This is a genomic window from Amycolatopsis sp. NPDC049253 (genome assembly GCF_040678995.1).
Classification (GTDB): Bacteria; Actinomycetota; Actinomycetes; order Mycobacteriales; family Pseudonocardiaceae; genus Amycolatopsis.
The window spans coordinates 558,732-615,866 of record NZ_JBFAQX010000003.1 but is presented as its reverse complement, the minus strand read 5'-3'; the positions used below and the strand labels follow the sequence as shown (position 1 = coordinate 615,866).

The 57,135-nt window shown below is 71.2% G+C and carries 52 protein-coding genes (1 of these 52 cut by a window edge); 23 read left to right on the top strand and 29 right to left on the bottom strand.

The window, feature by feature from the left end:
* The 3 genes in view from AB0K15_RS10430 to AB0K15_RS10420 are tightly spaced (at most 38 nt apart) and all read right to left on the bottom strand, a layout consistent with a single transcriptional unit that may run on beyond the window.
* Positions 1-261, bottom strand: partial view of an ABC transporter permease gene (locus AB0K15_RS10430; RefSeq protein ID WP_364047915.1) — the 5' end (the start) only. Its footprint begins 585 nt before the window's first position; 261 of the gene's 846 nt are visible here — the first part of the coding sequence; its start codon is at positions 259-261; the stop codon falls past the left edge of the window.
* Positions 258-1,244 (bottom strand): ATP-binding cassette domain-containing protein, encoded by a 987-nt coding sequence (locus AB0K15_RS10425; RefSeq protein WP_364047913.1) that lies wholly within the window; start codon positions 1,242-1,244, stop codon positions 258-260. Before AB0K15_RS10425 ends, AB0K15_RS10430 begins: the two co-directional genes overlap by 4 nt.
* 38 nt (positions 1,245-1,282) lie before the next feature.
* Entirely contained in the window at positions 1,283-1,852 is a 570-nt protein-coding gene (locus tag AB0K15_RS10420) for an NAD(P)H-dependent oxidoreductase (protein ID WP_364047911.1), read from the bottom strand.
* Positions 1,853-1,996: 144 nt separating this feature from the next.
* Between AB0K15_RS10420 and AB0K15_RS10415 the strand changes: the two genes are divergently transcribed.
* The 3 genes from AB0K15_RS10415 to AB0K15_RS10405 are packed head-to-tail and all read left to right on the top strand — an operon-like array spanning position 1,997 to position 4,203.
* Complete coding sequence (locus tag AB0K15_RS10415; RefSeq protein WP_364047909.1) at positions 1,997-2,992, top strand: LacI family DNA-binding transcriptional regulator; 996 nt, start codon at positions 1,997-1,999, stop codon at positions 2,990-2,992.
* Positions 2,993-3,031: 39 nt separating this feature from the next.
* Positions 3,032-3,592: a helix-turn-helix domain-containing protein gene (locus tag AB0K15_RS10410; protein ID WP_364047907.1), complete on the top strand. Its 561-nt coding sequence runs from the start codon at positions 3,032-3,034 to the stop codon at positions 3,590-3,592.
* Complete coding sequence (locus AB0K15_RS10405) at positions 3,589-4,203, top strand: class I SAM-dependent methyltransferase (RefSeq protein WP_364047905.1); 615 nt, start codon at positions 3,589-3,591, stop codon at positions 4,201-4,203. The genes AB0K15_RS10410 and AB0K15_RS10405 overlap by 4 nt, the downstream gene beginning before the upstream one ends.
* An 85-nt stretch (positions 4,204-4,288) precedes the next feature.
* Here the strand turns inward: AB0K15_RS10405 and AB0K15_RS10400 are convergent, their stop codons facing one another.
* From AB0K15_RS10400 to AB0K15_RS10390, 3 genes are read right to left on the bottom strand one after another with little or no spacing between them, the layout of a single operon-like run.
* Positions 4,289-5,179, bottom strand: coding sequence for an ROK family protein (locus tag AB0K15_RS10400; protein ID WP_364047903.1), 891 nt, complete (start codon positions 5,177-5,179; stop codon positions 4,289-4,291).
* Positions 5,176-8,091 carry a glycoside hydrolase family 2 TIM barrel-domain containing protein gene (locus AB0K15_RS10395; RefSeq protein ID WP_364047901.1) on the bottom strand — a complete coding sequence of 972 codons (2,916 nt, stop codon included), beginning with the start codon at positions 8,089-8,091 and terminating at the stop codon, positions 5,176-5,178. The genes AB0K15_RS10400 and AB0K15_RS10395 overlap by 4 nt, the downstream gene beginning before the upstream one ends.
* Positions 8,088-9,542 carry an APC family permease gene (locus AB0K15_RS10390; RefSeq protein WP_364047899.1) on the bottom strand — a complete coding sequence of 485 codons (1,455 nt, stop codon included), beginning with the start codon at positions 9,540-9,542 and terminating at the stop codon, positions 8,088-8,090. Before AB0K15_RS10390 ends, AB0K15_RS10395 begins: the two co-directional genes overlap by 4 nt.
* A 105-nt stretch (positions 9,543-9,647) precedes the next feature.
* Between AB0K15_RS10390 and AB0K15_RS10385 the strand changes: the two genes are divergently transcribed.
* Positions 9,648-10,850: an ROK family protein gene (locus AB0K15_RS10385; RefSeq protein ID WP_364047897.1), complete on the top strand. Its 1,203-nt coding sequence runs from the start codon at positions 9,648-9,650 to the stop codon at positions 10,848-10,850.
* 3 nt (positions 10,851-10,853) lie between these two features.
* Here AB0K15_RS10385 and AB0K15_RS10380 read toward each other — a convergent pair whose 3' ends face one another.
* The gene (locus tag AB0K15_RS10380) at positions 10,854-11,480 is read right to left on the bottom strand and encodes a TetR/AcrR family transcriptional regulator (RefSeq protein WP_364047895.1); all 627 of its coding nucleotides are present in this window, start codon (positions 11,478-11,480) and stop codon (positions 10,854-10,856) included.
* 201 nt (positions 11,481-11,681) lie between these two features.
* Here AB0K15_RS10380 and AB0K15_RS10375 point away from each other — a divergent pair, with 201 nt between their 5' ends.
* Positions 11,682-12,770: a DnaJ domain-containing protein gene (locus AB0K15_RS10375; RefSeq protein ID WP_364047893.1), complete on the top strand. Its 1,089-nt coding sequence runs from the start codon at positions 11,682-11,684 to the stop codon at positions 12,768-12,770.
* 210 nt (positions 12,771-12,980) lie between these two features.
* Positions 12,981-13,586: a LysE family transporter gene (locus tag AB0K15_RS10370; protein WP_364047891.1), complete on the top strand. Its 606-nt coding sequence runs from the start codon at positions 12,981-12,983 to the stop codon at positions 13,584-13,586.
* Positions 13,587-13,632: 46 nt separating this feature from the next.
* Here the strand turns inward: AB0K15_RS10370 and AB0K15_RS10365 are convergent, their stop codons facing one another.
* Positions 13,633-16,089, bottom strand: coding sequence for a M14 family zinc carboxypeptidase (locus tag AB0K15_RS10365; RefSeq protein ID WP_364048012.1), 2,457 nt, complete (start codon positions 16,087-16,089; stop codon positions 13,633-13,635).
* Positions 16,090-16,293: 204 nt separating this feature from the next.
* Between AB0K15_RS10365 and AB0K15_RS10360 the strand changes: the two genes are divergently transcribed.
* Complete coding sequence (locus AB0K15_RS10360) at positions 16,294-16,959, top strand: DUF998 domain-containing protein (RefSeq protein WP_364047889.1); 666 nt, start codon at positions 16,294-16,296, stop codon at positions 16,957-16,959.
* Between the two features lie 15 nt (positions 16,960-16,974).
* Here AB0K15_RS10360 and AB0K15_RS10355 read toward each other — a convergent pair whose 3' ends face one another.
* From AB0K15_RS10355 to AB0K15_RS10335, 5 genes are all read right to left on the bottom strand, one after another.
* Positions 16,975-17,367: a hypothetical protein gene (locus AB0K15_RS10355; protein ID WP_364048010.1), complete on the bottom strand. Its 393-nt coding sequence runs from the start codon at positions 17,365-17,367 to the stop codon at positions 16,975-16,977.
* 129 nt (positions 17,368-17,496) lie between these two features.
* A complete protein-coding gene (locus AB0K15_RS10350; RefSeq protein ID WP_364047887.1) occupies positions 17,497-19,428 on the bottom strand; it encodes an AMP-binding protein in 1,932 nt (643 codons plus the stop codon).
* A gap of 38 nt (positions 19,429-19,466) precedes the next feature.
* A complete protein-coding gene (locus AB0K15_RS10345) occupies positions 19,467-20,684 on the bottom strand; it encodes an acyl-CoA dehydrogenase family protein (RefSeq protein WP_364047885.1) in 1,218 nt (405 codons plus the stop codon).
* A 136-nt stretch (positions 20,685-20,820) separates the two neighbouring features.
* Positions 20,821-21,459, bottom strand: coding sequence for a TetR/AcrR family transcriptional regulator (locus AB0K15_RS10340; protein WP_364047883.1), 639 nt, complete (start codon positions 21,457-21,459; stop codon positions 20,821-20,823).
* A 5-nt stretch (positions 21,460-21,464) separates the two neighbouring features.
* The gene (locus AB0K15_RS10335) at positions 21,465-22,238 is read right to left on the bottom strand and encodes a LuxR C-terminal-related transcriptional regulator (RefSeq protein WP_364047881.1); all 774 of its coding nucleotides are present in this window, start codon (positions 22,236-22,238) and stop codon (positions 21,465-21,467) included.
* A 242-nt stretch (positions 22,239-22,480) separates the two neighbouring features.
* Between AB0K15_RS10335 and fabG the strand changes: the two genes are divergently transcribed.
* The 10 genes from fabG to AB0K15_RS10285 all read left to right on the top strand — a co-directional run bounded on the left by fabG (position 22,481) and on the right by AB0K15_RS10285 (position 32,401).
* Complete coding sequence (fabG, locus tag AB0K15_RS10330) at positions 22,481-23,242, top strand: 3-oxoacyl-ACP reductase FabG (RefSeq protein ID WP_364047879.1); 762 nt, start codon at positions 22,481-22,483, stop codon at positions 23,240-23,242.
* A gap of 5 nt (positions 23,243-23,247) precedes the next feature.
* The gene (locus tag AB0K15_RS10325; RefSeq protein WP_364047877.1) at positions 23,248-23,700 is read left to right on the top strand and encodes a MaoC family dehydratase; all 453 of its coding nucleotides are present in this window, start codon (positions 23,248-23,250) and stop codon (positions 23,698-23,700) included.
* A gap of 128 nt (positions 23,701-23,828) precedes the next feature.
* The gene (locus AB0K15_RS10320) at positions 23,829-24,854 is read left to right on the top strand and encodes a phosphotransferase family protein (RefSeq protein WP_364047875.1); all 1,026 of its coding nucleotides are present in this window, start codon (positions 23,829-23,831) and stop codon (positions 24,852-24,854) included.
* A gap of 2 nt (positions 24,855-24,856) precedes the next feature.
* Entirely contained in the window at positions 24,857-26,080 is a 1,224-nt protein-coding gene (locus tag AB0K15_RS10315; protein WP_364047873.1) for an acyl-CoA dehydrogenase family protein, read from the top strand.
* Positions 26,077-27,255, top strand: coding sequence for an acyl-CoA dehydrogenase family protein (locus AB0K15_RS10310; protein ID WP_364047871.1), 1,179 nt, complete (start codon positions 26,077-26,079; stop codon positions 27,253-27,255). The genes AB0K15_RS10315 and AB0K15_RS10310 overlap by 4 nt, the downstream gene beginning before the upstream one ends.
* Positions 27,252-28,370: an acyl-CoA dehydrogenase family protein gene (locus AB0K15_RS10305; RefSeq protein ID WP_364047869.1), complete on the top strand. Its 1,119-nt coding sequence runs from the start codon at positions 27,252-27,254 to the stop codon at positions 28,368-28,370. Before AB0K15_RS10310 ends, AB0K15_RS10305 begins: the two co-directional genes overlap by 4 nt.
* A gap of 154 nt (positions 28,371-28,524) precedes the next feature.
* A complete protein-coding gene (locus AB0K15_RS10300; protein ID WP_364047867.1) occupies positions 28,525-29,379 on the top strand; it encodes an alpha/beta hydrolase in 855 nt (284 codons plus the stop codon).
* A gap of 341 nt (positions 29,380-29,720) precedes the next feature.
* A complete protein-coding gene (locus AB0K15_RS10295) occupies positions 29,721-31,586 on the top strand; it encodes an amidase (RefSeq protein WP_364047865.1) in 1,866 nt (621 codons plus the stop codon).
* The gene (locus AB0K15_RS10290) at positions 31,583-31,783 is read left to right on the top strand and encodes a hypothetical protein (RefSeq protein WP_364047863.1); all 201 of its coding nucleotides are present in this window, start codon (positions 31,583-31,585) and stop codon (positions 31,781-31,783) included. Before AB0K15_RS10295 ends, AB0K15_RS10290 begins: the two co-directional genes overlap by 4 nt.
* Before the next feature lie 54 nt (positions 31,784-31,837).
* The gene (locus AB0K15_RS10285; protein ID WP_364047861.1) at positions 31,838-32,401 is read left to right on the top strand and encodes a GrpB family protein; all 564 of its coding nucleotides are present in this window, start codon (positions 31,838-31,840) and stop codon (positions 32,399-32,401) included.
* A gap of 74 nt (positions 32,402-32,475) precedes the next feature.
* On the opposite strand, the gene AB0K15_RS10280 is transcribed toward AB0K15_RS10285, so the two are convergent.
* The 13 genes from AB0K15_RS10280 to AB0K15_RS10220 form a co-directional block, all read right to left on the bottom strand.
* Positions 32,476-33,087, bottom strand: coding sequence for a TetR/AcrR family transcriptional regulator (locus AB0K15_RS10280; protein ID WP_364047859.1), 612 nt, complete (start codon positions 33,085-33,087; stop codon positions 32,476-32,478).
* Positions 33,088-33,141: 54 nt separating this feature from the next.
* The gene (locus AB0K15_RS10275) at positions 33,142-34,116 is read right to left on the bottom strand and encodes a phosphotriesterase-related protein (protein WP_364047857.1); all 975 of its coding nucleotides are present in this window, start codon (positions 34,114-34,116) and stop codon (positions 33,142-33,144) included.
* A gap of 12 nt (positions 34,117-34,128) precedes the next feature.
* Complete coding sequence (locus AB0K15_RS10270) at positions 34,129-35,784, bottom strand: AMP-binding protein (protein WP_364047855.1); 1,656 nt, start codon at positions 35,782-35,784, stop codon at positions 34,129-34,131.
* A gap of 172 nt (positions 35,785-35,956) precedes the next feature.
* Positions 35,957-36,727 carry an SDR family oxidoreductase gene (locus AB0K15_RS10265; RefSeq protein ID WP_364047853.1) on the bottom strand — a complete coding sequence of 257 codons (771 nt, stop codon included), beginning with the start codon at positions 36,725-36,727 and terminating at the stop codon, positions 35,957-35,959.
* Complete coding sequence (locus AB0K15_RS10260) at positions 36,724-37,476, bottom strand: SDR family oxidoreductase (RefSeq protein ID WP_364047851.1); 753 nt, start codon at positions 37,474-37,476, stop codon at positions 36,724-36,726. Before AB0K15_RS10260 ends, AB0K15_RS10265 begins: the two co-directional genes overlap by 4 nt.
* Positions 37,477-37,633: 157 nt before the next feature.
* Complete coding sequence (locus tag AB0K15_RS10255) at positions 37,634-38,050, bottom strand: DUF126 domain-containing protein (protein WP_364047849.1); 417 nt, start codon at positions 38,048-38,050, stop codon at positions 37,634-37,636.
* Positions 38,047-39,348, bottom strand: a complete 1,302-nt coding sequence (locus AB0K15_RS10250) for an aconitase X catalytic domain-containing protein (RefSeq protein WP_364047847.1) — start codon at positions 39,346-39,348, stop codon at positions 38,047-38,049. The genes AB0K15_RS10255 and AB0K15_RS10250 overlap by 4 nt, the downstream gene beginning before the upstream one ends.
* Before the next feature lie 3 nt (positions 39,349-39,351).
* Entirely contained in the window at positions 39,352-40,641 is a 1,290-nt protein-coding gene (locus tag AB0K15_RS10245; RefSeq protein ID WP_364047845.1) for an FAD-dependent oxidoreductase, read from the bottom strand.
* A gap of 9 nt (positions 40,642-40,650) precedes the next feature.
* Entirely contained in the window at positions 40,651-42,270 is a 1,620-nt protein-coding gene (locus tag AB0K15_RS10240; RefSeq protein WP_364047843.1) for a dihydroxy-acid dehydratase, read from the bottom strand.
* 104 nt (positions 42,271-42,374) lie between these two features.
* The gene (locus AB0K15_RS10235) at positions 42,375-43,736 is read right to left on the bottom strand and encodes an MFS transporter (protein WP_364047841.1); all 1,362 of its coding nucleotides are present in this window, start codon (positions 43,734-43,736) and stop codon (positions 42,375-42,377) included.
* A 112-nt stretch (positions 43,737-43,848) separates the two neighbouring features.
* Positions 43,849-44,802 (bottom strand): LysR family transcriptional regulator, encoded by a 954-nt coding sequence (locus tag AB0K15_RS10230; RefSeq protein ID WP_364047839.1) that lies wholly within the window; start codon positions 44,800-44,802, stop codon positions 43,849-43,851.
* 91 nt (positions 44,803-44,893) lie between these two features.
* Positions 44,894-45,232, bottom strand: a complete 339-nt coding sequence (locus AB0K15_RS10225) for a P-II family nitrogen regulator (RefSeq protein ID WP_364047837.1) — start codon at positions 45,230-45,232, stop codon at positions 44,894-44,896.
* A complete protein-coding gene (locus AB0K15_RS10220) occupies positions 45,229-46,539 on the bottom strand; it encodes an ammonium transporter (protein ID WP_364047835.1) in 1,311 nt (436 codons plus the stop codon). The genes AB0K15_RS10225 and AB0K15_RS10220 overlap by 4 nt, the downstream gene beginning before the upstream one ends.
* A gap of 818 nt (positions 46,540-47,357) precedes the next feature.
* Between AB0K15_RS10220 and AB0K15_RS10215 the strand changes: the two genes are divergently transcribed.
* Positions 47,358-48,161: an SDR family oxidoreductase gene (locus AB0K15_RS10215; RefSeq protein WP_364047833.1), complete on the top strand. Its 804-nt coding sequence runs from the start codon at positions 47,358-47,360 to the stop codon at positions 48,159-48,161.
* Between the two features lie 379 nt (positions 48,162-48,540).
* Here AB0K15_RS10215 and AB0K15_RS10210 read toward each other — a convergent pair whose 3' ends face one another.
* Positions 48,541-49,431, bottom strand: a complete 891-nt coding sequence (locus AB0K15_RS10210) for a helix-turn-helix transcriptional regulator (protein ID WP_364047831.1) — start codon at positions 49,429-49,431, stop codon at positions 48,541-48,543.
* Positions 49,432-49,677: 246 nt separating this feature from the next.
* Between AB0K15_RS10210 and AB0K15_RS10205 the strand changes: the two genes are divergently transcribed.
* Positions 49,678-50,292 (top strand): TetR/AcrR family transcriptional regulator, encoded by a 615-nt coding sequence (locus AB0K15_RS10205; protein ID WP_364047829.1) that lies wholly within the window; start codon positions 49,678-49,680, stop codon positions 50,290-50,292.
* A 13-nt stretch (positions 50,293-50,305) separates the two neighbouring features.
* Here AB0K15_RS10205 and AB0K15_RS10200 read toward each other — a convergent pair whose 3' ends face one another.
* The gene (locus AB0K15_RS10200; protein WP_364047827.1) at positions 50,306-51,268 is read right to left on the bottom strand and encodes a YafY family protein; all 963 of its coding nucleotides are present in this window, start codon (positions 51,266-51,268) and stop codon (positions 50,306-50,308) included.
* 90 nt (positions 51,269-51,358) lie between these two features.
* Between AB0K15_RS10200 and AB0K15_RS10195 the strand changes: the two genes are divergently transcribed.
* Positions 51,359-51,820: a nucleoside deaminase gene (locus AB0K15_RS10195; RefSeq protein ID WP_364047825.1), complete on the top strand. Its 462-nt coding sequence runs from the start codon at positions 51,359-51,361 to the stop codon at positions 51,818-51,820.
* On the opposite strand, the gene AB0K15_RS10190 is transcribed toward AB0K15_RS10195, so the two are convergent.
* Positions 51,821-53,050 carry a GGDEF domain-containing protein gene (locus AB0K15_RS10190; protein WP_364047823.1) on the bottom strand — a complete coding sequence of 410 codons (1,230 nt, stop codon included), beginning with the start codon at positions 53,048-53,050 and terminating at the stop codon, positions 51,821-51,823. It abuts the gene before it with no gap.
* Between the two features lie 205 nt (positions 53,051-53,255).
* On the opposite strand from AB0K15_RS10190, the gene AB0K15_RS10185 reads away from it, so the two are divergent.
* The 3 genes from AB0K15_RS10185 to AB0K15_RS10175 all read left to right on the top strand — a co-directional run bounded on the left by AB0K15_RS10185 (position 53,256) and on the right by AB0K15_RS10175 (position 56,826).
* The gene (locus AB0K15_RS10185; protein ID WP_364047821.1) at positions 53,256-54,593 is read left to right on the top strand and encodes a histidine-type phosphatase; all 1,338 of its coding nucleotides are present in this window, start codon (positions 53,256-53,258) and stop codon (positions 54,591-54,593) included.
* 299 nt (positions 54,594-54,892) lie between these two features.
* Positions 54,893-55,852, top strand: coding sequence for a chitinase (locus AB0K15_RS10180; RefSeq protein ID WP_364047819.1), 960 nt, complete (start codon positions 54,893-54,895; stop codon positions 55,850-55,852).
* 89 nt (positions 55,853-55,941) lie between these two features.
* Positions 55,942-56,826 (top strand): MarR family transcriptional regulator, encoded by an 885-nt coding sequence (locus AB0K15_RS10175; RefSeq protein WP_364047817.1) that lies wholly within the window; start codon positions 55,942-55,944, stop codon positions 56,824-56,826.
* Positions 56,827-57,135: the final 309 nt, after the last annotated feature.

The window sequence follows — 57,135 nt, the reverse complement described above, 5'->3', positions numbered from 1 at the left end:
CTGCAAATACTGCGAAGGCGACCCGGCCAGCGCCCCACCGAACAAATACGTGAACATCAACGTCATCATGATCGGAAACGCCGTGACGTCGAACAACTGCTCCGGCACGTGCTTGATCTTCAGCACGGCCCGCCGCCCGAACGTGATCGACGTGGACAACGCACTGGGCCGCGGCGGCCGTTGCACAGCCACCAACAGCGCGGCCAGATCCTCGACCTTCGGCGCCGCCAATTCGACGTCAGCCTCGCGTACGGTCGTCACACCGCCACCTCCTGGTTTGCCGGACGATCGGTCAGAGCCAGGAACACCTCGTCGAGGCTCGGCTGGCCCAGGGAAAACGTGTCGACGGTGATCCCGGCCCGCGCCAGCTCCGCCAACGCCTGCGACGCGCGGTCCGCCGCGCCGAGATGCGCATCGGCCGACAGCCGCGCGGTCAGCGCCACCGGATCCGGCTCCAGCTGCACCGCCGCATCGAGCGTGCGCCCCAGCACCTCGGCCGCGGCCTCGCGCTGATCGGAATCCCGCAACCTCAGATGCACCGCGCCGACCCCGACGGAAGCCTTCAGCTCCCCCTTGGTCCCCTCCGCGATCACCTTTCCGTGGTCGATCACGGCGATCCGCGACGCCAGCTGGTCGGCCTCGTCGAGGTACTGCGTGGTCAGCAGCACGGTGGTCCCCTGCGCGACGATCGCCCGCACGATGTCCCACACCTGGTTGCGGCTGCGAGGATCCAGCCCCGTCGTCGGCTCGTCGAGGAACAACAGGTCCGGCGTGTTGAGGATGCTGGCCGCGATGTCCAACCGCCGCCGCATCCCGCCGGAGTAATTCTTCACCTGCCGCGCGGCCGCGTCGGTCAACCCGAACGCCTCCAGCAGCTGCGCCGCGCGCGACCGGGCCGCGGGTTTGCGGTGCCCGAGCAGCCGGGCCAGCATCACGAGGTTCTCGGTGCCGGTGAGGTCCTCGTCGACCGACGCGTACTGCCCGGTGAGGCTCACGCGGCTGCGCACGGCGTCGGCTTCGCGCACCACGTCCTTGCCGAACACGCGCGCCTCACCGCCGTCGGGCCTGGTCAGCGTCGCCAGCATCCGCACGGCGGTGGTCTTGCCCGCGCCGTTGGGGCCGAGGACGCCGTAGACGGTGCCCGCGGGCACCACGAGATCGATGCCGTCGACCGCCCGGGTCTCCCCGAACACCTTCACGAGTCCGGCGGTCTCGATCGCCGGCTCGGCGGTGGCACTGCTCATGTCTGTCCCTTCCCCATTGTCGTTCAGCCACAGTCGGTTCACGCGCAGTAGGGCCGCGCACGCCGCCCGTCGCGCAGGGCGAGCCCCCACCAGACGAGCTCGTCGAGCAACGTCGTCACGGCGTGCGCGTAGCACTCCGGATCGGGGCGGAACCCGCCGTCGGCGACGCGACCCTCGAGCAGGTCGAGGCACACCGCGTCGCGCAAGGTCGCCGTGTGCAGCTCGGTGAACACCCCACGGAGCTGCTCCACCGCGTACCGGCCGCCGGCGCGGTAGCCGTAGGAGACGAACCCGACCGGTTTCGCCCGCCACTCGTCGTACGCGCAGTCGATGGCCTGCTTGAGCGACGCGGGGAAGCTGCGGTTGTACTCCGGTGTGACGACCACGTACGCCTCCGCCGCCTCGATCCGCCGCGCGAACCCGGCCATCGCCGGGGTCGGCCGCGCCGGGTAGCACGCCGGGATCGCGAAGTCGGCGAGGTCGACCACGTCGAGGTCCAGCCCGGTGCGCGCACCGGCCCGCTCGACGAACCACCGGCCGACGCCGCCGCCCACCCGGCCCTCCCGGGTGCTGGCGACGACCACGGCCACCCGCAGCTTCTCCTGCACACCCTGAGGGCGCCAGATCCTCGCGAGCCCCCGCCAGATCGGATCTGGCAGGCTTGCCCGTCAGCACGCTCGCGGCCCGCGACGGCCTCCTTGAAACGTTTCACCACCGTGTTAGGCTGGCCGTCCCAAGGCAAGGGGAGGGCCGTGGTCGGCATCAAGGACGTCGCGAAGCGCGCGGGCGTTTCGATCGGCACAGTGTCCAATGTGGTCAATCGGCCGCACGTCGTCGCAACGGCCACGCGCAACCGGGTGCTGTCGGTCATCCAGGAGCTGGGATACGTGCGTGACGAGTCCGCGCGCCAGCTGCGCGCGGGGCGTTCGCGGATCATGGCGCTGCTCGTGCTCGACCTCGGGAACCCGTTTTTCGTCGACGTCGCGCGCGGAGCCGAAGAAGCCGCGCACGCGCAGGGGATCAACATCATCACGTGCAACAGCGGGCAGCGGGTGGAGACCGAGGCGTCGTACCTCGCGATGCTCGCCGAGCAGCGCGTGCGCGGCGTGCTGCTCAGCCCGGTCGACACCGGCGGCGACGCGATGCAGGCCTTCCGGCGCAGCGGGATCCCCTACGTGTTCGTGGACCGCAAGGTGCCCGCGGACGAGGCGAGCTCCGTGTCGGTCGACGACGTCGCGGGCGGCGCGCTGGCCGCGCGGCACCTGCTGGAGACCGGGCACCACCACATCGGGTTCGTGAACGGCCCCACCATCCTCACGCAGTGCCGCGACCGCGACGCCGGCGTGCGTTCCGTGCTCACCGGCTCGGGCGCGCGACTGTCGGGCGTGGAGGCGGTCGGCCTCGACGTCGCTTCGGGCCGCGACGCGGGCGCGCGCCTGCTCGGCATGAGCCCCCGGCCGACGGCCGTGTTCTGCGCCAACGACCTGCTCGCGCTCGGCGTGCTGCAGGCGATGGTCGGCGCCGGCGTGCGCGTGCCGGACGAGATGGCCATCGTCGGCTACGACGACATCGAGTTCGCGGGCGCGGCGGCCGTCCCGCTCACGTCCGTGCGCCAGCCCGCGTTCCGGCTCGGGCGCACGGCCGCCGAGCAGCTGCTCGCGGAGACGGAGGAGAACCCGCCGCCGCACCGGCAGGAGGTCTTCACACCGGAGCTGGTGGTGCGGGAGTCGACGCGCGTTCGCCGGTAACTGTTTACACCAGGATGTACAGAGGGCTATAAACACTTCGTGGACACCGGCCGCAAGCTCCTGCCCCGCGCCGAACGCCGCGCGCAGATCCTCGCCGCGGCGCGGACGGCGTTCGCCCGCGACGGCTACGCGGCCACCACGATCGAGCTGGTCGCCCGCGAGTCCGGCGTGACGGCGACGATCATCTACCGCCACTTCGCCGGCAAGCCCGACCTGTACCGCGCCGTCCTCGACGACGTCCGCGACCGCCTGCGAGCGGCCACGTCGGGCGGCACCGACCTGGTGCGCGCGGCGGTCGCCGCCGCGGCCGCCGATCCGGACGGCTTCCGGCTGCTGTTCCGCCACGTCGCGCGTGAGCCGGAGTTCGCATCGTGGGCGGCCGACTTCCGCTCGCGCAGCTCCCTGGTGGCCGAATCGGCGCTGCCGGGGGAGATCCCCGATCCCGCACGCCGCGCTTGGGCCGCGACCCTGCTGACCACCCTCTCGGTGGAAACGATCCTCACCTGGCTCGACGCGGACCGCCCTGCCTCCGAGGAAACGGTCGCCACCGCCATCGACGCCGCCTCCGCCGCCCTCATCACCGCGATCGGCGCGCCATGACCTACCACGACGTCGGCCGCTTCGACGCCCGCGCCGACACCTACGACAACCCGGCCCTGCAAGGCTTCTTCGGCGCCGTGCACCGCGCCACGCTGGAGTTCGCCACCGCCGGCGCGCCCCCGCGCACGATCCTCGACGTGGGCGCCGGCACCGGCGAACTGCTCGCCCTGGTCCACGCCCGCTTTCCGGCCGCGGTGCTGTCCGGTGTGGACCCCGCGGCCCGCATGCTCGCGCGGGCGCGCGAAAAGCCTTTCCCGGCAACGCTTTCCGTCGGCTCCGTGGAATCCCTCCCCTGCCCTTCGGGGACCTTCGACCTGGTCCTGTCCACGATGTCGTTCCACCACTGGGCCGACCCCGCCCGAGGCCTCGCGGAAATCCACCGTGTCCTCACGCCCGGCGGCACCGCGGTCGTGGCCGAGCACTTCACCCGCGGCTGGCTCCGCGTTGCCTCTCGCCTCCTGCCGCGCCGCAACCGCACGGAACACATCGCGGAAGTCATCGCACTGGCCCACGACGCCGGTCTCGACTTCACCGCCCAAGCCACGGTGTTCCGCCTGGCCGGGCTGCCTTTTGTCACCGCCCTGCGCCTGCGCAAACCCGGAAACGCCTGAGGGGCGGCACCGAAACGGCACCGCCCCTCAGCACGTGGGTGCCCGAAGCTGTGCCGAGTCGGGGCACCGGCACACCTTCGGGCGGCTATCCCCCGGTACCCAGCCGCATGGCCAGTGCCACCGCACCGAGCAACGACGCGTCCTGGTCGAACCGCGCCGCCACCAGTTCCGGCGGGAACGGCACCGCCCCCGCCAGCCGGTCGCGCAACGCCGGCAGCAGCACATCGGCCGACCGCACCAGCCCACCACCCACGGCGATCCGGGCGGGATCGAACGCGATGGCCAGATTGGCGACGTGCATGGACAACTCGTCCAGCGCCGACGTGACCAGTTCCTTCGCCTGCGTGTTCTCCCGAGCCAGCGCGAACAACTCGGCCGCCGTCACCGGGCGGCCCAGCAGCTCCGCGGCCCGGCGGCCCAGCCCGCGTCCGCCGACGGCTTCCTCCAGCGGCGCCGAGCCGCTGGCGAAGCCGTCGGTGTCCTGGGGCGCGAGCAGGTTGTAGCCGATCTCGCCCGCGGCCCCGTTGGCGCCGGTGAGCAGTTTGCCGCCGACGAGGACCGCGGCGGCGATGCCGGTGCCGAGGGACAGGAAGACCGCCGGGTCGGCGCCCGCGAGGGTGCCGAACTCCCACTCCGCCAGGGCGGCCGCCTTGGCGTCCGTGCCGGTGGCGATCGGCACGCCACCGAACTCGGCCGCCACGAGCGAGCGCAGGTGCAGCTGTTCCCACCCGGGCACGTTGGGCGCGAGCAGGATCCGGTCCTCCAGGACGATCCCGGGGCTGACGACACCGACCGAGTCGACGCGCGCGCCCTCGTCCGCCGCCAGGGCCTTGGCCCCGGCGAGCGCGCGCGTCACCACCTGCTCGGCCCCCGCCTCGGCGTCGGTGTCCAGCCGGCGCGTGGCCAGCAGGGTTCCGGCGTCGTCGGCGAGCCCCAGCGCCACTTTCGTGCCGCCGAAGTCGATACCCAGGATCACTCGCGAGTCCCCTCGATCGCCGGCGGGCGGACGGCCTGGCCACCGTGGTGGCCGTTGCCGCGGGCGGCGGGCACGACCACGTTGCCGGTGTTGAACCCCTCGACGCTGATCACAGCCGGAGCACCGTGCAGGTCGGCGGCCTTGTAGGTCACCGTCAGCGTCTGCGACTCGCCGGGCCACAGCGTGATGTCGTTGTCGTTCCACGTCGCCGCGGCGAGCTGGTTGTCGCTGGACGCCACGCCACCGGAAGCGGTGCCCCGGCGGACGTCGGCGCGCAGGAAGAACCCGACGGACGGCGTCTTCGACGTGTTGGTCACCGTCACCGTCGTCGCCGTGTCGGCCCCGTCCGGACCCGCCACGTGCTTCGTCGAGCTCTCGACGCCGATCTGCGCCTTCGGCAGGTCGCGCAGCGCGGACATGTCGCTGTACTGGCTGAGCGTGGCCTGCGGCTCGCCCAGGGTCTTGTTCCAGTCGACGACGTCCTTCTGCGTGGAGAGCCAGTAGACGTTGCGGTCCACGACCTTCCCGCCCTGGGTCACCTGCAGCTCCACGAAGTACACCTGCGCCTTGGCCGGCGGCTTCGTCTCGGCCGGCACCTTCGGCTTGAGCAGACCGGTGACGACGCCCTGCGAGTTCAGCGACACGTTCTTCGCCGTCTGGTCGTCGAGCACCTTGCCCGCGGTGTCGTAGACCTTGGCCCGCACCGAAACGCCGGCCTGCGTGCTGCCGCCGAGGTTGGCCACGGTCACGGAGCCATTGTCGTAGCCGTAGATCGCGTGCAGCGGCTCGTTGGCCTTCTTGGCGCCGAAGAACGCGCCCGGCTGGTCACCGTCGTCGTTGTAGAGCGACCACAGCAGCGTCGGCCAGCCCTTGTTCAGCTGCCAGTACACGACACCGGTCGACGGGTTGTCCTTGTCCGTCGAGTGCGCGATGAAGGACTCGAACTGCGAACGGGTGTTCTCGTAGTTCGCGACCTGCGCCGACTCCACATAGGACTCCAGCGAGTCCCACTTGCCGTAGCGCTGGGTGATGGAGTTGTCCAATGTGTACAGCGTGCCGAAGGCGTAACCGCCGTGGTCGGGCTCGAAGTTGGCGTGGTACTGGTTGTACGCCGGGTCCTGCCACAGCTTCGCCTGCTCCTCGGGCGACAGGAACCGCTTGATCGAGTCCAACGTGGGCACGGTGTGCCCCGCGCTCTGCTCGCTCGCGAAGCCCCACGAGCCACCGGCGTTGGTGCGGCTGGAGTCACCAGAGTCGAAGTGCGACGTGTCGTACCAGTAGGCCGGCGGGACCCAGTCGTACGGGCCCTCCTTCTCACCGGACACGCCGAGTGTCGGGGTGCTCTTGTACTCCGCCGAAGCGATCACCGGCACCTGGAAATCGGCTTCCTTGAACGCGTTCAGCGTCTCGGACTCCTGCCGCGCGACGGGTTCGTTGTCGCTCCAGCCGTAGTTGAACACGCTGGGGTGGTTGCGCTCGCGCTGCGCGATCGAGTACGCGGAGTCGTGCATGATCCGGTAGTCGCGGTCGGTGAGTTTCGAGGCGTCCTCGGGCTGCCAGGCGTCGCAGCACAGGAAGCCGCCGATCACCAGCAGGCCCGCGCGGTCGGCCTGGTCGTAGAAGTCCTGCGGCATGTCGTGGCCCTCGAGCCGCACGCCGGACAGGCCCATGTTCTTGATGAGCGCGATCTGGTGCGCGGTGTCGGCCTTGTCGTAACGCAGGAACAGGTCCGGCGCGAACCCGCCGCCGCGGAACACGAAGTCCTTGCCGTTCACGGCGAACAGCCGCGAGCCCTGCGGCAGCGGCGCCGACTTGCCGACGAGCTTCGAGGTCACCGTACGGATGCCGAAGGTGTCCGAAGACGACGTCGACACGACGCCGCCCTGCGCCACCGAGGTGTCCAAGGTGTACAGCGGCTGCGCACCCATCGAGTACGGCCACCACACCTGCGGCTTGCGGATCTTCAGCGCCGCGAACTTCGCCGGCGTGAACGTCACCGTCTGCTTGGCGTGCGCCGGTACCGTCACGCTCTGCTTGACCACGATCGGCGCGCCCGAGGGCGGGTTCACCGTGGCCGTGACGTCACCGGTCTGCGCCGAGTCGGCGTTGTTGGTGACGTCGACCTTCACCGTCAGCGAGGAGGTGGACAGGTCGGCGGCGTTGTCCTGCACCACGTGGGCGTTGTCGCCGGTGAGCGCGTCGGACAGCTGCAGCGTGGGCGGGTACTGGATGCCGGTGTTGTTGTCCGGCGGGATCTGGCCCCAGTCGACCTGGTCGAGCGTGTACATCGTGAGCGGGTTGTTCGGGTAGACCTTGATCGCCAGGGTGTTCTTGCCCGGCTTCAGCAGCTTGGTCACGTCGAAGGTGTGGCCGGCGAACGCGCCGCTCACCACGTCCTTGCCCGCCACCAGCGTGCCGTTGACCCACACGTCGCCCTCGCCGACGATGCCGGGGATGGTGAGCTTGCCGTTCTTGCCCTTGGCGAAGCCGGGGTCGAAGTCCGTGCGGTACCACCACGGGTCGGAGAACGGCTTCGTGGTCACGGGGCCGAGCTTGTCGACGTACCCGAAGCACTTGCGCATGTTGTCGGAGTAGAAGACGTCGGGGCACTTGCCGTTCTGCACCAACGCGTTGATCTCGGTGCCCGGCGCGCCCGCGTCGTCGGCCTTGACCGGCAGCCAGCCCTTCGTGGAGTACCCGGGCTGCGAGACGCGGTCACCGCCGTCCTTCACGCTCGCGGTGGTGAGCACCTGCCAGCCCGAGGTGCCGATCGTGGACAGCCCCTGCTCGTGCGGAGCGTGGTGCTGGGGCGACGCGGCGGGCGCCTGGGCCGACGCCGTCGCGCTCACCACCCCGGGGACCAGGATCAGCGCGGCGGCCGCCGCGATCCCGGCGACGAGCGGTTTCCTCATGCCTCAAGCCCCTCTTCGGTCGGCTGCTGCTGCGCGAGGACGAACTCCTCGCGGATCTCCTTCGGCCCGAACGGCCACGTCTTCTCCGCCGCCGCGTAGATTCCGAACGCGATGACGCCGAGCACGATCCACGCCACGGAAAGGATGATCGAGAGCGTCGTGGCGGAGATGTAGATGTACACCCAGCCGGCGAGCGCGATGATCGTCGGGATCGGGTAGAGGAACTGGCGGTACGGCCGCTTCAGCGTGGGCTGGCGGCGGCGCAGCACCCAGATCGCGGCGACCTGCGCGAGCGACTGGATGATCACGAGCACCGTCACGGCCGCGTTGATCACGTCGGTCAGCGTGAACAGCGAGCCGATCGCGGTGATCACGCCCATCGTCAGCACGCCGGCGGTGGGCAGGTTCAGCTTCGGGTGCAGCTTGCCGAACACCGGCAGGAACACCTTGTCGCGCGCGGCTTCGAACGGCACGCGCGAGCCGCCGAGCAGGCCGGCGAACACCGAGCCGATGGCCGCGATGACGATGAAGACGGTGATCACCTTCGCGGTGACCGTGCCCCACGCCTGCTCCAGCACGGTGGAGGCGACCGACGTCGCGTTCTTGAGCTCGTCGAGCGGGATCGAGCCGAGCACGCCGACCTGCAGCAGGAAGTAAAGCCCCATGATGCCGAGGATCGAGAAGATGATCGACCGCGGGATCGTGCGGCCCGGGTTGCGGACCTCACCGCCGAGGTAGGCGCTGGTGTTGTAGCCGAGGTAGTCGTAGATCGCGATCACGAGGCCGGCGCCGAGGCCGCCCCAGAACGCGCCGCCCGAGCCGAACGCGCCGGGCGTGAAGGCGAACGCCTGGCCGCCGCTGAAGTGCGAGAAGGCCGCGACGATCACGGTCAGCACGGCGAACAGCATGATCACGAACAGCGCGGTGGTGAGCTTGCTGATCTGGCCGATGCGCCGGAACAGCGCCAGCACGATCACGGCGATGATGACAATGCCGATGATCTTGCCGAGCGGCGTCACGCCGCCGTCGCCGACCACGCCTGGGACGAGGTACCCGAGGTACTGGACGAGGCCGATGATGCCCGTGGACATGATCAGCGGGATGAACAGCACGGCGCTCCAGGCGAACAGGAACGGCATCAGCCGCCCGGTGCGGTACTGGAAGGCTTCGCGGAGGTAGATGTAGGTGCCGCCGGCGCCGGGCAGCGCCGCGCCGAGCTCGGCCCAGACGAGGCCGTCGGCCAGCGCGATGATGGCGCCGACGATCCAGCCGAACATCGCCTGCGGGCCGCCCATCGTGGCGACCATCGCCGGGATGGTCACGAACGGGCCGATCCCGCACATCTGCGTCATGTTGATCGCGGTCGCCTGCAGCGGCCCGATCTTGCGTTCGAGACCGGTCCGTGGAAGATCCGCCGTCCCGGAACCCCCCGAACGGGTGGGTGAGCTCACGTCGTGCCTCCATCCAATAGTTAGTAAAGCTTCTTAACATAAGATTTGCGGGGTCGGAAGGGCCGCGTTCGTAAAGTTGTGGAAACGGCGAGGGGTGGCGGGAGCATGGCAGGGCCGCAGGTGGGCACACCGGCGAACATGCGCGAGCTGAACCAGCGGCTGGTGCTGGACCGGTTGCGCACGGGCGGTGCGGCCACGCGGCCCGGGATCGCCGCGGACACGGGGCTTTCCAAGCCGACGGTGGGCCAGGCGCTGCTCGATCTGGAGCAGTGCGGATTGGTCCGGGCCACCGGTCACAGCCCGTCGGGGCCGGGGCGCGCCGCCGTCGTCTACCGCGTGGCGCCCGAGGCCGGGCACGTGGTGGGCGTGGACATCGGCCGGCGTTCGATCCGCATAGGCGTCGCCAATCTGGACGGGAGCATCGTGGCGCGGCTCGACGAGCCGAACCGCTGCCGTTCGGGCAGCGCGCTCGTCCGGACGGTCGGCGACGCGGTGGGCAGCGCGGTCGCGTCGGCCGGGCTGGAGCCGGCCGACGTGGTGGCCACGGTGGTCGGCACGCCGGGCATTCCGGACGCGCGCACCGGAACCGTGCACCGGGCGCCGAACCTGCCGGGCTGGGAGCGCAAGGGGCTGCTCCACTCGCTGACCGAACGCCTGTGCGCGCACGGTTCGGACCTCGAGGTGGAGAACGACGCGAACCTGTGCGCGGTCGGCGAGCACGCGCTGGGGGCGGCGCTGGGCATGGACGTGCTGGTGTGCCTCACGGTGGGCACCGGCATCGGGATGGGTGTGCTGGTCGGCGGGAAGCTGTTCCGGGGCGCGCACGGCGCGGCGGGCGAGATCGCGGACCTGCCCGCGGGCGCCCGTCCAGCCGGAGCGCGCGCTCATCGGCCCGGGCCGATGGAGGACGTCGCCTCGGCGCACGCGATCGTCACGCGGGCCCGGGCGCTGGGCTCGACCGCTCGAAGCGCCCGGGAGGTCTTCGTGTCGGCCGCGGACGGGGATCCGGTGGCGCTGCGCGTGGTCGAGGAGGAGGCCGCGCACCTGGCGCACGTGGTCGCCGCGGTGACGGCCGTGCTCGACCCCGGGCTCATCGTGCTGGGCGGTGGCATCGGGAGCAACGCGGCGCTGCTCGCCGGGCCGATGCGTCGCGCGCTGACCGCGACGACGCCGTTCGCCCCGGAGATCGTCGCCGGGCAGCTGGGGTCGGAGGCCGTGCTGGCGGGCGCGGTGACGACGGCGCTGGGCACGGCGCGGGAACTGGTGTTCGAACGCCGCGAGCCACGGCGGACGGCCGCGCAAGCCTGAGCGTCACTTCGCGGCGGCTTCGACGATCGTCAGCAGGTCTTCGAGGTCTTCGGCGAACTCGGCGTCGCAGTCGACGTGGTGCGGCAGCGGGCCGAGCCGGTGGTGGGCGGGCAGGTCGGCGGGGCCGAGCTCGACGCGGCGCGAGCGGGCGAGGCGGGTGCTCGCGGCGAAGCGGCCTTCGACCTCCGAGAGGACGTAGCCGAGGACGAACGTGGACAGCAGGCGTTCCAGGCGCGGGACCTCGGCTTCGGGCACGCCCGCGTCCAGCAGGGCTCGGTACACGCGTTCGGCCGGGAGGAGGGACCGCTCGCTGGCCACCGGACGGGTGAACAGGAGGCCGGCCACAGCGGGGTGCTCGCGCGCGACCGCCCGCGCTCCCCCGGCCAGTTCACGCAATCGGGTGAAGGGGTCGAGGTCTGACGCGGGCGCCGGAAGCAAGGTGAGCAGGTGTGCGGCGATGCCGTCGAGGAGGTCGTCCTTGCTCCGGAAGTAGCCGTACAGCGCCATGGGCGTGAGGCCGAGCCGGGCGGCGACGCAGCGCATCGACAGCGCGGGCAGGCCGCGTTCGGCCGCCAGCTCCAGTGCCGCGCCCACGATCTCGGACCGTCGGGCGGTCTTGAGTCTGCGCACCCCGCGGAGTCTGCACCGTAGACCCGCCGGAACCCGATCGGGCGACAGTGCGCAGCCAGCACGTGGTCCGCACTGTCCACTGTGGTCACTGCGGCCGGACGATGAACGGGGTTCACCCCGGCGTGCCGCGGAGGCGGTTGGCGATCGCGATCACCGACCCCATATCGTTGCGCGGCAGCCATTCGGAGGTGGAACGCGAACGTGCCCGAAGTCGACTACTACGCGGTGCTCGGCGTGGGGAAGACGGCGTCGCCCACGGAGGTCAAGGCTGCCTACCGCAGGCTGGCGAAGACGCTGCACCCCGACGCGGGCGGCACCGTCGGCACGTTCCAGCTGCTGCGCGAGGCCTATGACACGCTGAGTGAACCCCGCGCTCGCGCTGCGTACGACGCCGGCATCCCGACCGTGCACGCGCGCCCGCCGGCGAAGCCGAAACGCAGGCGGTTCAGCGAGGAACCCGGGTTCGTGCCCGAGCCGCTGGACCTGGAGCCGGACGAGCTCGAGTGGTGGGAGTTCGCGGCGCAGGACCCGCGCGTACGCCACGGACGGCGTCGCGGACCCGGGCACACGCCGGTGGTCACCGCCGTCGCCGGGATGGTGCTGGTGCTGGCGCCGCTGGTCCTGGGCGTGGACTTCACGCCGCCGGTGCTCATCGTGTGGCTGGTGCTCACGGCCGGCACGGCACTGCTGGTGCAGCGCCTGGCCCGCGGCTACCTCGCCGCGCGGCGCGCCCGCAGCGAGTTCGCCGCGGAGTTCGGGGGCGGCTCGGTGTTCGGCAGCCCCGGCGTGGAAGCCGACGAGCTCGCCGAACGCCTCACGGCCGACCTCCTCGAGCGCTACCTGACGAGGCTGCCCGCCGCCCGCATCTTCCACGGCCTCGCCTGGCCGGGCTCCGTCTTCGCCGACGTCGACCACGCCGTGCTGTGCGGCAAACGCCTCGTGCTCATCGAGTCGAAGCAATGGCTCCCCGGCCACTACGAAACCGACGACGAAGGCCGCCTGCTGCGCAACGGCCGTCCCTTCCGCGGCGGCGGCTCCCGCCTCGCCGAAAGCCTCGACTCCTACCGCGACCTGCTCCCCGGCATCGCCCTGCGCGGCGCCATGATCGTCTACCCGAGCCGCGCGGGCGCCATCACCACCGCCGACTACGCCGAGGGCACCCCACCCATGACGCCGGAACAGTTCCTGCACGAAATCGGCGGCTGGCTGTCGGCGGAACCGTCTACTGTGGACCACAACGCGCTGCGGACGGTGCGGGGGCAGGTTGTCGGGAGCGGTCGGGCCGCCTGACGGCGGCGCCGATTGTGAGCACCGATCGTCGGTGACGCGCCCGGCGCGGATTCCCAGCGCTGCACAGCGGAGTTCTCGCGGACCGCGCCCCTCAACTCGTCACCGCGAGGCCGCTCCGCGCTCGCCCTCGGGTGGGGGCGGCAGCCGGACTCGGCACGGGCCCTCCCCGGCCCCGAAACACCACTGTCCGGCACCGGGGAGGATGGCCAGGTGAACACCGCGGCCACCCTCGGCACCGTCCTGCTCGTCTACGCGCCCGCGGCGGTGACGCCGGGGCCGAACTTCGTGCTCATCGCGCACACCGCGGCGGCCGGGTCGCGCAGGGCCGCGGTGGCCGTGGCGGCCGGGGTGGTGGCAGCGGGCGGGCTGCTGGCGACGGTCGCCGTGTTCGGGCTGGGCGCACTGCTGGCGGCGACGCCGTGGTTGGCGACCGCGTTGCGGATCGCCTGCGGGCTGTACCTGGCGTGGCTGGGGATCAGGCTGTGGTGGAAAGCGCGGGCGCCCGACCGAGAACCGCTGCCGGAGCGCAAAAACGCGTTCGGGCAGGGGATGCTGAGCAACGTCACCAACCCCAAGGCCGCCGTGTTCTTCGGGAGCGTGCTGACGGCCACGCTGCCGCCGACGGAGCCCACGGCGACGAAGGTGGCGGCGATCGGGCTCATCGTCCTGGCGTCGGCGACCTGGCACCTGTCCGTGGCGCTGCTGTTCTCCTCCCCCGCCACGCAGCGGTGGTACGACCGGGCGCGGCCGGTGCTGAACCGGGTCGTCGGGGCGGTGCTCGTCGTACTGGGGATCGCGTTGGCGGTCACGGGGTGAAGGCCCGTGGAGGGCCCCGAAACGGAGCCCCCCACGGACCGGGACCTCAGCCGTGCGAGCGGTTCTTCGCCGCGCGCGCCGAGTTGGTGCAGATCTCGCCGACGTCGACGGTCTGGCCGCGGTCGAGGTACACGTCCGCGATGCCCGCCAGCTTGCCCTTCGCGTTGGTGCAGGTCAGCTGGTAGGCCTCCTTCGGTCCGTACGTCGGCGGCACCGGCGACGCGAACGACACGTCACCGGTCCAGTCGTCCACCTGCGCCGGGTCGGCCTGCGCGTAGTTCACCAGCACCGCGCGGTAGTCACCGGCGGGCGGGTCGAACAGCACGGCGTGCTCCGAGGTGGTGCCGCCGTTGGCGGACGACGTCACGGCGTTGCCCGCGGCGTCGTACACGTACAGGTCCCAGTCGGTGTCCGGGTTCGCCCAGTTGACGTCCACGCTGAACTTCCCGTTGTCCACCTTCGGCAACCCGTCGACGTGGAACGTGAAGCTCTCCGACGCCGGGTTGTCCGGGTACGACTCGTTGATCGGCGGCACGCCCGCCGGGTTCGTCACGGCGTACCCGGCCTGCGCCGGCCCCTGCGGGTCACGCCCGTAGCGGCCCGCGACGTACGGCCGCGTCGACGGGTTCACCGACCACGCGAAGCGGCCACCGGTCGAGGTGTAGGTGGAGTTGAGGTCGTCGGTCACGTACACGGGCGGCTTGGTGGAGCCGTCCGGCTGCAGCACGGGGGACGTCGGGGTCTGGAACGTCTTGTGCAGCTTGAGCTGGTAGCCCTTCGGCGCGGTGCCGATGAGCGTCGAGTGCGCGGCCGGGTCGGCGGTGTTGCGCAGCATCTCCAGCAGCGCACCGCTGTTGCCGCCCTTGCCGGCGCCGGTCGAGGGGGCCAGGCCCGCGTACTCGGCGACCACACCGACCTCGTACGGGGTGTGGAAGCCGGTGCCGCCGATCTCGATCGTGAAGCCCCAGCCGCCGGTGGCCCAGTACGACCAGTCCTCGGTGGTGCCGGTGGTGTCGTACAGCGCCCAGCTCGGTTCGCTCGTGTAGCCGTTGTGGGAGGCCAGCTTGTCGCCGAGCGCCCGGTACACGGGGTCCTCGAGCGGCGGCCGGACGTCGGCGACGCCCGGTGGGCGAAGCACGAGCGCCGCGTTGGTGTGGAAGGTGATCAGGTTCGTCACCTGACGCGACGACACGACCGAACGGATGTTGCGCGACTCCGGCTCGCTGAACGGCGCCGAACCGCGGAACGTCTCGCTGCTCCACGACAGGCCCGCTCCCCCGCCGCCCCAGAAGCCGGCGTAGTTGCGGTTCGGGTCGGTGCCGCGCTGCGCGCCGCCCGGGTTCGCCTTGCAGACGCCGGTGGCGAACTGCGGCGGGGAATCGGCGGCGTTGCAGTTCTTTCGTTTCATCTCATAGTCGAACCTCGTGAAATCCCCACGGGGTTCGGCTTCGCGGGAGATCGAGAACCCGTCGGGGTTCACGATCGGCACGATGATGTTGCGCGTCTTGCCGACGAGCCCGCGGATCGTCGTGTCATCGGCGTAGCCGTTGATCAGCTGGTACGCCCACTCCATCGTGGTCTCACCGGCCGGCCATTCGCGCGCGTGGTGCACACCCATGGTGAAGTCGACGGGCTTGCCGTCGGCGGTGTTCGCGACGTCCGTGGCGATCTCGAGCCCGACGACGTCACGGCCCTCCCACGTCGGTTCCGGCAGCGTGAACGCCTTGACCAGCTTGGGGTTCTTGCGCGCGAGCTCCTTCATCTCGTACTCGTAGTCGTACAGGTGGCGGTAGCTCGTACGCCCGGACGGCAGCACCGAGGAGGCCGTCTTCGCGGCGTACTCGCGGTCGGTCTTCGCGTCGCGGATCGACTTCGCCGACAGGTCCGGCTCGACGACGGTCGACTTCAGCCCGCTCGCCGCCAGCGTGCGGCGGTCGGCGTCGCCGGCGAGCACGACCTCGACACCGGTCGCGTCACCCTTTTCGGTGACATCGAGGCCGAGTCCGAGGAGCTTGTTCTTGTCGGCGCGCGAAGGCGTGTGCACGCGGACGAGTTCGGCGCGCTGGGCCGGCGCGGCGGATCCGGTCGGGGTGCCCTGCGGAGTCAGTGCGAGGAAGTCGACGCCGAGCTTCGCCTCCTTCGCGTTGCCCGCGTACCGGCAGCTCTGGATCACGAGCTGCTGGCCTTTCTTCACGAAGCTCTCGGCGAGCTCGTGGCTGCGCAAAGCCGCCGAGGCCGCGACGAGCGCCCCGGTGGCCTTGTCGAACACGGCGAGGTCCCAGTCGCCTTCGGCGCCGGCACCCGGCGTCAGGCGGGCCTGGACCAGGCCGTCGACCGTCGAGGCGACCTCGCGGCGGTCGGTGCCGGGCGCGCCGGCCGGCTGGAGCGCGGCGAAACACGACCGCACCACGGCGCGGTCGGCGTGCACCACGTTCTGCGCGGCCGTGGCCGACGTCGGCAGGGCGACGAACGTCCCCGCCAGGACGCCGGCCGTGGCCAGCAGAACCCATGGTCTGGATCTTCCGAGTGAGAGTCTGGATGAAAGAGGTGAATTCCCCACGTTCGCGGACCTCCCAGGGCCGAGCCGGGAGCAGGGACGCTCCGGCAGCGAACGACCATATCGACGCAAAACGCCCGGGGTAACCTTCGGAAGTACGGGATCATCCGCTCACAGCGGGCACATACCCGTCCTGGCTAATCTCGAAGGATGACCGCCCTCGCCGAGGACCGCCGCCCCGCTCTGCTGTCGATCGCCGGCATCGCCGCGTTCGCGATCGGCGCCGCGCTGGTCCTGCTCCTGCAGCTGGTACCGCCCACCGACGAGATCAGCGTGACCAGCCGCACCATCAGCGAGTACGGCCTGTCGGACAACAAGTGGGTGTTCGACCTCGCGGTGGTCCTGGTGGCCGTGGGCTCCGCCGTGACGCTCGCCGTGCTGCGGCTGCAACGGCGGCTGCCTGTCGTTTCGGCTGTGTTCGGTGCACTGTGGACGATCGGCTTGCTCGTGATCGTGGCGTTCCCGAAGACCAACTGGGCCACCGCCACCGGCGGCGCCGCGGGCGGCACGCTGCACCGGGTGGCGAGCGTGGTCGCGTTCGTCTGCCTGCCGCTGGCCATCCTGGTGGCCGCGCGCACGACGTTCCCCCATTCGCCGCGCCGCCGGTTCGCCGCGCGGCTGCTGGCCGTGCTGTCGCTGGGCTGGCTGGCGATCATCGTCGGCGCCGTGGCGGTCGCCGCGGTCAACGACGAACGCTGGTGGCTGCTCATCCCGCTCGGCCTGGTCGAACGCGGGATGGCGCTCACGGAGCTGGTCGCGCTGGCGGTGCTGGCGGCGCCGGTTCGCGCGAAGAAACCGGCCCCCGTTTCGAGCTGAGGGCCCGGCCGACGGTCAGAACTCGTCGCCCTGCCCGAGGTCGTGTTCGAGCTGGTCGGCGCGGGCCACCAGGGCGCGCAACGGCCGGTCCAGCTCGTCCTCGATGTCCAGCGACGCGAGCGGCACGGCGTGCTTGATCAGCGCCACGCCGTCGACCACGGCCGCGCCGCCGACGCCGGACTCGCCGACGAGCTCCAGCAGCCGGCGCAGGTCGACGCGATCGGCCCAGCCGACGGGCGAGGACAGCTCGGCCCACGCCACTCCGCCGTGGTCGGGCAGCAGGTGGACGGTCGCCTGCTGGCTGCGGCCGTCGTCGGTGGGCAGGCGGAAGCGCAGCCAGCCGTCGTGGTCCTCGAGCACCTCGTAACGCAGGCGCACGAAACTGATCACGTCGTTCCAGATCGTCACGGTCGACACCTCTCGCCCCTCGGCCACGGCGCCAGCTTATCGGTCAGCGGCGCCGCCCCGTCCGGCGCACGCTCCGGGCGAACCGGACGCGCCACCGGTACGGGCCGACGGCACCGAGGGGCGGGGAGGTCAGCGGACCGCGGACACCGCCGTCAGCACCGCGTCCAGGGCGCCGGGGTCCTCCATCGCGCTCGTGTCGCCGCGGGGAGCGCCCTCGACGAGGACGTCGCGCAGGAGGCGGCGCATGGTCTTGCCCGTGCGCGTCTTCGGCAGGGCCGTGACGGGATAGACCTTGGCCAGCCGCGCGTAGCCGCCGAGTTCCTCGCCGACGCGGCGGATCAGCTCGGCCGACACCGAGTCGGCGTCGGCACCGGCGAGGAGGGTGACGAAGGCGATCGGGACCGTGCCCTTCGTCGGGTCGGGCACGCCGACCACGGCGGCCTCGGCGACGCGCTCGTGCGCGGTCACGACACCTTCGATCTCCATCGTGGAGATGCGGTGGGCGGCGACGTTGATGACGTCGTCCGCGCGCCCGAGCACCCACAGGTGGCCGTCGGCGTCGAGGACGGCTTCGTCCTTGGTGTTGTACTTGCCGGGGTACTGGGTGAAGTACGCCGAGAGGTAGCGCTCGTGGTCGCCCCACACCGTGCGCGCCAGGGTGGGGAACGGCCGGGTGATCACGAGGTTTCCCTTGGTACCGGCGGGAACCGGCTCGCCGTCGTCGTCCACGATCTCGCAGTGGTGGCCGGGCAGCGGGCGGCCGGCGGAGCCCGCCTTCAGCGCGTCGACGCCGGTCACGGGGTAGGTCCAGGTGGAGCCGGTCTCGGTCTGGCCGTAAGCGTTGACGATGGGGACGTCGAGGTGCGCAGTGCCCCAGGTGAACGTCTCGGCGTCGAGCGGCTCGCCCTGCACGGTGATCAGCTTGAGGTGCGGCAGCGAGTGCGCGGCGCACAGGTCCTCGCCGAACGAGCGCAGCATCCGCAGCACGGTCGGCGCGGCCAGCACCTGCGTGACCTCGTGGCGTTCGCAGAACTCGTAGAAGCGTTCCTTCGTCGGGGTGTCGAGCGCGCCCTCGTAACACGCGATGGTGGTCCCGCACGCCAGCCCGCCGATCACGGCCTGGATCGGGAAGGTCAGCCAGCCGACGTCGGCGGCCACCCAGTAGACGTCGCCCTCTTCGAGGCCGGCCTGCCAGTAGGCGTTGGCCCACGTGCCGACCAGGAACCCGGCGACCGAGTGCACCACGCCCTTCGGCGTCGACTCCGTGCCGCTGGTGAAGATCAGGAACGCCGGGTCGTTCGCCTCCAGCGGCACGGCCGGCGTGCCTTCGGGGTGCCGGGCGACGAGGTCGGCGTAGGAGACCTCGCCCGCTTCGAGCGGCAGGTTGCGGCCGGTGCGGTCGAGCACCACGACGTGGCCGAGGTCGGGCAGGCCCGGCCGGGCCGTGCGCAGGGTCTCCAGCAGCGGCACGAGCTTGCCGCGCCGGTAGGACGCGTCGGCGACCACCACGGCCTTCGCGCCGGAGACCTTGAGCCGCGCGGCCACGGCGTCCTTGCCGAAGCCGGAGAACAGCACCGTGTAGATCGCGCCGATCCGGTTGCACGCGTGGATGGCCGTGAACGCCTCGACGAGGTTCGGCAGGTAGATCGCGACCACGTCGCCCTTGCCGATGCCCAGCTCCAGCAGCCCCGCCGCCAGCGCCGAGGTCTCCCGGGCGAGCTCGGCGTAGGTCACCGTGCGGGTGTCCCCCGGCTCGCCCTCCCACACCACGGCGGCGCGGTCGGCCGTCGTGGGGTCCTCGGCCCAGCGGTCGACGCAGTTGTCGGCGACGTTGAGCAGCCCGCCCGTGAAGTACCGGAACTCGGGCAGGTCACCGCTGCGCACCTCGTCCCACGGCCGCATCCACCGCTGCTTGCCCGCGGCCCACGCCCAGTACTCGTCCGGGTCGCGATCGTGCAGCGCCCGCGCGCCCGCGATCTCCTCGGCCCGGCTCGCCGAACGCCACCGGTCCGGAAGTTCCTGCAACGGAACGGAGATCAGCTGTTCCACACTGTCGGCCACGGCACACTCCCTTGTGTGTTCGATCGATCGGCACCTGCTCAGACGGCCAGCCCCAGTGAACGCGCGATCAGCATCCGCTGCACTTCGGACGTGCCCTCGCCGATGGTGAGGATGCGGGCGTCCTGGTGGTGGCGGGTCGCGGCCGTCTCTTCGATGAAGCCGTAGCCTCCCTGCAGCTGGGTCGCCAGGTAGGCGGCCTTGTTCGCGGCTTCCGACGCGACCAGCTTCGCCGTGGCGGCGGCCTCCCTGATCGACAGGCCGTGATCGTACTTCCAGGCGCCGTCGTACGTCAGGGTGCGAGCGGTGGCCGCCAGCGCGGCGATGTCCGCGGTCTGGAACGCCACGGCCTGGTGGTGGCTCAGCGGCTTGCCGAAGCTCGTGCGTTCGCCGACGAAACGCAGGGTGTCGGCCAGGCAGCCGCGGGCGAGCCCGGCGCTCATCGCCGCGATCGGCAGCCGCGCCCAGGTGAGGAACTCGAGCGCGTCGCGGTAGCCGCGGCCCGGTTCGGACAGCAGCGCGTCGCCCGGCACGCGGACGTCGTCGAAGAACAGCGGGTGCGTGTCGGAGGAGCGCCAGCCGAGCTTCGGGTAACCCTTGCCGACGGTGACGCCCGGCGCGTCGAGCGGGACGAGGAACGCCGAGACCGGCGGCCGGCCGCGCTCGTCGTCGCCGACCGCGGCGAGCAGGATCACGTAGCGCGAGAACGGGGTACCGGAGTTGGTGATGAACTGCTTCGCGCCGTTGATGATCCAGCCGTCGCCGTCCTGACGCGCGACGGTGCTGATGTTGCCGGCGTCCGACCCGCCCGACGGTTCGGTGAGACCGATCGAGATGAAGGTCTCGCCGGTGGCGGCCGCGGGCAGGATCTCGCGGCACAGCTCGGGCCGGTCCTGGGCCAAATGGGCCAGCAGTGCGGCGCAGATCGCCTGGACGTGCACAGTGACGGCGAGCGAAGAGTCCACTGTGGCCAGTTCCTCGATCGTGAGGCACAGCGTGCGCAGGTCCGCGCCGGCGCCGCCGAACTCGGCCGGCACCATCAGGCCGAAGACCCCGAGCCGGCCCGCCGCGCGGACCAGGTCCGCGTCGAACGTCGACTCGATGCTGCGCCGGGCGGCCTCGGGCGCCACCACCTCGGCGGTGAACTCCCGCACGGTGTCGCGCCACTGCAGGTGCTCGGGGGTGAAGGCCCAGGGCAGCTCGTACCCGTGGTCGGCGTGCTGGCCACCCCGCACGGAGTTCGTGGTGGTCGCGGTCATTCGGCATCACCTGTTCTCGGGGTTCCCCGCCTCGGGGGCGGCGGGAGCACGGGATCGTCGGGCCCGGCCGGGACTGGGCCATCCGGACCAACGGTAGGTGCGGCGCGGTCGCGCGGATACCCACGAGTGGGGGTGGTCAGCCGCCCGTGGCGAGGAACGGCGCGACGAGCAGTTCGGCCAGCTCGTCCGCCAGCTGCGCGGGGCCGACGGCGCCGGCCGGGTCGTACCAGTCGGGCAGGTAGGCCAGCGTGCCGTACGCGATCTCCAGGCACAGCCGCGCTTTCCGCGGGTCCGTGCCGAGCTCCCGCGCCGTCTCCTCGAACACCGTCGCGTGCTCGCGCCGCAGAGCCAGCACGGTCTCCTGCAGCGCGGGCACGCTCACGCGCGCCTTGAAGAACAGCGGCACGTACTCGGGGTAGTCGCGGACCTCGATCAGCACCTGTTCGCGGAACAGCCGCCGCAGCCGTTCCCGCGGCTCGGGTTCGGCCTCGACGATCGCCCGCAACCGGGCGGACACGTCGGCCGCCGACTGGCGCAGGCAGCGCAGGAAGAGCTCCTCCTTCGAGGAGACGTAGTAGTAGAGGCTGGCGCCGCGCAGGTCCAGCTCGGCCGCGATGAGGTCGAAGTTCGCGCCTTCGTAGCCGTGGCGGGCGAACACGCGCGCCGCGGCGCGTTCGAGCCGCGCCACCCGTTCGGCGCGCTTGCGTTCGGCCCGGGTCACCGGTGCGGCGGTCACCGGTGCCTCGTCGGACCCGCCGGCCGTCAGGCTCCCCACCGCGGTCACGGTAGCAAGCCGGCCATCCGCGCGCGGTAGACGGCTTCGCCGCGGGTGTGACTGTCCAATTTGGCCATCGCGCTCTTCAGGTACGACTTCACGGTCTGCACGGTGAGGCCGAGGCGCCGGGCGACGTCCACGTTGGCGTGCCCCATCGCCACGGCGGTGAGCACGTCCAGCTCACGCGGTGAGAGCCGGATCGGCAGGTCGTCTTCCGCCGGTTTCCCGGACAGGCTCGCACCCAGCTCGCGAAGCCGCCGGCGCACCTCGGGGTCGGTGACGGCGGCCGCGATGTCCTCGAGTTCCGCGGCGATGTCGCCGGCCGAGCGCCGCGGCGGGCTCGGTGGTTCCGCCACCGCCGAGCGCTTCACGAGCTCGACCGCCCGGTCGATCAGGCCCTCGCCGAATTCGACCGACGTGCGCGCCGCGCCGTAGACGACGTCGCGCACCACGCCGTCGGTCTTCACGGGCACGGCGAACATCGCGCTCAGGCCCTCACCCGCCACTGCGCCGTCGAAGCGATGCGTGATGCCCTTGGCCGCCACGTAGTCCCGGACGAACACCGGCCGTTCCAGCGCAATGCACCGGCCGCCGACCCCCTCGCCCCGGGGGATGACCAGGTTGCGCAGGAGGTCGGTGCGGGCGCCGTCGAACCGGTCGAGCACGAATGTGCCCGTGCCCTGGTCGACGCGGGCGGCGAAGGCGATGTCCACGGGCTCGAGCGCGCGGACGGCCCGGAGCACCCCGTCGACGCGGACCTGCGGTGTCACCGTCGGCATCCGCGCCTCCTTCCGCCCCGTGCTGAGACCCAGGTCACTTTACGCAGGGGGTCCTGGAATTTCTAGTCGAGCCTTGAAATCCGCGGGCCGTGAACCCCGCCGCGGCCGGCGCCCGTGCGGGCGAACATGAGGCCGGTCACAGTGGCCCGCCGCGAGGCCCCCGGGTATCTTCGCCTAAGCATCCGCTTAGCCGGGCAGACTGCGTGCCCGATCGCTGATTCTCAACGATGAGGAGGGTCCTCGTGACCGATTCCCCCGCCCGGGTTGCCATCGTGACGGGAGCCGGCCGCGGCATCGGTGCCGCCGTCGCTCGCCGGCTCGCCTCCGACGGGTTCGCCGTCGGCCTGCTGGACCTCGACGAGTCCGCGGTGAAGCAGGGCGCCGAGGCGATCGTGGCCGAGGGTGGCCGGGCCGTCGGCGTCTCGCTGGACGTCAGCGACGCCGACCAGGTCGAGGCCGCCGTCACCCGCGTCGCCGAGGAGCTCGGCGCGCCGACCGTGCTGGTCAACAACGCCGGCATCACGCGTGACAACCTGCTGTTCAAGATGACCGAGAACGACTGGGACTCCGTGCTCGGCGTCCACCTCAAGGGCTCGTTCCTCATGACGCGTGCGGTGCAGAAGTACCAGACCGAAGCGAAGTGGGGCCGGATCGTGAACCTGTCCAGCACCTCGGCGCTGGGCAACCGCGGCCAGGTCAACTACTCCGCCGCCAAGGCCGGCATGCAGGGCTTCACCAAGACCCTCGCCATCGAGCTGGGCAAGTTCGGCGTGACCGCGAACGCGATCGCGCCCGGGTTCATCGCCACGGACATGACCGCGGCCACCGCCGAGCGCCTCGGCATGGACTTCGAGGACTTCAAGAAGGCGGCCGCCTCCCAGATCCCGGTGCAGCGCGTGGGCACGCCGGACGACATCGCGCACCTGACCTCGTTCCTCGTGAGCGAGGGCGCGGGCTTCGTCTCGGGCCAGGTCATCTACGTCGCCGGCGGACCGAAGGACTGATGGCCATGCGCGTGTTCACGACCATCGACGAGTTCGCCGCCGCGGCGGGCGAGCACCTCGGCGAGAGCGAGTGGCTCACCGTCACGCAGGAGCGGGTGCAGCAGTTCGCCGACGCCACCGACGACCACCAGTGGATCCACCTCGACACCGAGAAGGCCGCGGCGGGACCGTTCGGCACCACGATCGCCCACGGGTTCCTCACGCTGTCCCTGCTGCCGCACTTCGGCTCGCAGGTCTACCGCGTCGACGGACTGAAGATGGGCATCAACTACGGCCTCAACAAGGTGCGGTTCCCGCAGCCGGTGAAGGTCGGGGCGAAGGTGCGCGGCAGCGCGGACCTGCTCGAGGTGACAGACGTACCCGGTGGCAAGCAGGCTGTGGTGCGGTGGACCGTCGAGATCGACGGCGAGGCCAAGCCGGCCTGCGTCGCCGAGTTCGTCGCCCGCCTGATCGCCTGACCCCGCAGCACTGCCCGACAACCCGCCTGACCACGCGAGAGGCACCCGGCCCGGGGACATCCGGGCCGGTGGCTGTACGACATACCGACTAGTCGGTAGCGTGGCCCGGTGATTCCCGAGGAGGCCCGATGACCCCGTCCGACCCGCCAGGACTCGACCTGGCCCGCCTGCGCGCCTACCTCGACGAGCAGCGGCCCGGCCTGGTCACCGGCGAGCTGACCGCCGAAGTGGTGCAGGGCGGCCGCTCGAACCTCACCTACATCGTGGGCGACGGCACGCACCGCTGGGTCGTCCGGCGGCCGCCGCTCGGCCACGTGCTGCCGACGGCGCACGACATGGCGCGCGAGTTCAAGGTGATCTCCGGTCTGGCCGGCACGGCGGTCCCGGTGCCGGGCACCGTCGTGCTGTGCCAGGACGCCGACGTGCTCGGCGCGCAGTTCTACGTGATGGAGTTCGTTGCCGGCACGCCGTACCGCACCGATTCCGAGCTCGAGAAGCTGGGCACCGAGCGCACGCGCGAGATCGGGTTCCGGCTCGTGGACACGCTCGTCGACCTGCACGCCGTGGACCCGCAAGCGGTGGGGCTCGGCGACTTCGGCCGGCCCGACGGCTTCCTCGAACGCCAGCTGCGCCGCTGGAAGAAGCAGCTCGACGGCTCGCGCAGCCGCGAGCTGCCCGGCGCCGACGAGCTGCACGACAGCCTCGCCGCGAAGCTGCCGGCCTCCGGGCCGGCCACGATCGTGCACGGCGACTACCGGCTCGACAACGTGCTCGTGGACGGCGACGACCGCATCACCGCGGTGCTCGACTGGGAGATGTCCACCCTCGGCGACCCGCTCACCGACCTCGCGCTGATGGTGGCCTACGCCGAGCGCGACAAGGTGTCGCTGCAGATGGTGTCCAACGCGAGCTCGGCGCCGGGCTACCCGAGCCCCGACGAGGTGATCGCCCGCTACGCCGAGCGCTCCGGCCGTGATGTGTCGGCGCTCAACTGGTACGTGAGCTTCGCGTTCTTCAAGCTCGCAGTGATCCTGGAAGGCATCTACTTCCGCTACAGCAAGGGCCAGACCGTCGGGTCCGGGTTCGAGGGCATCGGCGACGCCGTGGCCCCGCTCGTCTCGCACGGCTACGAGACGCTCAAAGAGGAGAAGTAGTCATGGATTTCGCGTTCGACGCGCGCACCGAGGAGCTGCGCGGGCAGCTGCTCGAGTTCATGGATTCGCACGTCTACCCCGCTGAACCGGTCTTCGAGGAGCAGCTCGCCGAGCGCGAGGACCCCTGGTCGTCGGTGCCGGTCGTGGAGGAGCTCAAGGCCGAGGCGCGCAAGCGCGGCCTGTGGAACTTCTTCCTGCCCGGTGAGGACGGCGCGGGCCTGACGAACCTGCAGTACGCGCCGCTGGCCGAGATCACCGGCCGCAGCCCCCGGCTCGCGCCGACCGCGGTGAACTGCGCCGCGCCGGACACCGGGAACATGGAAGTGCTGCACATGTTCGGCAGCGAGCAGCAGAAGAAGCAGTGGCTGCAGCCGCTGCTCGACGGCGAGATCCGCTCCGCGTTCGCGATGACCGAACCCGACGTGGCCTCGTCCGACGCGCGCAACATCGCCACCAGCATCCGCCGGGACGGCGACGAGTACGTGGTCAACGGCCGCAAGTGGTTCATCTCCGGCGCGATGAACCCGAACTGCAAGATCATGATCGTGATGGGCAAGACCGATCCGGACGCCCAGCCGCACCAGCAGCAGAGCATGATCCTCGTGCCGCGTGACACGCCGGGCGTGACGATCAAGCGCGGCATGCACGTGTTCGGCTACACCGACGGCGACCACGGCGGCCACGCCGAGGTGCTGTTCGAGGACGTGCGCGTGCCGGCCGAGAACCTCATCGCCAACGAGGGCGCCGGGTTCGCGATCGCCCAGGCCCGGCTCGGGCCCGGCCGCATCCACCACTGCATGCGCGCGATCGGCATGGCCGAGCGGGCACTGGAGCTGATGTGCCGCCGCACGCTCTCGCGCGAGACGTTCGGCAAGCCGATCGCCGAGTCGGGTGTGGTGCAGGACTGGATCGCCGAGTCACGCGTGCGCATCGAGCAGCAGCGGCTGCTGGTGCTCAAGACCGCGTGGCTGATGGACACCGTGGGCAACCAGGGCGCGCACACCGAGATCCAGGCCATCAAGATCTCGACCCCGATCACGGTGGAGTGGATTCTCGACAAGGCCGTGCAGGCGCACGGCGCCGGTGGCGTGAGCCAGGACTTCCCGCTGGCCGAGCTGTGGGCGGGCGTGCGCACGCTGCGCCTGGCCGACGGACCGGACGAGGTGCACAAGCGCTCGCTGGCGCGTCGTGAGCTCAAGAAGTACCGGGCGGAGGCGGGCCGATGACCCCCGACGACCTCCGGGCGCAGGTGGCCGGGTTCCTGGCCGCGCACGACCCGAAGACCACCGACCGGCTGGAGTTCCTGCGCGCCCGTTACGACGCGGGCCTGGCGTGGGTGCACTTCCCCGAGGGCCTCGGCGGCCAGGGCGCACCGCGCGCGCTGCAGCCGGTGGTCGACGCCGCGTTCGCCGCGGCCGGCGCGCCGGACAACGACCCGCGCCGCATCGGCATCGGCCTCGGCATGGCCGCGCCGACGATCCTCGCCTTCGGCACCGAAGAGCAGCGCACGCGCTACTTGCGTCCACTGTGGACGGGCGAGGAAGTGTGGTGCCAGCTGTTCAGCGAGCCGGGCGCCGGCTCCGACCTCGCCGCGCTGGCCACGCGCGCGGTGCGCGACGGCGACGACTGGGTCGTGACCGGGCAGAAGGTGTGGACCTCCGGCGCGCACAACTCGCAGTGGGCCATCCTCGTCACGCGCACCGACCCGGACGTGCCGAAGCACCAGGGCATGACGTACTTCCTGTGCGACATGACCGCGCCCGGGGTCGAGGTGCGGCCGCTGCGCCAGATCACCGGCGAGGCCGAGTTCAACGAGGTGTTCCTCACCGGCGTGCGGATCCCGGACACGCAGCGCCTCGGCGCCGTCGGCGAGGGCTGGAAGGTCGCCCAGACCACGCTGATGAACGAGCGCGTGGCCATCGGCGGCAACGCGCTGCCGCGGGAAGGCGGCCTGATCGGCATGGTCTCGAAGACCTGGCGCGAGCGGCCCGAGCTGCGCACGCCGGAGCTGCGCGACCGGCTCGTGCAGCACTGGGCGGAGGCCGAGTCGTTGCGGCTGGCCGCTTCCCGGTTGCGCCAGCAGCTCACGGCCGGTGCGCCGGGGCCGGAGGGTTCCGCGATGAAGGTGGCGTTCTCCGAGCTGAACCAGAAGCTGACCGGGCTGGAGATCGAGCTGCTCGGCGAAGAGGGCCTGCGCTACGACGACTGGACGCTGCGGCGGCCGGAGAAGGTCGACTTCCTCGGGCGCGAGGCGGGTTACCGCTACCTGCGCGCGAAGGGCAACTCGATCGAGGGCGGGACCTCGGAGGTCCTGCGCAACATCATCTCCGAACGCGTGCTGGGGCTGCCGTCCGAGCCGCGGGTGGACAAGGACGTCGCCTGGAAGGACCTGCCGCGATGAGCGAGCTGCCCACCCCGGACCTGCTGTACTCCGACGTCGAGGAGGACCTGCGCGCGTCGGTGCGGGACCTGCTCACCGACCGGGCCGCGCCGGCCGCCCTGCTGGCGCGCGTGGAGACGGCCGAGCCGTACGACCTGAAGCTGTGGAAGACGCTCGCCGCCGACCTCGGTGCGGCCGGGCTGATGGTGCCCGAGAAGCTCGGCGGGCACGGCGCTTCGGCGCGCGAGACGGCCGTGGTGCTCGAAGAGCTGGGCCGCAGCGTGGCCCCGGTGCCGTTCCTCGGCAGTGCGGTGCTGGCGACGTCGGCGCTGCTGGCGGCGGGCGGTTCGGTTGCGGCCGAGCTGCTCCCCCGGCTCGCCGGGGGCGAGCTCACGGGCGCGCTGGCCGTGCCGCTGTCGACCGCACCGGGCGCGGCTTTCCCGGCGACGGTGTCCGTGGACGACGACGGGACGCTGAGCGGGCGCGCCGGCACGGTCGTCGACGCGTCCGTGGCCGAGCTGCTCGTGGTTCCCGCGACCGGGCCCGAAGGGCCGGGGCTGTACGCGGTGGAGGCCTCGGCGGCCCAGGTGACCGAACTGGTGTCGCTGGACCTCACGCGACGCGTGGCCGACGTCGGGCTGGACCACGCCGCGGCGCGCCTCGTCGTCGGCGGCGCGGCCGCGGAGGCGGCGCTGGACACCGCGCTGACCACGGCGGCGGGGCTGCTCGCGTCGGAGCAGACGGGGCTCACGGAGTGGGCGCTGACGACCACCGTCACCTACCTCAAGGGCCGTTACCAGTTCGGGCGCCCGGTCGGCGGGTTCCAGTCGCTCAAGCACCGGCTGGCGAACCTGTACACGGACCTGGTGAACGCGCGGGCGACGGCGCGGTACGCGGCCGACGCGCTCGCCGGCGGCTACGACGTGCCGATCGCGGTGGCCGTGGCGCAGGCGCGCGTCGCGCCGATCGCGGTGCACGCGGTGGAGGAGGCGATCCAGCTCCACGGCGGGATCGGCATGACGTGGGAGCACCCCGCGCACCTGTTCCTCAAGCGCGCCAAGAGCGACGAGCTCGCGTTCGGCACGCCGGGCCGGCACCGCGCGCGCCTGGCGGATCTCGTGGATCTGCCCGCCTGACGTCGGTTTCGGGGCCCCGCCCGCCGTTTCGGCTGGCGGGGCCCCCGCGCGTGGTGGACACTGTGGACGGTGGTGCCCGGCACGTACGAACAGGCGGCAAGAGTGCACTTTTTCCTGTGGTGGCCGGAAGCTTCGGCTTCCTAGCCTGGTGATCATGGTCCCGGGCACCGAGCAGCTGACGATCACCGTCGGCACCCACCGCCACAGCGCGCTCGCCGCCGGCCCCGCGTCCGGGGACCTCGTCCTGTTGCTGCACGGATGGGCGGAGTTCGCCGATTCGTGGACCACGGAACTCGCGGCACTGGGCGCGGCCGGCTACCGCGCCGTCGCGGTCGACCAGCGCGGCTACGCCTCGGGCGCGCGGCCGCTGGACATCGACCAGTACTCCGTGCGCCACCTCATCACCGACGTGATCGCCTTCGCCGCGGCGCTGGGGTCCGACCGCTTCCACCTCGTCGCGCACGACTGGGGCGGCATGGTCGGCTGGGCGTTCGCCAGCGCGCACCCCGACCAGCTGCGGTCCCTGACGGTCCTCACCACCCCGCACCCGGCCGCGCTGCACCGCGCCGCCACCGACGACACGCGCCAGTTCCGCGACCTCGGCTACATCCGGTTCTTCCGCCACCTCGACGGCCGCGCCGAAGCCTCCCTCCTCGCCGACGACGCCGCCGAACTGCGCGCCGCGTACGGCGACCGCGTGCCCGCCGACCTGGTCGAACGCAACATCACCCGGCTGACCGAGCCGGGCGCGCTGACCGCCACGCTGAACTGGTACCGCGGCCCGGCCGCCAGCGAGTTCGACATCCCCGCCGGGCGCATCTCCGTGCCGACGCTGTACCTGTGGGGCAGCGAAGACCCGTACCTGGGCCGCACGGCTGCCGAGCTGACCCGCTCGTACGTCGACGGCGAGTACGAGTTCGAGGTCGTCGAAGGGGCCAGTCACTGGCTGCCGGAGGAGGCCGGGGAGGTCATCCTGCCGCGCCTGCTGGACCACTTGAACCGGCACTGAGTCCTCTGCCTCGGCTGTGTTGTCTGCCTCGGCTCCGCCGAGGCGTGCGAGATCGCCTTGAGCCGGCTTCCGGATTGAGCGGTCGGATCGGCCGGGGGGCCGATCGCACCGCTCAATCCGGAAGCCGGCGCGATCTCGCGCCGTGGTCGGGTTCCGGTGTGGACCACGGTGGGTGGAGGCGTGCGGGGGCGGGAGGACCTCGTTGTCGGGCAAGGGTTCCTCGAAATCAGCCGGTGTGTCCGGACTGGAAATGTGCTCGTTATATCCGAAACGCTCGCGCAACCGCGGGGCCCTAGCGTCTCGCCTGCCCTTCCCCACCGGTTTCAGAAGCGAGGCAGTACGTGGCACAACCAGGAAGACTCACGCGCAGATCCGTGCTCGGCGGCGCCGGTGCGGCGGTCGCCGGCGGCACCCTGTCCCTCACGCTGGGTGCGGCGCCGGCGAGCGCGGCGCCGGCAGGCGGCCCGGCGCTGCCGTCGGTGAACCAGATCCCCCACCGCGGCCGGCTCGTGGACTACGAGATCACCGAGCTCGCCGCGCTGCTGCGCGCGGGCCGCACGTCGAGCGTCGAAATCACCCAGGCCTACCTCGGCCGGATCGCGAAGCTCAACGGGCCCTTCGAGGTCTACGGCGACAACGGCGCGTACAACGCGTTCGTGCGCGTCGACACCGCCGGCGCGCTCGCCGCCGCGCGAGCCGCCGACCAGCGGATCTCCACCTGGCGCCGGCACGGCGGCGACCTGTCGCCGCTGTGCGGGATCCCCATGGGCATCAAGGACTCCGTGGGCATCAAAGGCCTGAACGCGCAGGACGGCAGCCCGGCGTTCACCGGCAACAAGGCGCTGCAGGACGCCACGGTCGTCGCCCGGCTGCGCGCGGCCGGCGTGGTGCTGCTGGGCAACACCATCTGCTCGGCGTTCTCCGGCTCGATCACCGGCACGTTCGCGGGCAACGCCTGGAGCCCGTCGCACGTGCCGGGCGGATCGAGCCAGGGCTCGGGGGTCGCGCCCGTCGCGCGGCTGGCCGCGGCCTGCATCGGCGAGGAGACGGGCGGCAGCATCATCATGCCGTCGGCCGCCAACGGCGCCAGCGGGATCAAGCCGTCGCTGGGCACGGTGTCGATCGCCGGGCTCATGCCGCTCTCGCCGGGGTACGACGTGCTCGGCCCGATCTCCCGCAGCGCACGGGACTCCGCGCTGATCCTGAGCACGATCCTCGGCCCGGACCCGGTGAACGACCCGCAGACGCTTTCGGCGCCCCTGCCGTTCCCGGCGATCCCGTCGTCGCCGCGGCCCGGGCGGACTCCCTTGCAGGGCCTGACGATCGGCATCCCGCAGACGGACTGGATGAACGTCGGCGGCACCATCAAGACCGGGGTCAGCCCGCAGGACACCTACGGCGCCGAGCACCTGAAGGCGTTCAACCGGCTGGTGGGACAGCTGAAGAGCCTGGGCGCGCAGGTGAAGGAGTTCCCCGGTCTGGACATGACCGACCCCGCGCAGAACCCGTACTTCGCGTCGGCGGACGTGCTGGCGACGGTGGACGGATCGCCCGTGTCGCCCTCGGCCGCGGTGGTGAACGCGAACCGCTACGAGGTCCGGTTCGTCGCGGCGGTGGCGGACTTCTGCGCGAGCGGCATCCCGACGGCCGACGCCGTCGCGACCCTCACCAGCCAGTACGGCCGGCGCGCGCCCGGCGAGGCGGCGGCGAGCTTCGCGAGCGCCGACCGCTTCAACGGCGGCATCCCCGCCTCGGTCCGCTACGAAGGCGAACAGCGGCGGCGCCGGCTCATCGCCAACTACACCCGCGCGCTGGAGGACGCCGGCGTCGACTTCATGCTCGTGCTGGCCCTGGGCGACGTGATCGGCGAACGCGCCGGCGGTGGTCCCGGCTTCCCGGTGTACCGGGCGTACTACCAGGTGCCCAACGCGCTGGGCTGGCCCATGGTGAGCTTCCCCGTCGGCTACACCGCGGGCCTGCCGATCTCGGCCCAGTTCTGGGGGCCGCGCTTCGCGGAGCCCGCCCTGGTCCAATCCATGGTCGACTACCAGGCGCACTTCCCCGAGTACCACACCGCGGCCCCGCCGGACCCGGTCTTCGGGACCCTCACCCCGAAGCTGGCGCCGCGCGCCCTGGCCCCGGCCGCCGAGGACCCGACCAACGACCCGATCCTGGGCGAGGAAGCGATCAGGAGGGCTCTCTCGTGAGCGTCGCCGAACCCACCCGGTTCCTGACCGTGGACTTCTCGACCCCGGTGGACATCGGGTTCCTCCCGCAGCACGCGGAGACCCCCGCCGTGCCCCCGCTGACGATCGGCTGGGCTCCCCGGCTGGGCACGACGTACCTCCCGTTCGACCCGGCGGACGAAACCGTGCCGGGTCGAACCGGGTCACCCCGCCCGTGAACCGCCGGCGGGCACCGACGAAAACTGTCGGTGCCCGCCGGTAGCGTGCCCGCTGTGAGTGATCCGCCGGCCTGGGCCTACGAGAAACCACACGTCACCGCACCCGACCCCGCGTGGCCGGCACGCGGTGCGGCGTTGTGCGCGCGGCTGGCGGTGGTGCTGGAGCCGTGGCTGGTCCACGGGGTCGAGCACGTCGGGTCCACGTCGGTGCCCGGGTTGGCGGCGAAACCGGTGGTGGACGTGATGGCGTCGGTGTCGGACGTCGATGCGGTGGTGGCTTCCGCCGGTGCAGCCCTTTCGGCCGACGGCTGGGCGTACGTCCCGCCGTCGTTGGACGTCGCCTCGCCCTGGCGCCGCTTCTTCGTGCTTCCCGACGCCACCGGTGAGCACCGGACGGCCCACCTCCACGTGCTCCCGGCCGGCCACCCGCGCTGGCAGGCACAACTCACCTTCCGCGACGCCCTGCGCGCGGACCCGGCTGCGGTCGCCGAGTACGCCGCTTTGAAACGCCGCCTCACCACGCAAACCACCGACCGCGAGGCCTACACCGCGGGCAAAACGGCCTTCGTCACCCGCGTCCTGGCCTGCCACGGAGTGATGGTCACGCCCACTGAGTGAGGTGCCCCCACCCGGCCACCGCTCGAGATCGCGCAAAGGCGATCTCGCACGCCTCGGCGGAGCCGAGGCCGAAGTCACGGCCGCAACATCGACAGAAGCAGATCCGCGAACTGGTCCCCCACCTCGCGCGCCGACAGCGACCCGCCCCGCCGGTACCACGTGCCCAGGTGGTGGACCGAGCCGAAGAAGAAGTCCACGACCAGGTCGGCGGGCTTGTCGGTGCGGAACTCGCCCGAGGCCTGGCCTTCTTCGATCAGGCGGCGGAACCGTTCGTGGTACTTGCGGCGTTCGGCACGCACGGCCTTGCGTTTGTCGGCGCTGAGCTGGTGCATGGACTGCAGGAAGATGGTGTTGTCGTCGAGGTTGTCGATGCTGCTGACGACCACGTCGGACGCGGCGGCGGCCAGGCGTTCGCGCAGCGGCGCGGCGCTGGAGGCGACGCGCTCGAGCTGGGAAGTCTGCTCGCGCAGCACACGGGCGTAGATCTCGTAGAGCAGGTCGTCCTTGGAGCCGAAGTAGTGGTACATCGCGCCCTTGGTGACGCCGGCGGCCTCGACGATCTCCTGCACCGACGTGCGGTCGAACCCCTTCTTCGCGAAGAGCTTCGTCGCGTGCTGAAGCAGGCGGCGAGGCACCGCGGGCGACTCGTCGGAGACGACGGCCTTGCGCGTGCCGGCCCGGGTCATCGCCACACCCCCTCCGGGAACTCAGAGAACTGCCAGCCTACCGGCCGCGGCCGGTCAATACGCGCCCCCGTGGTCGAGCAGGCGGCGCGGGTTGCCGACGAGCATCGTGGTGAGGTCGGCTTCGCTGACGCCGCGTTCGCGCAGCGCGGGGAGCACGTCTTCGGTGATGTGCAGGTAGTGCCAGTTGGGCAGCACGGCCTCGCGCACCGGTGCCTCGAGCCAGTCGAAGTAGCACGACGCGTCGTGCGAGAGCACCATGCTGCGGGCGTACCCGCGCTCGCACATCGCCGCGACCGTCGCCACGCGCTGCTCGAACGGCAGGTAGACGTCCACGCCGAAGCGGTCCATGCCGAGCAGCGAACCGCGGTCGGCCAGGGCCGTGAGGTAGCCGAGGTCGGCCGAGTCGCCGCAGTGCCCGATCAGCACCCGGCTCAGGTCCACCCCCTCGGACTCGAACACGTCCTGCTGCTCCAGCCCGCGCCGGGTGCCCGCGTGCGTGTGGGTCATGATCGGCACGCCCGTGGCCCGGTGCGCCTTCGCGACCGCACGCAGCACCCGCTCGACGCCGGGCGTCATGCCGGGCTCGTCCGTGGCGCACTTGAGGATCCCGGCCTTCACGCCCGTGCCGGCGATGCCGTCGGTGATGTCGCCGACGAACATCGCGACCAGCGGGTCGTCACCACCGAGCATCGTGCCCGGCCCGCGCAGCGAGAGGTAGTGCGGCAACTCGTTGTAGGTGTACAGCCCGGTGGCCACGACGATCTGCAGGCCCACCTCGGCGGCGACCTTCTGCACGCGCGGCACGTAGCGGCCGAGCCCGACCACGGTCGGGTCCACGATCGTGTCGATCCCGGCGTCCTTGAGCGCCCGCAGCTTCGCGATCGCCTCCGGCACGTGCACGGACTCGTCGAACCCTTCGTGGTCCGGGTAGTTGGCCACGAACTCGGGGCTCAGCACGAAGATGTGCTCGTGCATCAGCACCTTGCCCAGCGCCGCCGGCTCCACCGCACCACGGACCGTGTCGACCACCGTCACGTCCTCCTAGCCCCGGGCACGCAGCTCACGCCTCAGGATCTTCCCGCTCGTGGTCTTCGGCAGCTCGGTGAGCACCTCGACCGATCGGGGGTACTTGTAGGCGGCCAGCCGCTCGCGGCAGTACGCGACCAGCTCGTCGGGGTCGGGCGCCGCACCCGGCGCCACGCTCACGTACGCCTTCACGGTCTCGCCGCGGTACTCGTCCGGCACACCCACCACGGCGGCCTCGCGCACGGCCGGGTGCGTGTACAGCACGTCCTCGACCTCGCGCGGCCACACCTTGAACCCGGAGGCGTTGATCATGTCCTTCTTGCGGTCGACGACGTAGACCCAGCCGCGTTCGTCCATGAACCCGATGTCGCCGGTCAGCAGCCGCCCGCCCGGCAGTGCCTCGGCCGTCGCGTCGGGCCGGTTCCAGTACCCGGGCACGACCATGGGCCCCTCGACGGCGATCTCGCCCGCTTCGCCGAACGGCAGCTCGGTGCCGTCGTCGGCGAGGATCCGCACGATCACGCCCGGCACCGGCAGCCCGATCGACAGCGTGCCCGAGGCCGGGTCGACCGGCGCCTCGACGCCGCTGGGCACCACGACGCAGCCGGCCGTGGTCTCGGTGAGGCCGTAGCCGTTGTGGAGGTATCGGCCGAACCGGTCGCGGAACGCGTCGACCACCGCCGGGGGCAGCGCCGCGCCGCCCGAGTACAGCGCGTCGAACGAGGCGAAGTGCTCGGGAGTGACGTCCGGGTGAGCCATCAGCGCCATGTACGCCGTCGACGGGCCGACCATGTACGCCGGCTTGTGCTCCAGGAGCGCCCCGAGCACCACGCCCGCCTCGAAGCGGTACGCGAGCGCCAGTGTGCCGGCGATCTCGATGGCATAGGCGACTTCGCACACCATCCCGGTGATGTGGAACAGCGGCGCGAGCGCGAACACCGTGGCGCCCGGCTCGACGCGGCCGGAGCCGGCGAGGATCGCGGCGTTGGTGCCGAGGTTGCCGTGGGTGTTGGTGGCGCCCTTGGGTTTCCCGCTCGTGCCGGACGTGTAGCTGATCAGCGCGACGTCGTCGAGGCCGAGCCCGGGGTCGGGCGGCGGGCCGCCGGGCGTCGAGCGCACGACCTCGAGCAGGTCGGCCGCCCCCGGCGTCGCCTCGCGGCGCACCTTGCCGAGCACGCGCTCGTCGTCGCGGGTCTGCAGGTCTAGCTCGCTCGTGGTCACGGCGATCGTCACCGAGCTGTCCGGCACGAGGGCGCCGATGTACCCGTGCCACGCCTGCGGTGAGCAGACGAGCGCCTTCACCCCGGCGTCGGTCAGCACGTGGCTCAGCTCGCCCGCGCGGTACATCGGGTTGACCGGCACCACGATCCCGCCGGCTTTCCACGCGCCGAGCAGGGCGATCACGAACTGGGGAATGTTCTGCAGCACCAGCGCGAGCCGGTCGCCGCGGCCGAACCCGGAAGCGGTGAGGTGCCGCGCGAACGCGTCGGAGAGCTCGTCGAGCTCGCGGTAGGCGACGCGGCCGTCGAAGTACGCCAGCGCCGTGGTCTCCGGCGCCTGCGCGACGGTGCGGCGGAAGGCGGCCAGCAGCGTGGTCGGCGTGAAGTCGCTCGCGGCGGCGCGGTCCTCGTCGTAGCTCGCGAGCCAGGGCTTCGCGTCGTACCAGCTCATCCCGCGGCCTCCCTTGGACACCGACCAGTCGGTATGGGGACGCTAGAGACCCCGCGGGCTGTGCGTCAACCCCGCGAACCCGGACGGGCGCGCGAGAAGGCTCGGCCACCCCCCATGCGGCGTTCGGTGCGTTGGGCGCACCGAACGCCACATGGGGGGTGGCCCGGGCCGGTCAGTCCTCCGGCAGGGCCTCGATCTTGCGCTGCAGCTTGTTCATGCCGCCGAGCCAGCGGTCGGTCTGCGTGGCGCGCAGCGCGTAGTACTCCGCGACCTCCGGGTGCGGCAGCACGAGGAACCGGCCTTCGTCGATGGCCGCGAACAGCGCGTCGGCCACCTGGTCCGGGTCGATCGCCGAGGCGCCCATCAGCAGCTGGCCGCGCGGGCCGCTGCTCTCCAGCATCGCCGTGCGCACGCCTTGCGGGCAGATGGCCTGCACCGTGATGCCGCGGTGGCGGTAGGTCGCCGAAAGCCACTCGGCGAAGGCCAGCGCGCCGTGCTTCGTCACCGAGTACGGCGCCGAGCCGAGCGTCGTGAGCAGGCCGGCGGCCGACGCGGTGGCGATGAAGTGGCCCTTGCCGCGCTCGAGCCACGCCGGCAGCAGCTGCTTGGCCGCGCGGACGTGGGCCATCACGTTGACGTCCCAGGTGCGCGCCCAGTCGTCTTCGCCTGACTGCTCGTCACCGAAGGGCGCGACGCCCGCGTTGGCGCAGAAGACGTCGATCTCACCCAGCGTCTCGCGGGCGGCCGCCAGGAGCTTCGCCACGCCGTCTTCGCTCGCGACGTCGCCGGTGAACGAGGTGCCACCGACCTCGGCGGCCACCTCCGCGGCGGCGTCGCCGTTGAGGTCGGCCACGACCACGCGCGCGCCGTCGGCCGCGAAGCGCCGGGCCAGCGCCCGGCCGATCCCGCCGCCGCCACCCGTGATGACGACCCCGGCGCTCACAGGCCACCGCCCAGGGTCACGCCGCCGTCGAGGACCACGGTCTGGCCGGTCATCCAGCCCGCGTCCTCGGAGAGCAGGAACGCGACCGCGCCCGCGATGTCGTCGGGCACACCGAGGCGCTTCATCGGGTAGGCCGCCGCGACTTCCTCCTCCTTGCCCTCGTACAGCGCGGTCGCGAACTTCGTCTTGACCACAGCCGGGGCCACGGCGTTCACGCGGATCTTCGGGCCGAGCTCGGCGCCGAGCTCCTGCGTGAGGCGGATCAGCGCCGCCTTGCTCACGCCGTACATGCCGATGCCGGGCGACGCGCGCAGGCCGGCGATCGAGGCGACGTTGACGACCGAGCCGCCGTGCTCGCCCATCCACGCGTCGCGGGCGCGCCGGGTCCAGGCGATCGGCGCCAGCACGTTCACGGCGAAGATCTTCGCCGCGGCAGCCATGTCGATGTCGAGCGTGGACCCGTAGACCGGGTTGATGCCGGTGTTGTTCACGAGCATGTCGAGCCTGCCGAACCGCTCGATCGTCTTGGCGACCGCCTCGTCCTGGTGCCCGGTGTCGTCGGCCTTGCCGGGCACGGCGATCGCGAAGTCCTCGCCCCCGAGCTCGGCGACGGCCTCGGCCAGCGGCTCGGGCTTGCGCGCGGTGATGCACACCTTCGCGCCCCGCTCGACCAGGCCCTTCGCGATGGCGAGGCCGATCCCGCGGCTGGCGCCGGTCACGATCGCCACGCGGTCCTTGAACGAGTTCACAGCACTGGTCTCCTGTTCTGCAGCCGATGGCGGCTAAGCGCTCGCTTAGACTGCAGGGTAACGGCGATCCGGCCGGACTCAAGTCCGCGGCCCCGACCTCACCCGGGAAATCACGGGAAGTGACCGGTTCCGGCACTCTCCGTGCCGGCCCCGCACGTCAGCGCGGGAGCACCCGGACAAGCCCGCGATCGGCGTCGACCTCGACGAGGTCGCCGGTGGTGATGCGGGCGACCGGATCGTCGTCGAGGTCGGTGACGGCGGGGACCCGGGTGACGATCGCGCCGAGCGCGGCCTTCGTCGTGAGGCGGCTGAAGACCATCGCGAGCGGCGCGGTGCCGAGCAGCCGCGTGGACTGGAAGAAGCCCGACCAGCCCGAGGAGCCCTTGGCGCCGGGGAACACCAGGACCTTGCCGGTGAAGCAGACGTCGAACAGTTCGTGCCGGCGTTCGATGATCGTGCCCGTCGCGGGGTCGATGCCGCCCCAGCCGGAGATCGTCTCGTGGGACACCAGGGCCTCACCGACGACGCGGCCGGGCACGATGCCGCGGCCGCGGAGCACCACGCCGGCGGTCATCGGAGTGCTCCGGCGGGGGCGAGCGAGCCGCGCCAGCGGCCGGTGACGGCGGCGTCGACGCAGTCCTCCAGCGTGCCGAACCACGCCTCGATGCCGAGGATCGCGGGCAGGTAGTGGGCCTGCTTCGCGGAGTCGGTGGCGAACACCTTCGTGCCCTTCGGCGCCACCCGCGACATCGCCGGGCAGGAATCGGTGAGCACGCGGCCGCCGGCGCGGCGGATGGTGTCGGTCCAGCCGTTGCGGTCGGCGACGGTGCGCAGTGCGCGCGGCGTCATCAGCCACAGTTCGCAGCTCTCCGACAGCGTCCGGCCTTCGAGCGCGCGGGCGACCCGGCCGATCTGCTCCAGGGAGGCGTGCGGGCAGCCGATGAGGACGAAGTCGACGTCCTCGCTCTGCCCGATCGAGTTGAGCGACTCGTACACCGCGCGCCGCTCGGCCTCGCCGTAGCGGATCGGCTCCGGGATCGGGCGGCCGCCGAACGCGGCTTCGAGCGTCGGCGCGTCCGGGGTGCGGCCGGGCAGGTGGTACATCTCCACGCCGCCCGAAGACGCGGCCGCGGCACCGAAGTGCTTGAGGTCGGCCAGATCCGGCACACCGAGCTCACCGACGACGACCGGGCGCTCCTCCTGCACGACGTCACCGGCGAAGTAGCCGAGCAGCCCCCAGTCCTGGAACCCGTCGAGCGCCACCGCGGTCTCGATGAGGTGCGTGCCGTAGCGGTTTTCCACGTGGTGGTTGCCCCAGCACGGGATCCGGCCGGTGAGGCTCGCCGCGCCGGTCGAGGCACCGCCCTCGCAGTTGGTGCGCGCGCCCAGCACGGAGTTGGCGTAGACCACGGCCGAGGATTCCATCCACGCGATGTGCTCGCCGTAGGTCGGCAGGTTGCCGACCTGGTACGGCGTGCAGGTGGCGAGCACGTTCACCCCGCGGCTGGTGGCGAACGCCTCGGCCTCGGCCTGCAGGTCGATCTTGTGTGCGGGGTACGGCATGATGCCGCGGGCCTCTTCGCCGAAGCCGTGCTGCAGCTGGCACGTCGGGACCGCCATCGGCGGGATCTCGAGGTCGTCGTCGCAGTCGAGGCTGATCACCGAGAACGCCTTGGCCCAGCCCCCTTCGGCCACGAGCTTCTCCTTGGCCGGCGACGGCTGCGTCGTCGTGCCCGCGACGTTGCGGGTCTGGCACAGGTGTTCCGCACCCAGCGCGTCGGCGTAACGGATCAGCAGGTCCATCGCCGCCGCGACCGCGTTGCCTTCGGCACCGTCGCGCATTTGTTTCTCTTCATCGGTGAGCCACACCATCGCTCAGCCCTCCACGTTGTCGCGAATGCGGTCACGCAACGCGGTCAGCTCGACGTCGTGGACATCGCCGCCCAGCGTCAGGTCCAGCGTGTGCGCGGCGGCGCTGCCCATCGCCGAGCACGGGCCCATCACCCGGACGCTGGACAAAGCAGCGGCGTCACCGTCGACACACCGCCCGGCCGCGACCAGGTTCCGGGCGTCCGGCGAAGTCAGGCTGCGCAGCGGGACGTAGTGCACGTGATCCGGGCCGAACGTCTCCCAAGCGTAGCCCGACGCCCGGTCGTGCAGCTCCACCGGCCACGCCGTCCGCGCCACCGCGTCCTCGAAACCGGTGCCCTGCTTGACCTCGTCGAGCGTGAGCTGGTGGTCCGCGGCGAGCCACCGGGTCTGCCGCCGGCCCGGAAAGCCGTACGCCAGCACGGAAGCGTCCTTGAACGCCGCCGGGAACTCGGTGCGCAGGAACTCGACGACCCGGTCCGCCTGTGCCCGCCCCCGCAGCTGCGCCTCGGCCGCCGCGACCGCGGTCAGGGGCGCTTCCACGTGGGTCATGTTCATCACCGCGGTGTTGCGTCCCGGGAAGAAGAAAGCGAGCCCGTCACGGCGGATGAGGCCGTACTGGTCGGCTTTCTCGTCGATGCGGGCGACCAGTTCGGCCGGGTCGGGTTTGGCCGACTCGACCAGGCCGGTGAGCCGGATCTGCTGCGAGCCCCACACCGTCCGCTCCGGCACCCGGCACGGCAGCCCGGCTTCCCACGCCAGTGCGGCGTCGCCGGTCGCGTCCACGAACCCCTTGGCCCGCACCGAAACCGGACCGTAGCGGCTCGCGAAATCCACGCGCTCGATCACGCCGCCGTCGATGCCGACCCCGCTGATCGAAGCACCCAGGACGACCCTGATCCCGAGCTCCGAGACGAGGTTCTCGAACCACCGGCCCAACGCGACCTCGTCGTAGGGGACGGTCTGGGTATGCGTGCGGTTGTACGCGATGTCCCCGGAACGCTCCAGCGCCGGGAACATCTCGTCGAAGATCCCGTGCGTGAGCTGGTGGTATTCGGGAGCGTTTCCGTAGATCCCGCAGAACAGCCCGATCATGGAGTTCACGCACTGCCCACCCAGGACGGGAAGCGCGTCGGCGAGCACGACGTCGCGGCCGCGGCGTTTCGCGTCGATCGCCGCGGTCAGGCCGGCGATGCCCGCACCGACGACGAGGATGTCGGCTTCGAGCGATTCCCCGGAGCGGTCGGCGGGCCGGGTGACGGTGTTCACCCGCAGGTCGGTCAGTGCGTGAGGCAACAAAACTCCTTAGGACGAAGAAGAACGGCGCAGCGTCGCGCCCCGGTCGAGCGGTTCCACGGCGTCGGCGTACACGCCGAGCCACGAACCCGGGCGAGCCGGCCAGGTCTGCGGAGACCGGGTGCGGGGGTAGTCCGCGAGCCGCTGCTCGAGCTCGGCCGGTTCCACGAGCAGCTCGACGGTGCGGGCCGGGACGTCGATCGCGATCTCGTCCCCGGTGCGCACCACACCGAGCGGGCCGGGAACCCCGCCTTCGGGGGTGACCTCCCCGACGACGATGCCCTTGTTGACGAGCCCCGAGAGCTGCCCGTCGGTGACGAAGGCGACCTGCTCGCTCAGCCCGGCGCCGTTGAGCGCGAAGACCACGGCCGACGCCATGCCCATCCCGGGGGTTCCGGTGACGCCGAGCCCGCGGAGCACGAGGACCTCGCCGGGCTGAACCTCGCCGCGCTCGATCGCCGCCGTGGCCTCCGGCGCCGACTCGTAAACCCGGGCCGGGCCACGGAAAGCGCGTGCGCGCGTCTCGGTGACCGAGAGCTTCACGATCCCGGTGCCGGGGCAGAGGCTCCCCCGCATCAGCACGATCGTCGATTCCGGCCGGATCGGTTCGGCCCTGATCACGGCGGGGTCGACCGCCACGCCGGCGAGGTTCTCGGCCATCGTCCGGCCGCTCATCGTCGAGACCGAGCCGTCGACGACATCGCCGAGCTGGGCCAGCACCGCGCGCGCACCGCCGGCGTCGTCGAACTCCTCGATCGACGCCGGTCCGTTGGGCCGCACCGCGGCGAGCGGACCGACGTGGCGTCCGAGGTCGGCGAACAGGCCGTGGACGTCGAGGTCACCGGGAAGCTCGGCGGCGATCGCCTCGAGGTGCTTGACCGCGTTGATCGACCCGCTGACGGCGATCACCGCGGCCACCGCGTTGCGGACCGCGCCCGGCGTCATCACGGTGCTGGGCCGCCGGCCGGCCTCGACCGCGGCCATGATCGCGGCGCCCGAAGCCCGCACCGCCGCCCACATGGTGTCGCTGTTGGCGCGGGTCGGCGCGGTGCCGGGCAGTGCCATGCCGAGCGCCTCGGCGACGATGTGCATCGTGTTGGCCGTGCCCATGCCGGTGCAGACGCCGGGGGCGGTGATCGCCCGGTCCGACATGGCGCAGAGATCGTCGAAGCCGATCGCGCCCGACGCCAGCTTCCCGGCGTCGACGAACACGTCCTCGATGTCGACGCGGCGGCCGTCGTCGAGGGCTCCGCAGCTCTGGTAGCCGCAGGCGATGACCAGCGTGGGCACGTCGGTGCGCGCGGCGGCCATGAGCTGCCCGGGGGTGGTCTTGTCGCACGAGGCCAGGCAGACCATCCCGTCGAGCTGGGCCCCGTCGACGACGGCTTCGATGTCGTAGGACACCAGGTCGCGCCCCGAGAGGACGTAGCCGCCGCCACGGCCGGCGGCCATGATGAAGTCGGTCGGCGCCACCGTCCGGATTTCGAACGCCAGCCCGCCCGCGGCGTCGATCGAGTCCTTCACCGCCGCGGCGATCGCGTCGAGGTGGGCGAAACAGGGCGCCAGCCCGGACGACGAGTTGACGACGGCGATCTTGGGGCGCCGGATCTGCTCGTCGGTGTAGCCCATCGATTTCCACTGCGTCCGGGTCGTCGCCCACCGGGGCGATCCGACCGGATGGTTGCTGCGCGGCTCTGGTCTGGTGATCGTGACCTCCGGGGTCGGTTGCGGGATCATTCGGACGCGGCGTCCGCGTGCGGGGCCGCCGCCCCGGCCGGCTCGCCGAGCAGCACGGTGCCCCGCGTCTCCGGGCCGATCCACGCGCCGGCGAAGAAGAGCACACCGCCGAGGACGATCAGCACCACGGCGGTGTACTCGTAGGGCAGCACGGCCTGCAGCACGGTGATCCAGACGCTGTACAGCGCGGGCAGGATGAGGCTGAGGGTGTAGACCGTGCCGTAGCCCGAGGAGCGCACGCCGGCGCCGAAGCGTTCGTTGAGGTAGACGACCAGGCAGCCGAGCGGGGCGTTGGGCAGCACGAAGGCGACGATCGCCACGATCCCGATCGGCAGGAACCCGGCCCCGGAACGGGCGAGCAGAACGAGGAGCACGTAGGCGAGGCCGGCCCCGAGGGTGATCGCCACGGCGGAGCCGAGCAGCAGCTTGCGGCGGCCGATCCGCTGCCCCCACACCCCGGCGGCGATCATGCCGACGATCGTCGCGACGTTGGCGATGATCTCCAGGGTGCTGACGTCCGAGGGGTTCTGGTGCAGGACCCCGACCAGGAGCCCGGGCATGAAGGACAGGACGATCTGCGCGGCGAACCACATTCCGGTCATCAGGAGGAACACCTGGCCGAAACCGCGGATGTTGCTCCGATTGAACAGCTGGAAAATCGGTGCGCGATTTCCTTCCCGGGATTTCTTGAGCTCCTCGAGGTCGACCTCTTCGACACGCGAGTAATACACGACGTAGGCGATTCCGAGCAGGAACCCGAAGAAGAACGGAATGCGCCAGCCCCAGGATTGCAGCGCCGGGCCCGAGAACCGCTCCAGCACGACGAGCTGGATGATGCTGATGAGCGTGATCGCCGCGGGCGCGCCGGCGGCCATCACGCCGCCGACCAGGCCACGACGGCGCATCGGCGAGCGCTCGATGGCCAGCGGCACCGGTCCCGCGTATCCGCCGCCCAGGAAGATCCCGCCGATCAGGCGGAGCAGGATCAGCCCGACGATCGACCCGTAGCCCCAGCTCGCGTACCCCGGCATGAGGCCGATCAGCAGGGTCACGATCGTGAATCCGATCCCGGTGATCATGGTGACGCGCCGCCGCCCGATCCGGTCGGCCAGATTGCCGAAGATGGGGCCGCCGATCGGCCGCCCCAGCAGCGTCACGACGAAGATGACGGTCACGAGGGTGACCTTCGTCGTGGCCGACATCGAGGCGGGTTCGAAGTAGTCCATCACCGCCGGCAGCACGAGCGCGGGCAGATAGATGTCGAAGCTGTCGACGAACAGCGAGAGGATGCCGCCGATGACCGATCGTCGTGCTTCGGGAGTCAGTCGCTCTTCTGCCAGGGGTACGGTCGTCGACATCCAGGAATTCCTTCCGATCACGAATATCGCGCCGATGCGATATATCGCTGCCACCGAAGGAGTCTAGGAATCCGCACCGGGGCCCGGAAGTCAGAAATGCTGATCTCGATTATCAGCCTGGGTTATGGTCGCGCAGCCCCTCGCCGATGCCGCGCAACGCCTCGCGCAGCCACGCGTGCGCCGGGTCGGGGTCGAGATCGTCGTGCCACCACAGGCTCTCCACGATCCCCTCCGGTTCGCCGGGGCACTCGAGAACCCTGAGGTCGAACCGCTCGGCGAACTCGAGCGCCAGGCGGCGTTGCACCAGCGCGATCCGGTGGGTGCCGGCCACCAGCGCGGGCACGGCCTGGTAGCTCTCGACGCTCAGCGCGACCCGTGGCGCGATGCCCAGCGCGGCGAGCCGGCGGGGCACGGGTGGCAGCGCCACCCCCGGTTCCCGGTGATACGGCACCACCCAGTCCAGCCGCTGCAGGTCGGTGAGGGTGAGCGCGGCGTCACCGAGCTCGTGGCCGGCCCACACGACACACACCCACTCGTCGCGGAACAGCTCGGCCGACCGGAGCTTGGGCTGTTCCTCCAGCTCGATCGGCGGCGCGATCACCCCGTCGACGAACCGGACGATCCGGGGCAGGTCGGCGCTGAGCGACTCGCGCACGAGCCGGATCCGCAGCCGCGCGCGTGGCGCCTCCCGCTCGAACAGCTCGGCGAGGGGCTGCCCGATCACGGTGAGCGTGTAGTCGGCCATCAGCAGTGTGAACTCCCGCACCGACGTGTCGGGCGCGAAGCTCGAACCGGTGGCGAACAGCTGCTCGGCGGCCGCGCACACGTCCTCGACCTGACGCGTGAGCTGCCGGGCCAGCGGCGTGAGCACGTAGCCGCGCCCGGACCGGACCAGCAGGTCGTCTTCGAAGTGCCGCCGCAGCCGCGCCAAAGCCGCGCTCAACGCCGGCTGGCTGACGCCGACCCGCTCCGCCGCGCGGGTCACGTTGCGCTCCCGCAGCAGCTCGCGGAGGACGACGAGCAGGTTGAGGTCGAGCCCGGCCAGCTGCGTCGTACGGCGGCTCATGCCGCCCCGCCGTCTGTGTGCCCGACCATTCCCGCCACCTTACGGGGCCGGGTCCAGGCGCCGGGTCGTTCCGGGCGCTGCGTCATTCTCGCTAGAGCGCGTCACGTCCGCGTTCACCGGTGCGGACGCGGACGACGGTCTCCACCGGCGTGACCCAGATCTTGCCGTCGCCGATCTTGCCGGTGTGCGCGGTCTCCCGCACCGTGCGCAGCGCGGTCTCGACCTGGTCGTCGTCCAGGAGGATCTCCAGGCGGTACTTCGTGATGAAATCGATCGCGTACTCGGCGCCCCGGTAGACCTCGGTGTGCCCCTTCTGCCGACCGTATCCGCGGACCTCGGTGACCGTCATCCCCGCGATGCCGAGCTCCTGCAGGGCCTCCCGGACCTCGTCGAGCACGAACGGTTTGACGACGGCGGTCAGCAGCTTCATCGCGTCTCCTCGCGCGCCGGCCGGTGCGATCCCAGTGCACCGGCGGGCGCGCTCCCCCGGCGTCCGGATTGGACTGCCAGCTCGTACGCGCCTTCGGCGTGCTCGGCCTCGTCGACACCGTCGATCTCAGCCTCGCGGTCGAGCCGGAATCCCATGAACCTGTGCATGACCCAGCCGATCAGGAAGGTCACCACGAGCGAATACCCTAGTACCGCGAAGGTCCCCACAGCCTGGCGCCACAGCTGGTCGAATCCGCCGCCGTAGAGCAGGCCGTTGACACCTTGAGGATCCACGCTGACGGTCGCGAACACGCCGATCAGCAGCGTTCCGACGAACCCGCCGACGCCGTGGACCGCGACCACGTCCAGCGCGTCGTCGAACCCGTACCGGTACTTCAGGCCCACCGCGAACGAACAGGCCACCCCCGCGACCGCGCCGATCGCGATCGCGCCGAGTGGTTCGACGTAGGCACAGCCGGGGGTGATCCCCACCAACCCGGCCACGGCGCCGGACGCGGCGCCGAGAGTGGTCGGTTTCCCGTCGCGGAACTGCTCGACGACCAGCCAGCCGATCACCGCGGCCGCCCCCGCGACGGTCGTGTTCAGGAACGAGGTGGCGGCCAGGTTCTTCGCGGCCAGCGCGGAGCCGGCGTTGAAGCCGAACCAGCCGAACCACAGCAGGCCGGCACCGAACATCACGAACGGCAGGTTGTGCGGCCGGGCGGCCTGCTTCGGCCAGCCGTGCCGTCGGCCGAGCACGATCGCCAGCGCCAGCGCGGCCGCCCCGGAGTTCACCTCGACGACGGTGCCGCCCGCGAAGTCCAGCAGGTGCACCTTGCTCGCGATCCACCCGTCCGGGGCGAAGACCCAGTGCGCCAGCGGCAAGTACACCAGCGTGACCCACACGACGGAGAACAAGGTCCAGGTCCAGAACCGGGCCCGCTCGGCGATCGCGCCGGCGAGCAGTGCCACCGTGATGACCGCGAACATCATCTGGAAGGCGACGAAGGCGAACAGCGGCACCTTGGTCCCCGCCGGCCCGACCGTCTGCTCCGCGACCCCGTGCAGCCCGGCCAGCCGCAGATTCCCGAGCAGCCCGCCGAACCAGTCGGCGCCGAACGCGAGCGAGTACCCGTAAATCACCCAGATGAGGCCGACGGTGGCGAGGCAGATGAACGTCATCGCCATCACGTTCAGCACGCTCCGCGCGCGGACCATCCCGCCGTAGAAGAGCGCGAGGCCCGGCGTCATCAGCATCACCAGCGCCGCGCTGCCCAGCAACCACGCCGTGCTTCCGGTATCCACCACGCTCGGGCTCCTTCTCGCCTCACCGACCAGCGGCAGGAAGCTAACCGGACCGTGTTACGGGCATGTTTCCGCCGCGAGTCCGCCACACACCCGCAACCCGGCGAAACGGCCGAACCACGACCAAGCGGACGAGACGCGGAAGCGCCCGCCGGGCCCGTCGCCCACGATCGTCGTCATGGCCACGAGTGCGCCCTCACCGGATCCCGGTCAGAAATTCAGCGCCAGCAGAATTGCCTTGCCCGGCGGCGCGGCGGCCCGGCGCGGTCGAAAAGGTCGAGGACGTTCTCCGCGGATCGCCGGGTGAATTCGAAGAGAAGTTCGGAGCCGACGTCGGCCTGGTCCGCCTGGGACAACGCTGTTCCGAGCAACCGGCGAGCGAACTCGATTCCTGGATTTTCCAGCACTTCCGCGTCGAGCCGAGATCTCTTCGGCATCGAACCGGATCAGCTCGACGCCGGGTCGCAATACAGATCAAAGAAATCAGGAAAATAATTGTGCAAGAGGGGATTGTGGCGACGTGAGCCAGCGCACCAGGCAAGAGTGGCTCCCACAGTACCTGTATCACCAGGGTCTCCCCGAAATCCAGGACGTCTGCCAACTTATTTGGGTCGGCTCCCGGAGACACAGAGGAGATGTAATGGATCCACGGGAGGCGCGCACGGCGGCCGCCCGAGAACCCGTCCCCGGCGCCCTGAACGAAAGCGCCGACAAAACTCCACGGACACGCACTGCAGCTTTACCCCCTCAGTTCAATTCAGCTGCATCGGACGCGCGACCGCGTCAGCACAAGCTGTCCACGAAGGAACGGACGAAGACCAATGGCGAGCAACAAGTTCACCACTCACGCAGACCTTTTCGATCTGAGTGGGAAGTACGCACTTGTCACTGGCGGCACCAGGGGCATTGGGATGATGACAGCGCGCGGCCTGCTGCGGGCGGGCGCCCGCGTCGTCATCAGCTCACGCAAGGCAGACAACTGCGCGGAGGCGCAGCATCTACTGTCCGAATTCGGCGATGTTCAAGCAATCCCCGCCGACCTGTCCAGGTACGACGAGTGTCAGCGCCTCGCTGATCTTGTCAAGGCCGACTCGGAACGCCTGGACATCCTCGTCAACAACGCGGGAGCGATGTGGCGTGAGCCGCTGGAGACGTTCCCGGAGGAGGCCTGGGACGCAGTGATCGACCTCAACCTCAAGTCGCCGTTCTGGCTGGTGCAGGCGCTGCTCCCCGCCCTTCGCGGGGCGGGCACCGCCGATGATCCCGCGCGGATCATCAACATCGGCAGTATCGCCGGCATCCACGTCGCCGAGTCGCCCAACTACTCGTACGCCAGCAGCAAAGCGGCACTCCACCAACTCACCAGAGTGCTTGCCAGAGAACTGGGCCCACAGCACGTCACGGTGAACGCGGTGGCCCCAGGACCGTTCCCGTCGCAGATGATGGCGTCCACGCTCGATGCCATCGGCGACACGATCGCGGCGAAGGCCCCTCTGCGCCGGCTCGGCCGCGACGACGACATGGCAGGTATCGCCGTGTTCCTCGCCAGCCGGGCCGGGTCTTACCTCACCGGCACCATCATCCCGGTCGACGGCGGCATCGCCACGACCGCATCAGGTACCTAGCACTGCAACGGCAGTGAGGTGAGTGGGCAGCCACGTCGTTTGTCGTGGCTGAGGTGGGCTTGGTGTTGTCACCGGCGCCGTCGACCACGCCCAGCCGTGGTCGACGGCGTCGGTGACACGCAGGACCAGGTGAGCAGCCGCCGGATCTCCGGTGACGGGAGCCCGATCATGCCCGGCTCACCGGCACCCGTTCCCCTTTTGTGGCAAGGGATCGTCGTCCACGATCAACACCCGTTCTTCCCCTCCAAGCCCGCGACCAGCCCGGACACCTGCTCCCGCGCACGATTACTTACGATCACCCGAAGGCCGTCCCGATGTGAGCCCGACACTCTCGCCGATCGTTCAGCGCTGACTCAGACGGACCGAAAAGGTTGAGCTGTCAGCTGAGTGCTTGAATCTCGGTCGCCAGCTTCTCCTGGCCAGCCGCCCACGACGCCAGTACGGCCAGGCCGTCCGCGGCCGCCGTGCCGGCGGGCGCGGTGTAGACGTTCAGGAGCAGGCCGGGCTCGGCAGGCAGCTCCATCGACTCGACGTCCAGGTCGAGCCAGCCCACTGCCGGATGGTGCACACGCTTGCGTCCGGACCGGTGGAGCCGGACGTCCTGAGATGCCCACCGCTGCCGAAATAGTTCACTGCGCGTCGACAACTCACCGACTAGGGCGATCAGCTCCTCGTCGCGCGGATTGCGGCCGGCTTCCATGCGCAGCTTCGCGGCCACATCGCAGACGATGCGGTCATAGTCGACGAAGAACGTTTTTGCCGCTTCGGGATCCAGATACAAGAACCGCGCGGTGTTCGCCGGCCGTCGCGTGTCGGCCAGCAGCGGTGAATACAGCGCGCGGGCAAGGTGATTCATGGCCAGCACGTCATAACGGCCGGTGCAGATCCAGGCCGGCGCATCGGTGATGGCGTCGAGCACCTGCCGAAGCGCCGGACGCACCGTCACGGCGGGTCGCCGGCGGCGTGGGCCGCTGGGCACCCTCGACTGCCGCGCGAGGTGGAACAGGTGATCGCGCTCGGCCTCGTCAAGTTGCAAGGCAGAGGCCAACGCGTCGAGCACCTCGTCGGAGGCGCCGGCGAGGCTGCCGCGCTCCATACGCACGTAGTAGTCGACCGATACCCCTGCCAGCAGAGCGACCTCTTCGCGACGCAGGCCTTTGACCCGGCGGTTGCCGCCGTAGGCGGGCAGCCCGGCCCGCTCGGGCGCGATCCGCGAGCGACGCGAGCTCAGGAATTCCCTGATCTCGGTGCGCGGATCGATCGTGGCCACCTCTTCACCGTAGGTCCTGTCCGCAGGCGAAGGGAGGTACTGCCGGTACCCCCGACGGCCACCGCACCCCCTCGCGCGTGCGGTGGCCCGGCCTCCGCGGGAGGTGCTCGCGCCCACTCGACCGGCGAGCCCCTCCGCTCGTGCCCCGGCCCTCGCATCGCCGGATCTCTCCACAAAGCAAGCGCTTAGACTGGTCGGACGGTTCACGCCCGCCGGGCGCGTCAGCAGATCTGGGAGGATCGCCGGATGACGACTTCGCTCTCGGCCGAGCTGTGGCCCGACGTGCAGCCGGAGACCGCGCGCCGGCTGATGCTGGCCGGGGTGGAGTCCTTCGCGAAGCGCGGGTACCACGCCACGACCACGAGGGACATCGCCGGCGCCGCGGGCATGAGCCCCGCCGCGTTGTACGTGCACTTCCCGTCGAAGGCGGCCCTGCTGTTCGAGATCAGCCGCAGCGGCCACGAGCAGACGCTGGCCCTGGTCGAGAACGCCCTGGAGAAGGCCGAGGACCCGGTCGAGCGCATCCGGCTCGTGGTCGAGGACTTCGTGGCCTGGCACGCGCGGCGCCACACCGTCGCACGGGTCGTGCAGTACGAGCTCAACGCGCTGCCGGAGAAGGAGTTCGAGGTCGTCACGGAGCTGCGGCGGCGCATCGAGCGCATCGTGCGCGACGTGATCGCCGCGGGCGCCGAATCCGGCGCGTTCTCCGTGACCGATCCGTACACGGCGGCGCGCGCGGTGCTCTCGCTGGGTGTCGACGTGGCCCGCTGGTACAGCGAGCGCACGCGCCAGACGCCGGCCGCGCTGGGCAAGGAGTACAGCGAGCTGGTGCTGCGGATGCTCGGCACGCGAGCAGCCTGACCCCGCGCTCGGCTCAGCTGCGCGCCGCCGCCGAGGCGAAGCGCTCCGCGATGCGCGCCAGCCGGTCGAGCAGGCCGGGCGGCGCGTCTTCCACCACGAAGTCGTAGTCCCACTGCGCGAGGTAGAACGGCGCCGCGGCGAGGTCGGTCGCGCCGGTGCGCAGCCGGCACGTGTGCTCGTCCACGGGCTCGACGGTGCCGGCGGTCGGCGGCACGCGGGCCGCGAGCACCTCCGCCGGAACCGACACGAGCAGGGACATCTGGTGCGCGTACGGCGCCGAAGAGATCGCCTGCGACACGTACGCGGCGAGGTCTTCCGCGGGCGGTTCGCGCGGCGTGAACCGGAACCCGGGCGCCGGTACGCCTTCGATGCGGTCGACGCGGAACGTGCGCCAGCCGTCGCGACCCAGGTCGTAGGCGACGAGGTACCAGCGACGGCCGGTGTGGACCAGGCGCAGGGGTTCGGCGTCGCGCTCGGTGACCTGGCCGGTGTGGTTGGCGTAGGTGAAGCGCACCCGTTCGCGGTCGCGGCAGGCCGCGGCGATCACGGTGAGCACCTCGGCGTCGACGACCGGTCCCCCGCCGCCGAGCTGCAGCATCGCCGAGCCCATGGCGCTCACCCGGTGCCGCAGCCGCGCGGGCAGCACCTGCTCCAGCTTGGCCAGCGCCCGCACCGACGTCTCCTCGATGCCCGACACCGTGCCGTTGGCCGCCGTCCGCAGCCCCACCGCGACGGCCACGGCCTCGTCGTCGTCCAGCAGCAACGGCGGCAGCGCGGCGCCGGCCCCCAGCCGGTAGCCGCCCGCGACCCCCGGCGTCGCGTGCACCGGGTAGCCGAGGCCGCGCAGCCGCTCGACGTCGCGGCGGACCGTGCGCACGTCCACGCCCAGCCGGTCGGCCAGGTCGGGCCCCGGCCAGTCACGGCGGGCCTGCAGCAGGGACAACAGGCGCAGCAGCCGCTCCGAGGTTCCGTACATGCGGGCCACTCTGCCAGACCTCGCGGACAGGATCGGTCCTCGATGTCCGTGGACTTGCCTTCCGCGAGCGGGGCCGGTGAAGTGTGGGTCATGCAGATCGATCCGCACGCGTTGCTCTCCGTCGCCCGCGAGGAGGCCGAGCTCGGCAAGGCAGAGGGCGGCGTGCCGATCGGCGCCGCCCTCTTCGACAGCTCCGGCGAGCTCCTCGGTCGCGGCCACAACCGCCGCGTGCAGGACGGCGACCCGTCGCTGCACGCGGAGACCACGGCGTTCCGCAACGCCGGGCGCCGCCCCCACTACCGCGACACGATCATGGTCACCACGCTCTCGCCGTGCTGGTACTGCAGCGGCCTCGTGCGCCAGTTCGGCATCCCGCGGGTGATCATCGGCGAAGCCGAGACCTTCTCCGGCGGCCACGACTGGCTCGCCGAGCACGGCGTGCGCATCGAGGTCCTCGCCGACCCCGCGTGCACGGCGCTGATGGCAGAGTTCATCGAGACGCGGCCGCAGCTGTGGTTCGAGGACATCGGCGTTCCGTCCACTTCGGACTGACTACTCGGCGCACACGGTCCGGTTGCGACCGCCGGCTTTCGCGCGCCGCACGGCTTTCACGGCGGCCGCGAACACCGCGTCCGCCGTGTCGCCGTCGCCGGGACGGGAGGCGACGCCGACGGAGACCGTCGCCCAGGCGAACTGCCGGCTGCCGTAGGGCGCTTTCAGTGCGACGGCCGTCGAGGCGACGCGCAGGCGGATGCGTTCGGCGATGGCGAGCGCGTCGAACGGCTTGGTGCCAGGGAGGAACACGGCGAACTCGCCGCCGCCGGAGCGCCCGACGAGGTCGGCGGAGCGGACTTCGTCGCGCACCGCATCGGCGATGGCACGCAGCACGGCATCGCCGATCCGGTGGCCGTGGCGGGCGTTGACGTCACCGAAGCGGTCGAGGTCGAGCACCAGCACGGAGTACGCCGGGGCCGCCTGTCCGCGGGCGGCGTCCCACCAAGCGGACGCCGTGAGGGCGCCGGTGCCCGCGTCGGCCGTCGGCTCGGCGCGCGGGATGGCGCCGACGCCGCCGCGGTGGAGCACCACGAGCGCTGCGGCGAGCAGCGGCACGACGAGCGGCGAATCCACCACGGCCCAGGCGAGTGCGATGCCCAGCGCGACCATCGCGACGTCGAACAGCAGCCCCGCCACGCCCTGCCGGTAGCCGCGCACGACCCCGGTGAGCGCCGCGTCGACGAGCGTGAACACGACCGCCGCAACCACGAGGATTCCCATCAGGCGGACGTCGCCCAGCGAGCTTGGCGGAACCGGTGCCGCCCACGCCAGGAACCGGCCCGCGAGCAGCACGGCCAACGCCGTCGCCGCCACCTCGAACACCTGCCGGTACGGCGCGCGCCGCCGCACGCGCAGCCACCGGTGCGCGCCCGAGACCACCACGAGCACCACGGCGGGCACCGGCGGCAGCACCAGCGCGCCGGCGAACACCCACGGCGTGCCGAAACCGGGGCCCAGCAACGTTTCCCCGCGTCCGCGTTCGGCCGACCGGCTCAGCTCCGCGCTCACCAGCAGCCCCGCGACCAGCACGGCGAACCGCGCGGAACCGGTGAGCGGCACGGGAACCAGCACCGCCACGGCGATCGTCGCGGCCAGCGCCACCACGTCCACGCACACCACGAACGCCGCCAGCGCGCGGGTGCGCACGCGCCACAGCTCCCAGCCCGCGACGGCGACGGGCAACCGGCGCCGCCCACCCCCTCCGGCCGTCGCCGGATCCCCCACCATTTCGGCAAAATAACCGGTTCACCGCGGTTGCGGCACCGTCTTAAGTGTGGGGGCGGGTTTTCCGGCCGCCCGGCGACCCGTAACCGTTCCCGCTCACCGGAACACCGGGAATTCACCGACGCGATACCCGCTGTCCCGAACGGCGTCACGACCGGCGTGTCTACTGAGCCGTCCTTTCACCCAGAACAGACAGCGGGGTAGCTCGATGAGACGTGTTGTGGCCGGAATCGGCGGGGCCGCGTTGGCTCTGTCGGGGCTTTTCGCCCTGCCGGCGCAAGCGCACGAGGGGAACGCTCCGCAGGACGCGTTCACCACCAAGACCGCCTACGAGCCGCAGGGCAACCTGTCCTCCTACGAGCGGCTGCCTTCGTCGTTCCACCCGGTGTTCACCGAGAACGTCTCGCGCCACGGCGCGCGCACGCTGTCCGACAGCGACGACGGCGACGCCTTGCTGGCACTGTGGAACACCGCGAAGTCCGAGGGCGCGCTGACCGGCGTCGGCAAGCAGCTCGGCCCGGACGTGCAGGCGCTGCTCGCCGCCAACGCCCGCGACGGCTACGGCCTGCTCACCCAGGAAGGCCGCGACGAGATGCGCACCACCGCGCAGCGCATGGTGCGGCGGCTGCCGTCGCTGTTCGCCGACGCGGCGAAGGGAACGACGCCGAAGATCGACGTCGTCGCGTCGAGCCAGCAGCGCACAGTGGACAGCGCCAACGAGTTCGTGGCGGGCCTGAAGTCCGCGAAGCCGGGGCTGGCGACCACCGCCACCCGCACCGACGACACCCTGCTCTACTTCCACAAGTCGAACGTCGAGTACAACGACTACGTCGACAACGACCCGCGCGTGGCCGCCGCCGAGAAGGCCGCGACGGATCAGCCCCGCACGCACGCCGTGGCGCGTTCGGTGCTGCAGCGCAGCTTCTCGGAGAAGTTCGTGGACGAGATCGCGGCCGGGAAGCACGCGGAGTTCAAGGACGAGATCGCCGCGGCCGACGCGGTGTACGCGATGGATCAGGTCACGGCAGACCTCGCGGGCGAGGGCCGCTGGCACTTCGACCGCTACATCACGCCCGACGAGGCCTCGTGGTTCGGGTACCTCGACGACGTGACCTCGTTCTACGAGAACGGTCCCGCGTTCTCCGGCAGCGACATCACGTACAAGATGGCCGGCGGCCTGCTCGGCGACATGTTCGCCCAGCTGGACGCCAAGCGCGCCGGCACCACCACGCGCGACGCCGAGCTGCGCTTCACCCACGCCGAGGAGATCTTCCCGCTCGCGTCGCTGCTCGGCCTGCCTGGCAGCACCAAGCAGCAGCCCGAGGGCACGCTGTTCACCTACGCGAACAACCCGTTCCGCGGCGCCCAGGTGGCGCCGATGGCGGCGAACATCCAGTGGGATCTCTACACCGACGGGCACACCTACCTCGTGCGCATGCTCTACAACGAGAAGCAGACCGCGTTCAAGGCGAGCTGCGCCCCCGTGCACCGCGGCAGCTACTTCTACCGGCTCGACGAGCTCGAGCGTTGCTACGGCCGGTCCTGACTTCCCGGCACCACCGAGCGGGCCCGTGGCGATCGATCGCCGCGGGCTCGTTCGCGTTTCCGGGCATGCCGAAGGCGCCCTTGCCACGTCCATGATCACCGGTCGATTTCGTTGCCACCACCGACTTTCGGCGGTTTTTTTCTTTCCGCTGCGAGACCTTGACACTTCTCAATGGTCTAGTCCATTGTGGCGGGGCACACATCCCCACCGAGTGCTCCTCTGAGTTGATACCGCCGCATCAAGCATCGGAGGTGCTCCACACAAGCGCGCTCACGCGTGCGTCCCACGTTGGAGGACCAATGAAACCCCTGCGCCGTCTGGCCACCGTCGCGCTCGCCGCGGGCGCCGCGCTGGCCACCACCCTCGGCCTCGCCCCGTCGGCGCTGGCCGCGCCGGACCCTGTGCTCGCTTCGCCGTACCTCTACCAATGGGGCGGGCAGACCGATCCCGCCGCGGCCATGTCGGCCACCGGCGTGAAGGCGTTCACGCTGGCCTTCATGCTGTCCGACGGCGGCTGTAACCCGAAGTGGGACGGCAACCGCGACCTGACCGGTTCGGATGCCGCCCTGATCCAGAAGATCCGCTCGGCGGGCGGCGACGTGATCCCGTCGTTCGGCGGCTGGTCGGGCACCAAGCTCGGCTCGCAGTGCGGGTCGCCGGACGACCTCGCCGGCGCGTACCAGAAGGTGATCGACGCCTACCAGCTCAAGGCGATCGACCTCGACATCGAGAACACCGACGAGTTCGAGAACGCGACAGTGCAGGACCGGATCCTCAACGCCGTGAAGATCACCAAGCAGAAGAACCCGGGCGTGCGCGTCGTGATCACGATGGGCACGAGCCCGCAGGGCCCGACCGAGTGGGGCAGCCGCCTCATCACGCAGGCCAAGGCGATCGGCGCGAACGTCGACGTCTGGTCGGTCATGCCCTTCGACTTCTCCAGCGGCGGTGACATGGCCGCGATGACGAAGTCGGCCGTCGACGGGTTGAAGGACCAGCTCAAGTCCGCGTTCGGCTGGAGCGACGACGAGGCCTACCGGCACAGCGGCCTGTCGTCGATGAACGGCAAGACCGACAACGCCGGGGAGAACGTGTCCGTCGCGAACTTCACCTCGATCCGCGACTACGCGTCGAGCCACCACCTCGGCCGCTTCACGTTCTGGGCCACCAACCGCGACTGCGGCGGTGGCGGCGAGTGCAGCGGCATCGACCAGGAGAAGTACGCGTTCACGAAGATCGTGGCCGGGTACCAGGGCTGAGCTGCGACGGGGACCCTGCTTCGCCGCGGGTCCCCGTTTCTCCGGGTGGATAGTAGCCATGGACATAGTATCCATGTACATTATCTGGCGTGCGCCTCAAGAACCCGACCACCGGCCACCTCGTGTGGCGGCTGTCCCTGAAGTGGCGGGCGGCCGTCGACCGGACCGTGAAACCGCTCGGCCTGACCCACGCCCAGTACTCGCTGCTGGCGACGCTCACCGGTCTCGTGGTGCGCGGGGTCCGGCCGAGCCAGCGCGAGCTGGCCGACCACACGGGCCTCGAGCCACTGCACGTGTCGAAGCTGGCGCGGGCACTCGAACAGGCCGGCCTCGTCACCCGCCCCCCGGACCCGGACGACCCGCGCGCCGTGCGGCTCGACCTCACCGCCCGGGGTCACGAGGTGATCACCGAGGCGATCGCCCTCGTGCGCGACCTGCACGAGGAGCTCACCGCGGACCTCGGCGGCTCCCGCAGCGCGCGGACCCGCCAGTTCCGCGACACCCTGCAGACCCTGCTGGGTGACGACCCCACCGGAAGCGAGAAGACCATGACCGCAGCCCGTGCCGTCGGCGGCCGCGACCTGAACCTGGCCGCCGCCGCGTCCCGTTCCCTGCTCACCGCGTTGCTGGACCGCGAAGGTCTGGACTTCACCGAATACGTGGTCCTGCGCACGGTCGCCAACGGCGCCCAGCCCGCCGCCACCCTGGCGGAGACCATCACGGCGACGGCCGTCGCCCCCGCCGACGAGGTGCGCTCGGTGATCGACCACCTCGTGACCGCGGGCCGCCTGACCCGCAGCGACGTCGTCGACGTCACCCCCGCCACGCGCGACCTGGTCGAACGCCTGACGGCGGACTCCACCCAGGCCGGCGACCGCCTGTTCGCCGGCATCGCACCCGCGGACCTCGAGGCGGCGAAACGCGTACTCGACACGGTGACGGCGCGAGCGGGCGAGATCCGCGCGCAGCTCTGACACCCGGGGGTGGGTGTGCGGGTGGTTCGACCTCATCGACCGAGGTCGGGGCCCGGACCACCGGACCCGCGCGGGGTGAAGCAGGTCCGCGGACCAGGCAGGCAAACTCGCGCAGCCGAGGCCGCAGCACGGCCGGGGGTGGGGTGGTTCGGCCCTCTCGCCCCCAGGCCACGGGCTTGGACCACCGGAGTGGCCCGGCCAGCAAAACCCGCGCATCCGAAGCCGAAGCACGGCTAGTGGCGGGGTGAAGCCGGTTCGCGGACCAAAACCCAACTAGCCAGGCGAGCAAGCCCGCGTGGTGCGCCCGCC

What these genes read in the sequence shown, in the direction of transcription:
- AB0K15_RS10425 (WP_364047913.1), bottom strand. Translation starts at nt 1,244, where the DNA reads ATGAGCAGTGCCACCGCCGAGCCGGCGATCGAGACCGCCGGACTCGTG.
- AB0K15_RS10405 (WP_364047905.1), top strand. Translation starts at nt 3,589, where the DNA reads ATGACCTACCACGACGTCGGCCGCTTCGACGCCCGCGCCGACACCTAC.
- AB0K15_RS10395 (WP_364047901.1), bottom strand. Translation starts at nt 8,091, where the DNA reads ATGAGGAAACCGCTCGTCGCCGGGATCGCGGCGGCCGCCGCGCTGATC.
- AB0K15_RS10385 (WP_364047897.1), top strand. Translation starts at nt 9,648, where the DNA reads ATGGCAGGGCCGCAGGTGGGCACACCGGCGAACATGCGCGAGCTGAAC.
- AB0K15_RS10360 (WP_364047889.1), top strand. Translation starts at nt 16,294, where the DNA reads ATGACCGCCCTCGCCGAGGACCGCCGCCCCGCTCTGCTGTCGATCGCC.
- AB0K15_RS10345 (WP_364047885.1), bottom strand. Translation starts at nt 20,684, where the DNA reads ATGACCGCGACCACCACGAACTCCGTGCGGGGTGGCCAGCACGCCGAC.
- AB0K15_RS10335 (WP_364047881.1), bottom strand. Translation starts at nt 22,238, where the DNA reads ATGCCGACGGTGACACCGCAGGTCCGCGTCGACGGGGTGCTCCGGGCC.
- AB0K15_RS10325 (WP_364047877.1), top strand. Translation starts at nt 23,248, where the DNA reads ATGCGCGTGTTCACGACCATCGACGAGTTCGCCGCCGCGGCGGGCGAG.
- AB0K15_RS10320 (WP_364047875.1), top strand. Translation starts at nt 23,829, where the DNA reads ATGACCCCGTCCGACCCGCCAGGACTCGACCTGGCCCGCCTGCGCGCC.
- AB0K15_RS10315 (WP_364047873.1), top strand. Translation starts at nt 24,857, where the DNA reads ATGGATTTCGCGTTCGACGCGCGCACCGAGGAGCTGCGCGGGCAGCTG.
- AB0K15_RS10310 (WP_364047871.1), top strand. Translation starts at nt 26,077, where the DNA reads ATGACCCCCGACGACCTCCGGGCGCAGGTGGCCGGGTTCCTGGCCGCG.
- AB0K15_RS10305 (WP_364047869.1), top strand. Translation starts at nt 27,252, where the DNA reads ATGAGCGAGCTGCCCACCCCGGACCTGCTGTACTCCGACGTCGAGGAG.
- AB0K15_RS10300 (WP_364047867.1), top strand. Translation starts at nt 28,525, where the DNA reads ATGGTCCCGGGCACCGAGCAGCTGACGATCACCGTCGGCACCCACCGC.
- AB0K15_RS10280 (WP_364047859.1), bottom strand. Translation starts at nt 33,087, where the DNA reads ATGACCCGGGCCGGCACGCGCAAGGCCGTCGTCTCCGACGAGTCGCCC.
- AB0K15_RS10270 (WP_364047855.1), bottom strand. Translation starts at nt 35,784, where the DNA reads ATGAGCTGGTACGACGCGAAGCCCTGGCTCGCGAGCTACGACGAGGAC.
- AB0K15_RS10255 (WP_364047849.1), bottom strand. Translation starts at nt 38,050, where the DNA reads ATGACCGCCGGCGTGGTGCTCCGCGGCCGCGGCATCGTGCCCGGCCGC.
- AB0K15_RS10250 (WP_364047847.1), bottom strand. Translation starts at nt 39,348, where the DNA reads ATGGTGTGGCTCACCGATGAAGAGAAACAAATGCGCGACGGTGCCGAA.
- AB0K15_RS10240 (WP_364047843.1), bottom strand. Translation starts at nt 42,270, where the DNA reads ATGGGCTACACCGACGAGCAGATCCGGCGCCCCAAGATCGCCGTCGTC.
- AB0K15_RS10235 (WP_364047841.1), bottom strand. Translation starts at nt 43,736, where the DNA reads ATGTCGACGACCGTACCCCTGGCAGAAGAGCGACTGACTCCCGAAGCA.
- AB0K15_RS10230 (WP_364047839.1), bottom strand. Translation starts at nt 44,802, where the DNA reads ATGAGCCGCCGTACGACGCAGCTGGCCGGGCTCGACCTCAACCTGCTC.
- AB0K15_RS10225 (WP_364047837.1), bottom strand. Translation starts at nt 45,232, where the DNA reads ATGAAGCTGCTGACCGCCGTCGTCAAACCGTTCGTGCTCGACGAGGTC.
- AB0K15_RS10215 (WP_364047833.1), top strand. Translation starts at nt 47,358, where the DNA reads ATGGCGAGCAACAAGTTCACCACTCACGCAGACCTTTTCGATCTGAGT.
- AB0K15_RS10205 (WP_364047829.1), top strand. Translation starts at nt 49,678, where the DNA reads ATGACGACTTCGCTCTCGGCCGAGCTGTGGCCCGACGTGCAGCCGGAG.
- AB0K15_RS10200 (WP_364047827.1), bottom strand. Translation starts at nt 51,268, where the DNA reads ATGTACGGAACCTCGGAGCGGCTGCTGCGCCTGTTGTCCCTGCTGCAG.
- AB0K15_RS10195 (WP_364047825.1), top strand. Translation starts at nt 51,359, where the DNA reads ATGCAGATCGATCCGCACGCGTTGCTCTCCGTCGCCCGCGAGGAGGCC.
- AB0K15_RS10190 (WP_364047823.1), bottom strand. Translation starts at nt 53,050, where the DNA reads ATGGTGGGGGATCCGGCGACGGCCGGAGGGGGTGGGCGGCGCCGGTTG.
- AB0K15_RS10185 (WP_364047821.1), top strand. Translation starts at nt 53,256, where the DNA reads ATGAGACGTGTTGTGGCCGGAATCGGCGGGGCCGCGTTGGCTCTGTCG.
- AB0K15_RS10180 (WP_364047819.1), top strand. Translation starts at nt 54,893, where the DNA reads ATGAAACCCCTGCGCCGTCTGGCCACCGTCGCGCTCGCCGCGGGCGCC.